Origin of the sequence: Campylobacter sp. RKI_CA19_01121 (assembly GCF_025771295.1) — a bacterium.
Lineage (GTDB): Bacteria > Campylobacterota > Campylobacteria > Campylobacterales > Campylobacteraceae > Campylobacter_D.
In genome coordinates this window covers 1-57,671 of the sequence record NZ_JAKMQA010000001.1, presented here as the reverse complement: position 1 = coordinate 57,671, position 57,671 = coordinate 1, and the positions used below count along the sequence as shown (strand labels likewise).

At 28.8% G+C, this 57,671-nt stretch carries 52 protein-coding genes (1 of these 52 running past the window's edge); 28 read left to right on the top strand and 24 right to left on the bottom strand.

Annotated features, from left to right (window positions below; genetic code table 11):
* Together L8T90_RS00255 and L8T90_RS00250 are read right to left on the bottom strand one after the other, a co-directional pair.
* Nucleotides 1–1,900: the 5' portion of an acyl-[ACP]--phospholipid O-acyltransferase gene (locus L8T90_RS00255; protein ID WP_263736391.1), read on the bottom strand. The gene continues 1,613 nt to the left of window position 1, outside the view; the window shows 1,900 of its 3,513 coding nt (coding positions 1–1,900); its start codon is at nucleotides 1,898–1,900; its stop codon lies beyond the left edge, outside the window.
* 69 nt (nucleotides 1,901–1,969) lie between these two features.
* Entirely contained in the window at nucleotides 1,970–2,578 is a 609-nt protein-coding gene (locus L8T90_RS00250) for an NAD(P)H-dependent oxidoreductase (RefSeq protein ID WP_263736390.1), read from the bottom strand.
* Between the two features lie 127 nt (nucleotides 2,579–2,705).
* On the opposite strand from L8T90_RS00250, the gene L8T90_RS00245 reads away from it, so the two are divergent.
* The 4 genes from L8T90_RS00245 (at nucleotide 2,706) to gltS (ending at nucleotide 8,433) form a co-directional block, all read left to right on the top strand.
* Nucleotides 2,706–3,839 (top strand): efflux RND transporter periplasmic adaptor subunit, encoded by a 1,134-nt coding sequence (locus tag L8T90_RS00245; protein WP_263736389.1) that lies wholly within the window; start codon nucleotides 2,706–2,708, stop codon nucleotides 3,837–3,839.
* Complete coding sequence (locus tag L8T90_RS00240) at nucleotides 3,836–5,767, top strand: ABC transporter permease (protein WP_263736388.1); 1,932 nt, start codon at nucleotides 3,836–3,838, stop codon at nucleotides 5,765–5,767. The genes L8T90_RS00245 and L8T90_RS00240 overlap by 4 nt, the downstream gene beginning before the upstream one ends.
* A gap of 1 nt (nucleotide 5,768) precedes the next feature.
* Complete coding sequence (locus L8T90_RS00235) at nucleotides 5,769–7,109, top strand: TolC family protein (protein WP_263736387.1); 1,341 nt, start codon at nucleotides 5,769–5,771, stop codon at nucleotides 7,107–7,109.
* A gap of 115 nt (nucleotides 7,110–7,224) precedes the next feature.
* Nucleotides 7,225–8,433 (top strand): sodium/glutamate symporter, encoded by a 1,209-nt coding sequence (gltS, locus tag L8T90_RS00230; protein WP_263663209.1) that lies wholly within the window; start codon nucleotides 7,225–7,227, stop codon nucleotides 8,431–8,433.
* A 23-nt stretch (nucleotides 8,434–8,456) separates the two neighbouring features.
* On the opposite strand, the gene nth is transcribed toward gltS, so the two are convergent.
* Nucleotides 8,457–9,083, bottom strand: coding sequence for an endonuclease III (gene nth, locus L8T90_RS00225; protein ID WP_039618455.1), 627 nt, complete (start codon nucleotides 9,081–9,083; stop codon nucleotides 8,457–8,459).
* A 79-nt stretch (nucleotides 9,084–9,162) separates the two neighbouring features.
* On the opposite strand from nth, the gene L8T90_RS00220 reads away from it, so the two are divergent.
* The 5 genes from L8T90_RS00220 (at nucleotide 9,163) to L8T90_RS00200 (ending at nucleotide 14,257) form a co-directional block, all read left to right on the top strand.
* Entirely contained in the window at nucleotides 9,163–9,978 is an 816-nt protein-coding gene (locus L8T90_RS00220) for a peptidylprolyl isomerase (RefSeq protein ID WP_263663212.1), read from the top strand.
* Nucleotides 9,978–11,042, top strand: a complete 1,065-nt coding sequence (fbaA, locus tag L8T90_RS00215; RefSeq protein ID WP_263736386.1) for a class II fructose-bisphosphate aldolase — start codon at nucleotides 9,978–9,980, stop codon at nucleotides 11,040–11,042. The genes L8T90_RS00220 and fbaA overlap by 1 nt, the downstream gene beginning before the upstream one ends.
* Nucleotides 11,043–11,117: 75 nt before the next feature.
* Nucleotides 11,118–12,449, top strand: a complete 1,332-nt coding sequence (locus L8T90_RS00210) for a MotA/TolQ/ExbB proton channel family protein (RefSeq protein ID WP_039626332.1) — start codon at nucleotides 11,118–11,120, stop codon at nucleotides 12,447–12,449.
* On the top strand, nucleotides 12,436–13,386 hold the full coding sequence (locus L8T90_RS00205) for an OmpA family protein (protein ID WP_263672026.1): 951 nt from the start codon (nucleotides 12,436–12,438) through the stop codon (nucleotides 13,384–13,386). Before L8T90_RS00210 ends, L8T90_RS00205 begins: the two co-directional genes overlap by 14 nt.
* Nucleotides 13,373–14,257, top strand: a complete 885-nt coding sequence (locus L8T90_RS00200) for a 1-aminocyclopropane-1-carboxylate deaminase/D-cysteine desulfhydrase (RefSeq protein ID WP_263736385.1) — start codon at nucleotides 13,373–13,375, stop codon at nucleotides 14,255–14,257. The genes L8T90_RS00205 and L8T90_RS00200 overlap by 14 nt, the downstream gene beginning before the upstream one ends.
* Here the strand turns inward: L8T90_RS00200 and L8T90_RS00195 are convergent.
* A complete protein-coding gene (locus L8T90_RS00195) occupies nucleotides 14,228–15,592 on the bottom strand; it encodes a sodium-dependent transporter (protein WP_263736384.1) in 1,365 nt (454 codons plus the stop codon). The genes L8T90_RS00200 and L8T90_RS00195 overlap by 30 nt on opposite strands.
* 102 nt (nucleotides 15,593–15,694) lie before the next feature.
* Between L8T90_RS00195 and L8T90_RS00190 the strand changes: the two genes are divergently transcribed.
* Nucleotides 15,695–16,870, top strand: a complete 1,176-nt coding sequence (locus L8T90_RS00190) for an NAD(P)/FAD-dependent oxidoreductase (protein WP_263736383.1) — start codon at nucleotides 15,695–15,697, stop codon at nucleotides 16,868–16,870.
* Here L8T90_RS00190 and L8T90_RS00185 read toward each other — a convergent pair.
* Together L8T90_RS00185 and dsbD are read right to left on the bottom strand one after the other, a co-directional pair.
* Entirely contained in the window at nucleotides 16,863–17,516 is a 654-nt protein-coding gene (locus L8T90_RS00185; protein ID WP_263736382.1) for an MOSC domain-containing protein, read from the bottom strand. The genes L8T90_RS00190 and L8T90_RS00185 overlap by 8 nt on opposite strands.
* Nucleotides 17,516–19,207, bottom strand: a complete 1,692-nt coding sequence (gene dsbD / locus L8T90_RS00180; protein ID WP_263736381.1) for a protein-disulfide reductase DsbD — start codon at nucleotides 19,205–19,207, stop codon at nucleotides 17,516–17,518. Before dsbD ends, L8T90_RS00185 begins: the two co-directional genes overlap by 1 nt.
* A 248-nt stretch (nucleotides 19,208–19,455) precedes the next feature.
* On the opposite strand from dsbD, the gene L8T90_RS00175 reads away from it, so the two are divergent.
* A complete protein-coding gene (locus tag L8T90_RS00175; RefSeq protein WP_318529930.1) occupies nucleotides 19,456–20,172 on the top strand; it encodes an amino acid ABC transporter permease in 717 nt (238 codons plus the stop codon).
* Here the strand turns inward: L8T90_RS00175 and L8T90_RS00170 are convergent.
* From L8T90_RS00170 to L8T90_RS00150, 5 genes are read right to left on the bottom strand one after another with little or no spacing between them, the layout of a single operon-like run.
* Nucleotides 20,169–20,933, bottom strand: coding sequence for a transporter substrate-binding domain-containing protein (locus tag L8T90_RS00170; RefSeq protein ID WP_263736379.1), 765 nt, complete (start codon nucleotides 20,931–20,933; stop codon nucleotides 20,169–20,171). The genes L8T90_RS00175 and L8T90_RS00170 overlap by 4 nt on opposite strands.
* A complete protein-coding gene (gene kdsB / locus L8T90_RS00165) occupies nucleotides 20,930–21,655 on the bottom strand; it encodes a 3-deoxy-manno-octulosonate cytidylyltransferase (protein ID WP_263736378.1) in 726 nt (241 codons plus the stop codon). The genes L8T90_RS00170 and kdsB overlap by 4 nt, the downstream gene beginning before the upstream one ends.
* Nucleotides 21,652–23,061 (bottom strand): threonine synthase, encoded by a 1,410-nt coding sequence (thrC, locus tag L8T90_RS00160; protein WP_263736377.1) that lies wholly within the window; start codon nucleotides 23,059–23,061, stop codon nucleotides 21,652–21,654. The genes kdsB and thrC overlap by 4 nt, the downstream gene beginning before the upstream one ends.
* On the bottom strand, nucleotides 23,036–23,974 hold the full coding sequence (locus tag L8T90_RS00155; protein ID WP_263736376.1) for a tetraacyldisaccharide 4'-kinase: 939 nt from the start codon (nucleotides 23,972–23,974) through the stop codon (nucleotides 23,036–23,038). The genes thrC and L8T90_RS00155 overlap by 26 nt, the downstream gene beginning before the upstream one ends.
* Nucleotides 23,961–24,701 carry an NAD+ synthase gene (locus tag L8T90_RS00150; protein WP_263736375.1) on the bottom strand — a complete coding sequence of 247 codons (741 nt, stop codon included), beginning with the start codon at nucleotides 24,699–24,701 and terminating at the stop codon, nucleotides 23,961–23,963. Before L8T90_RS00150 ends, L8T90_RS00155 begins: the two co-directional genes overlap by 14 nt.
* A 61-nt stretch (nucleotides 24,702–24,762) precedes the next feature.
* Here L8T90_RS00150 and L8T90_RS00145 point away from each other — a divergent pair, with 61 nt between their 5' ends.
* From L8T90_RS00145 to L8T90_RS00120, 6 genes are read left to right on the top strand one after another with little or no spacing between them, the layout of a single operon-like run.
* Nucleotides 24,763–25,362, top strand: a complete 600-nt coding sequence (locus L8T90_RS00145; RefSeq protein WP_263663228.1) for an MBL fold metallo-hydrolase — start codon at nucleotides 24,763–24,765, stop codon at nucleotides 25,360–25,362.
* Nucleotides 25,362–25,643 carry a hypothetical protein gene (locus L8T90_RS00140; RefSeq protein WP_263682180.1) on the top strand — a complete coding sequence of 94 codons (282 nt, stop codon included), beginning with the start codon at nucleotides 25,362–25,364 and terminating at the stop codon, nucleotides 25,641–25,643. The genes L8T90_RS00145 and L8T90_RS00140 overlap by 1 nt, the downstream gene beginning before the upstream one ends.
* Nucleotides 25,644–25,699: 56 nt before the next feature.
* Nucleotides 25,700–26,677 carry an agmatine deiminase family protein gene (locus tag L8T90_RS00135; RefSeq protein ID WP_263736374.1) on the top strand — a complete coding sequence of 326 codons (978 nt, stop codon included), beginning with the start codon at nucleotides 25,700–25,702 and terminating at the stop codon, nucleotides 26,675–26,677.
* Nucleotides 26,674–27,588, top strand: a complete 915-nt coding sequence (locus L8T90_RS00130) for a cation diffusion facilitator family transporter (RefSeq protein ID WP_263702029.1) — start codon at nucleotides 26,674–26,676, stop codon at nucleotides 27,586–27,588. The genes L8T90_RS00135 and L8T90_RS00130 overlap by 4 nt, the downstream gene beginning before the upstream one ends.
* Entirely contained in the window at nucleotides 27,557–28,429 is an 873-nt protein-coding gene (locus L8T90_RS00125; RefSeq protein WP_263736373.1) for an N-carbamoylputrescine amidohydrolase, read from the top strand. Before L8T90_RS00130 ends, L8T90_RS00125 begins: the two co-directional genes overlap by 32 nt.
* A gap of 11 nt (nucleotides 28,430–28,440) precedes the next feature.
* On the top strand, nucleotides 28,441–29,007 hold the full coding sequence (locus L8T90_RS00120) for a DJ-1 family glyoxalase III (RefSeq protein ID WP_263678634.1): 567 nt from the start codon (nucleotides 28,441–28,443) through the stop codon (nucleotides 29,005–29,007).
* 23 nt (nucleotides 29,008–29,030) lie between these two features.
* Here the strand turns inward: L8T90_RS00120 and L8T90_RS00115 are convergent, their stop codons facing one another.
* Nucleotides 29,031–29,270, bottom strand: a complete 240-nt coding sequence (locus L8T90_RS00115) for a SelT/SelW/SelH family (seleno)protein (RefSeq protein WP_257906301.1) — start codon at nucleotides 29,268–29,270, stop codon at nucleotides 29,031–29,033.
* 103 nt (nucleotides 29,271–29,373) lie between these two features.
* Here L8T90_RS00115 and dnaE point away from each other — a divergent pair, with 103 nt between their 5' ends.
* The 5 genes from dnaE (at nucleotide 29,374) to L8T90_RS00090 (ending at nucleotide 37,933) form a co-directional block, all read left to right on the top strand.
* Nucleotides 29,374–32,967 carry a DNA polymerase III subunit alpha gene (dnaE, locus tag L8T90_RS00110; RefSeq protein WP_263736372.1) on the top strand — a complete coding sequence of 1,198 codons (3,594 nt, stop codon included), beginning with the start codon at nucleotides 29,374–29,376 and terminating at the stop codon, nucleotides 32,965–32,967.
* Between the two features lie 67 nt (nucleotides 32,968–33,034).
* A complete protein-coding gene (locus tag L8T90_RS00105) occupies nucleotides 33,035–33,463 on the top strand; it encodes a hypothetical protein (protein WP_214119085.1) in 429 nt (142 codons plus the stop codon).
* A 9-nt stretch (nucleotides 33,464–33,472) separates the two neighbouring features.
* Nucleotides 33,473–34,300, top strand: a complete 828-nt coding sequence (locus L8T90_RS00100) for an SIR2 family NAD-dependent protein deacylase (RefSeq protein WP_263736371.1) — start codon at nucleotides 33,473–33,475, stop codon at nucleotides 34,298–34,300.
* A 27-nt stretch (nucleotides 34,301–34,327) separates the two neighbouring features.
* Nucleotides 34,328–35,749 carry a DUF262 domain-containing protein gene (locus L8T90_RS00095; protein WP_263736370.1) on the top strand — a complete coding sequence of 474 codons (1,422 nt, stop codon included), beginning with the start codon at nucleotides 34,328–34,330 and terminating at the stop codon, nucleotides 35,747–35,749.
* A gap of 18 nt (nucleotides 35,750–35,767) precedes the next feature.
* On the top strand, nucleotides 35,768–37,933 hold the full coding sequence (locus tag L8T90_RS00090) for a DUF262 domain-containing protein (RefSeq protein ID WP_263736369.1): 2,166 nt from the start codon (nucleotides 35,768–35,770) through the stop codon (nucleotides 37,931–37,933).
* Between the two features lie 16 nt (nucleotides 37,934–37,949).
* Here L8T90_RS00090 and L8T90_RS00085 read toward each other — a convergent pair whose 3' ends face one another.
* A complete protein-coding gene (locus tag L8T90_RS00085; protein ID WP_263736368.1) occupies nucleotides 37,950–38,246 on the bottom strand; it encodes a hypothetical protein in 297 nt (98 codons plus the stop codon).
* 97 nt (nucleotides 38,247–38,343) lie between these two features.
* Between L8T90_RS00085 and L8T90_RS00080 the strand changes: the two genes are divergently transcribed.
* The gene (locus L8T90_RS00080) at nucleotides 38,344–39,993 is read left to right on the top strand and encodes a WG repeat-containing protein (RefSeq protein WP_263736367.1); all 1,650 of its coding nucleotides are present in this window, start codon (nucleotides 38,344–38,346) and stop codon (nucleotides 39,991–39,993) included.
* Between the two features lie 34 nt (nucleotides 39,994–40,027).
* On the opposite strand, the gene L8T90_RS00075 is transcribed toward L8T90_RS00080, so the two are convergent.
* The 5 genes from L8T90_RS00075 to L8T90_RS00055 all read right to left on the bottom strand — a co-directional run bounded on the left by L8T90_RS00075 (nucleotide 40,028) and on the right by L8T90_RS00055 (nucleotide 46,317).
* A complete protein-coding gene (locus L8T90_RS00075; RefSeq protein WP_263736366.1) occupies nucleotides 40,028–41,095 on the bottom strand; it encodes a WG repeat-containing protein in 1,068 nt (355 codons plus the stop codon).
* Nucleotides 41,096–41,300: 205 nt separating this feature from the next.
* Nucleotides 41,301–41,438 (bottom strand): hypothetical protein, encoded by a 138-nt coding sequence (locus L8T90_RS00070; protein WP_220555425.1) that lies wholly within the window; start codon nucleotides 41,436–41,438, stop codon nucleotides 41,301–41,303.
* A 75-nt stretch (nucleotides 41,439–41,513) separates the two neighbouring features.
* Nucleotides 41,514–43,979: a WG repeat-containing protein gene (locus tag L8T90_RS00065; protein ID WP_263736365.1), complete on the bottom strand. Its 2,466-nt coding sequence runs from the start codon at nucleotides 43,977–43,979 to the stop codon at nucleotides 41,514–41,516.
* A 129-nt stretch (nucleotides 43,980–44,108) separates the two neighbouring features.
* On the bottom strand, nucleotides 44,109–45,608 hold the full coding sequence (locus tag L8T90_RS00060; protein ID WP_263736364.1) for a DUF2779 domain-containing protein: 1,500 nt from the start codon (nucleotides 45,606–45,608) through the stop codon (nucleotides 44,109–44,111).
* 64 nt (nucleotides 45,609–45,672) lie between these two features.
* Nucleotides 45,673–46,317, bottom strand: a complete 645-nt coding sequence (locus L8T90_RS00055) for a hypothetical protein (protein ID WP_214124792.1) — start codon at nucleotides 46,315–46,317, stop codon at nucleotides 45,673–45,675.
* Between the two features lie 218 nt (nucleotides 46,318–46,535).
* Between L8T90_RS00055 and L8T90_RS00050 the strand changes: the two genes are divergently transcribed.
* Both L8T90_RS00050 and L8T90_RS00045 read left to right on the top strand, forming a co-directional pair.
* On the top strand, nucleotides 46,536–48,443 hold the full coding sequence (locus tag L8T90_RS00050; RefSeq protein ID WP_263736363.1) for an McrB family protein: 1,908 nt from the start codon (nucleotides 46,536–46,538) through the stop codon (nucleotides 48,441–48,443).
* Nucleotides 48,424–49,764, top strand: a complete 1,341-nt coding sequence (locus L8T90_RS00045) for an McrC family protein (RefSeq protein ID WP_263736362.1) — start codon at nucleotides 48,424–48,426, stop codon at nucleotides 49,762–49,764. Before L8T90_RS00050 ends, L8T90_RS00045 begins: the two co-directional genes overlap by 20 nt.
* Here L8T90_RS00045 and L8T90_RS00040 read toward each other — a convergent pair.
* The 5 genes from L8T90_RS00040 to L8T90_RS00020 form a co-directional block, all read right to left on the bottom strand.
* A complete protein-coding gene (locus tag L8T90_RS00040) occupies nucleotides 49,756–50,448 on the bottom strand; it encodes a hypothetical protein (protein WP_263736361.1) in 693 nt (230 codons plus the stop codon). The two genes, L8T90_RS00045 and L8T90_RS00040, sit on opposite strands and share 9 nt — an antisense overlap.
* Nucleotides 50,449–50,461: 13 nt before the next feature.
* A complete protein-coding gene (locus L8T90_RS00035; RefSeq protein ID WP_263736360.1) occupies nucleotides 50,462–52,384 on the bottom strand; it encodes an AAA family ATPase in 1,923 nt (640 codons plus the stop codon).
* Nucleotides 52,385–52,446: 62 nt separating this feature from the next.
* Complete coding sequence (locus L8T90_RS00030; protein ID WP_263736359.1) at nucleotides 52,447–53,115, bottom strand: hypothetical protein; 669 nt, start codon at nucleotides 53,113–53,115, stop codon at nucleotides 52,447–52,449.
* Nucleotides 53,116–53,139: 24 nt separating this feature from the next.
* Nucleotides 53,140–53,907 (bottom strand): agmatine deiminase family protein, encoded by a 768-nt coding sequence (locus tag L8T90_RS00025; protein WP_263736358.1) that lies wholly within the window; start codon nucleotides 53,905–53,907, stop codon nucleotides 53,140–53,142.
* Complete coding sequence (locus L8T90_RS00020) at nucleotides 53,904–54,452, bottom strand: hypothetical protein (RefSeq protein ID WP_263736357.1); 549 nt, start codon at nucleotides 54,450–54,452, stop codon at nucleotides 53,904–53,906. Before L8T90_RS00020 ends, L8T90_RS00025 begins: the two co-directional genes overlap by 4 nt.
* A gap of 104 nt (nucleotides 54,453–54,556) precedes the next feature.
* Here L8T90_RS00020 and L8T90_RS00015 point away from each other — a divergent pair, with 104 nt between their 5' ends.
* Together L8T90_RS00015 and L8T90_RS07895 are read left to right on the top strand one after the other, a co-directional pair.
* Complete coding sequence (locus tag L8T90_RS00015; protein ID WP_263736356.1) at nucleotides 54,557–54,817, top strand: PD-(D/E)XK nuclease family protein; 261 nt, start codon at nucleotides 54,557–54,559, stop codon at nucleotides 54,815–54,817.
* Nucleotides 54,814–54,906 (top strand): hypothetical protein, encoded by a 93-nt coding sequence (locus L8T90_RS07895; protein WP_412174988.1) that lies wholly within the window; start codon nucleotides 54,814–54,816, stop codon nucleotides 54,904–54,906. Before L8T90_RS00015 ends, L8T90_RS07895 begins: the two co-directional genes overlap by 4 nt.
* 389 nt (nucleotides 54,907–55,295) lie before the next feature.
* Here L8T90_RS07895 and L8T90_RS00010 read toward each other — a convergent pair whose 3' ends face one another.
* Nucleotides 55,296–56,216, bottom strand: coding sequence for a helix-turn-helix transcriptional regulator (locus L8T90_RS00010; protein WP_039618391.1), 921 nt, complete (start codon nucleotides 56,214–56,216; stop codon nucleotides 55,296–55,298).
* A gap of 539 nt (nucleotides 56,217–56,755) precedes the next feature.
* Between L8T90_RS00010 and L8T90_RS00005 the strand changes: the two genes are divergently transcribed.
* Nucleotides 56,756–57,046: a hypothetical protein gene (locus L8T90_RS00005; RefSeq protein ID WP_263736355.1), complete on the top strand. Its 291-nt coding sequence runs from the start codon at nucleotides 56,756–56,758 to the stop codon at nucleotides 57,044–57,046.
* The last annotated feature ends 625 nt before the right edge of the window (nucleotides 57,047–57,671 follow it).

The window sequence follows — 57,671 nt, the reverse complement described above, 5'->3', positions numbered from 1 at the left end:
TTTTAGCGCTATCTATCCAAGCTCTGGCTATAGTATGCATACTTTCACATTGAGATTTCCAAGCAATAAAAGAAAGTTCAAAAACTTTTGTTTTAACCACTTCTTTTTTAGTGTGTATTGGCAAGATTTTTCCAAAAGCAATAGCGATTTTTCTTTTGCTTATTTTGCGGTTTCTTGCTGAAAATTCTTCATCACTTCTTGAAAAAGCACTTCCCCAAAGTCCTCTAATATAAAAAGGTAAAATCACTCCATCTTGTTCTTCTAATTTTGAGCAAACTAACTCAAATCCACCTTTAAATTCATTAAGCTGCCCATGGCGTGAAAGTACTCCTTCTGGGAAAAGACAAACCAAATTTCCGTTTTTAATATGCATAGCAATAAGCTCTAAGCTTGATTTGCTAGAAGCACTTGAAACAGGAATAACTCCAAATTTATCAAGAAAAATTCTAATATACCACTTAGAATAAATGCTTTTTTCCATTACAAAATAAATTTTTCTTGGTATAGCCATTTGTACAATAGCCCAATCTATAAAAGATATATGATTACCAAGTAATAATCCTCCACCTTTTTCAGGAATATTCTCAAAACCTTCTACTAATAAACGATAGCGTTGAAAAAACGCTATACTCATTAATAAACGCACCAAAGAAAAAGGCAATTTACTTAGCACATAAACGCTTCCAAAAAATGCCACAGCGATGATAAAATAAAACAAATTTATCACTTCAAATTCAGCATATGCAGCAAAAGTAGCTAGTGCTAAAAAGCCCAACATAAAAATATTTTGTATAAAATTATTTCCTGCTAAGACTTTTCCTAGTTCATTTTCTTTTGCATGAAATTGTATTAGAGAGTTTAAAGGTATGATAAAAAATGCCCCGCTTAAACCAAAAATAAAAAATACTACACTATAGCTTAGTAAGTTTTCTAAAAATGGCATTAAAATGCTCATTAGGAAAATCCCTAAAGCACCTAGTGGTATAAGACCTAATTCGATGTAATTTTTAGAAAATTTACCACTAATAAGCGATCCTATAATCACTCCTATACCAGAAAAAGCTAAAGAGCATTGTACATAAAAGGTATTTTCTATAAAAAGATCATTTTTTGCATATATAGGAAAACTCACTAAATAAAGTTGTGATATGGCCCAAAAAAGTGAAATTCCTACAATACAAAGCCAAATGATTTTATGAGAAAATATTGTTTTTAAATTAGAGGCTAAAAGTTTTCCTTGGAAATATTGTTTTTTATCAAAACTTAAATTTTTATCTTCTTCTTTTAAGCTAGGAAGTTTATAAGCTAAAAAAAGTTCTAATACAGCAAAAGCAATTAATACAAAACCCAAAGGCGCAATTTGTGTTAAAATATCCGAAGGAGTGTTAAAATTTGGCTCAAAAAGCATTTCAAAGCTTAGAGAAAATACCGCCATACCCGCTAAAATAGCCACAATACTTACCGCATTTACTGCTCCATTTCCCATAGCTAAAAGCTCTTTTCCTACTAATTCTTTTATAAAGCCATATTTTGCAGGAGAGTATAAGGCAGATTGCACTCCCATGATAAAAGTCATTACAAAAGCAAGCCAAAATGCTCCAATATAATAACACAAACAAATAATACAAGTTAATATTACTGAAAATAATGCAGATATTTTCATAATTTTATTTTTAGGAAATTTATCTGCTAAGAATCCAGAAGGCGAAAGCATAAGGATGAAAGGTAAAAGCATCAAAGCATTGACAATAGCGGTTAAAAAAAGTTGGGTGCTATCTTCATAAAATTTATAGATAGTGTTTTGTATAATGATTTTGTGTCCTAAATCTACAAAAGCATTAATAAAAGCTACTGCTAAAAATGGCAATACGCCAAAAATCTTTAAGAAATTTCCTTGCATTTAAAACTCCATTTTATTTTAAAAATATTATTCTATTATATAAAATTTAAATGGAGTTTTGATATTTGATTAATCTTTAAATTCTACCACTTCATCAAATGCAAAACGAGCTTTTTTTGTGCTAATATTTTCTTGGGTATGTCCTAAAGTAATGAGCATAGATACTCTTTGTTTAGCGGTGTCTAAATTTAAATATTGATTGATTTTATCTTTATCAAAACCACCGATAATACATGAGCCCAAATTTAAACTATAAGCAGCATTGATAATATTTGCAATAGCAAGATAACTTTGTTCTTTAGCATAAATAAAACTTTGTTCTAAATCCATTGCGTCTAAAAATGGCTTATAAGTTTGCAAGCGTTTGTTTAATTCTTCTTGACTTAAACCTCTCTTTTTTAGTTTTTCTTCAAAATAATCTTTAAAATCAGCCCTTGAAATTACAACTATAATAGCAGCGCAATTTGCTACATGGCTTTGATTATTAGCTATTTTAGCAATTTCTTTTTTATGTTCATCTTTTTGAAAAACTAAGAATTTCCAAGGTTCAAGTCCTAAGGAACTAGGAGATAATCTAGCACATTCTAAGATATATTCTAAATTCTCTTTAGAAATTTTTTCTTGGGTGTAAGCTCTAATAGAAGAGCGATTTTGCATTAAATTTAAATAATCTTGCATTATTTTTCCTTTTTTTGATTTATCTTATATCTTATAAGCTTTAAAATTGTTAAAATTATATTTTATTGTTACAATTTTATTTTTACTTCATACAAATGTTTTATTATATGATTTTTAAAGGATTAAAATGAAAAAAATAATTTATTTAAGCATATTTTTGATCATACTCATTATAGGGGTGTATTTTTTCTTTTTTGCAAATAAGGAAGAATATAATTATCTAACTTATGAAGTTAAAAAACAAGATATTACTCAAAGTATAGAAGCAATTGGTGAAGTTTATGCAAAAACACAAGTTGATGTTGGTGCGCAAGTTAGTGGGCAAATTACTAAACTTTATGTAAAATTAGGTGATCATGTTAATGAGGGTGATTTAATCGTACAAATTGATAAAGATAAGCAACAAAATGATTTAGATATTACCAAAGCTCAGCTTGAAAGTGCAAAGGCAAATTTAGAAAGTAAAAAAATCGCTCTTGATATAGCTACTAAACAATACCAAAGAGAACAAAAGCTTTATACTAAAAAGGCTACCTCTTTAGAAAATCTTGAAAATCTTAAAAATACTTTTTATGCCCTAAGGGCAAATGTGGCTGATTTAAAAGCTCAAACTACTCAACTTGAAATTTCTTTAAAAAATGCTCAAAAAGATTTAGCTTATACTACTATAACCGCACCTAGTAAGGGTGAGATTATCAATGTAGCAGTTGAAGAAGGACAAACTGTAAATGCAAACCAAAATACACCAAGTATAGTGCGTTTGGCTGATTTAAGTGAAATGGAAATTCGTATGCAAATAGCTGAAGCTGATATTAATAAAATTAGTGTAGGAAAAAAAGTTAAATTTAGTATTTTAAATGAACCTGATAAAAAATACGAAGCAACTATTTCAAGCATAGATCCAGCAAATACTACCATAAGCGATGCAACAAGCAATACAAATTTAAACTCAAACTCAAGTACTAGCGCTAGTGCTGTGTATTATTATGCAAGGGTTTTTGTAAAAAATGATAATAATTTTTTACGCATAGGTATGAGTACAGAAAATGAAATTGCTATTAAAACAGAAAATAATACTTTAGTTATACCAACTTTAGCTATAAAAAGCGATACAAGTGGTTATTATGTAGAAATTTTAAAAGCAAATAATATAAGTGTAAAAACACCTGTTAAATTAGGTATCAAAGATAGTTTAAATACTCAAATTTTAGATGGTATTAATGAGGGTGATTTAGTTATCATAGGTAAAAATAAAAAATGATACGCTTAGAAAATATACAAAAAAAGATTAATAATACAACTATTTTAGAAAATATTAATCTTTATATTCAAAAAGGGGAATTTGTAGCCATTATAGGACAATCAGGTAGTGGAAAAACCTCTCTTTTAAATATTATAGGCACACTTGATGAACCAAGTAGTGGAAAATATTTTTTAGATGCATATGAAGTTACAAATTTAAGCAAGGATGAAAAAGCAAGGATTAGACGTGAAAAAATAGGTTTTATTTTCCAAAGATATAATTTACTTAGTCTTTTAAATGCTAAAGATAATGTAGCCTTACCTGCTGTTTATGCAGGAAAAAACAAACAAGAAAGATCACAAAAGGCTAAGGAATTACTTTCTTTTTTAGAGCTTGATCATAAAGAATTATCAAAGCCAAATGAGCTAAGCGGGGGACAACAGCAAAGAGTTTCTATAGCAAGAGCTTTGATGAATGGTGGTGAGCTTATTTTAGCAGATGAGCCAACGGGTGCGCTTGATTCTAAAAGCGGTAAGATAGTTTTAGAAATTTTAAATAAACTAAACGAGCAAGGACACACTGTAGTTTTAGTCACTCATGATAGAGAAATAGCTGCTAGAGCAAAAAGAGTTATAGAAATTAAAGATGGTAAGATTATAAGCGATAATGGTGCAAAAAAAGCAGACGAAATAAAAGCTAAGTTAATGCCAAAAGAGAAAAAAAGCTTTAATTTGCTTAAAAATCAGCTTTTTGAAAGTTTAAAAATGTCCATAACTTCCATTGTAGCACACAAGCTACGCTCTTTGCTTACTATGCTTGGTATTATCATAGGCATAGCTTCAGTAGTTTGCGTGGTTGCTTTAGGACTTGGAGCCCAACAAAACATACTTGCTTCTATTAGTTCTATCGGGACTAATACCATAGAAGTTGTTTCAGGGCGTGGTTTGGGGGATATTCGATCAGGTAAAACAAGGCTAAATTTAAGTGATTTAAAAACCTTAAGTTCTTTGCCTTATTTAGAAGCAGTAGAAGCAGATGTGGGCAAAATAGGGGTAGTAACTTATAAGAATAATTCTTTGCAAGCTAGAATTTATGGAGTAGGGCCAAATCATCTAAGGCTTAGAGGTTTTGTGATGGTAGATGGTAGGTTTATTAATAATGAAGATATAAAAGATAATACTAATATTTGTATTATAGATGAAAATGCTTTGAGAATTTTATTTGATAATATCAGCGCTAAAGATGTTTTAGGTAAAAGTGTGATTTTTAACAAACAGCCTTTAACTATAGTTGGTGTTTTAAAAAAAGAAAGAGATAATAAAGGCTTTAGAGCTGATGAAAATACCATTAAAATTTACACTCCTTATTCTACTTTGATGAATAAAATCACAGGGGATAAACAAATAAGAGCTATAGTAACCAAGGTAAAAGATGAGGTAAATCCTGCTTTAGCTGAAGAGGCTATGGTAAAAATTTTAGAGATTAAACGCGGAAAAAAGGATTTTTTCACTATAAATTCTGACGCGATTAAAAATGCTATTGAGGAAAATACTGCTACTTTGACCTTACTTATTTCTTCCATTGCGGTGGTATCTTTGATAGTAGGTGGTATTGGTGTGATGAATATCATGCTTGTTTCAGTAAGTGAGCGTACAAGGGAAATTGGAGTTAGAATGGCTATTGGAGCTAGAAAAGAAGATATTTTAATGCAGTTTTTAATCGAGGCTGTGTTGATTTGTTCTTTAGGGGCCATTTTTGGAGTAATGTTTTCTTTTATTATCATTGAAGTATTTAATTCTTTAAATTTTGGTTTTACAATGATACTTTCATTAAATTCGGTATTTTTAGGGCTTTTAAGTTCGGTTTTAATCGGAGTGGTTTTTGGATTTTTTCCGGCAAAAAATGCAGCAAATTTAAATCCTATTAGTGCTTTATCAAAGGAATGAGATGAGAATATTTTTATTATTTTTTATAGCCTTTTTTTTAAATGCTTGCGTAGGAGTAAAATTAGAACAAGTATTCCAAGATCAAATAAAAAAAGAATATTTTGAAGATTTTAATGCAAGCAAGGCTTGGTGGGAAAAATATAATAATCAAGATTTAAATAATATCTTAAAAGCTATTATTGACAATAACAAAGATTTAAATGTAGCAAGAGTTAATTTTTTAAGCACTTTAGCTAGATATAAGCTTTTAAATTTAGATCTTTATCCTACTTTGAGTGGAAATTTAGGTGCAAATATAAGAAAAAATTTAAACAATGGCGCAGAAATGCATAGTTTCTCAAATGGCATTATGTTAAATTATGAGCTTGATATATATGGAAAAATTTCAGATCAAGTTGCTAGTTCTGAATTTTTAGCAAAAGCAAGCGAATATGAGTTACGCTCTTTAGAACTTGATACGATTAATTTAGCGATTAATAGCATTTTTGAATTGATTTATTTTAATGATGTAGATCGTTTGCTCAACAATCATTTAAAAAATCTTGAGCAAATGCTAGAAATTTATACTACTAAATTTAATTATGGTAAGGTTGAATATATTGATCTTTTAAATATCAAAAAGTCTTTATTAAACACTAAACAAAACATCATTACAAATTTGCAAAATAAAGACTTAACACTTAAAAATATAAAAGATTTGTTAGGTAAAGATGATGGATTTTTGATTAATAAAATGCTAAATTATACTCTTGAAGATTTTTCTTTGCAAAAAATTAATTTTGATATAGAATTAAAAATGCTTGCTTATAGACCACAAGTTCAAGCAAAACTAAATCAACTTATGGCTTCTTATAAGGATTATGCAAGTGTGCAAAAAAGTATTTTGCCTAGTATAAAAATATTGGGAAATTTAGATGGGAGTGATAAAAATTTTGATGAGAGTTTTAAATTTTTAATCTTAGGAGGTAATGTTGTTATTGACTTACCATTTTTGGACTTTTATAGAGTAAGACAAAATGTAAAAATTTCTGAATTTGCATACCAAGCACGCTTATATGAGTATAAAGATGCATTACAAAGAGCTATTCATGAGTTTAAACTTTGTTATGAAAATGATAAATACTATAATGATTTGTTAAATTTAGTAAAAGATATCAATGCCAATCAAGCAAAAATTACACAATTATATTTTGAAAAATATGAATTAGGGCGTAATGAGCTAAAAGATTATCTTGATGCGGATGCTTTGCTTATTAATTCACTTCAAGAGCTTAGTAGAGCGAAACTGTCTTTACTTAAAAATATTAATTTGTATCATAATATAGTATTGATTTCAGAGTAAAATAGACTTAAAAATGTTTCATTTTGTAATATCTTAGTAAAGAGTAGTGTTTATTTGCGTTGTTTTTAAAGTCATTTAGATTACAATTGATAAGTAAATCAAACAAAGGAGAGGTATGAAATTTGATTTTTATGCAACGCTAGTTACTATGGTTATAGTATTGCTTTTGGGCGTTTTTGTCATTAAAAGGGTAAAATTTCTTCGTGATTATAATATCCCTGAGCCAGTTGTTGGTGGTGGAATAGCTGCGATTATTCTTTTAATCTTACATAGTTCTTTTTCACTAGACATTAAATTTGATGAATCTATGAAAGATCCGTTAATGCTTGCATTCTTTTCAAGTATTGGTTTGTTAGCTGATTTTGCTTCATTGAAAAAAGGTGGTAGAAAATTAGCAGTTTTTTTAGTTGTAGTTGTAGCTTTACTCTTTGCGCAAAATATAGTTGGTATAGGTGTAGCAACTGCCATGGGGCAAAATCCACTTATGGGGCTTATAGCAGGTTCTGTTACAATGAGTGGTGGTCATGGTACAGGTGCAGCTTGGGCGGCTGAATTTATTAAAGAACCTTATTTGTATTCTAGTGCAACTACTGTTGCTATTGCTTGTGCGACTTTTGGACTTATTTCAGGTGGTATCATAGGTGGGCCTGTTGCAAGATATTTGGTTAATAAACACAAATTAGTAGTTCCAAAACAAAATGATGATAAAGATGCGATTTTAAATTTCCAATCTCCAGAAAAAGAAAGATTGATCACTCCATCTTCTTTTATAGAGTCTTTAGCATTGATTGCTTTATGTTTATTAATAGGTAATGCTTTATCTACTTATATCAAAGCAAATACAGGTTTTACTTTACCAACTTTTGTGTATTGTCTTTTTGTGGGTGTTGTTCTAAGAAATGTTTTATCAGCTACAAAAATTCACCATGTATTTGATAGAGAGGTGTCAGTTTTAGGTAATGTAAGCTTGTCATTATTCTTAGCTTTAGCACTAATGACTATTAATCTTTGGGATCTAGTAACCCTTGCACTACCGATGCTAGTAATTTTAGTAGTACAAGTTGCTATGATGGCTGCTTTTGCTATATTTGTAACCTTTAGAATATGTGGAAAAGACTATGATGCGGCAGTTTTAGCAGCAGGACATTGTGGTTTTGGTTTAGGTGCTACTCCAACAGCTATGGTAAATATGCAAACTGTAACAAATCACTATGGTATGAGCCACATGGCATTTATTATTGTGCCTTTAGTAGGTGCATTTTTCATAGATATAGTAAATGCTTTAGTGATTAATGCTTTCTTATATCTACCATTCTTTCATTAAAATCATCTAGCACTAATTTAGTGCTAGATTAACTTTTTATCTTTGCTCTTACATAAATGATTTAAAAAACACTCTTTACATAAGGGATTTTTGGCTTTACATGTATAACGTCCAAAAAGCACCATAGCTTGATGAAGATAGTTTAGATTATCTTTAAAAATTTTAGTTAAGTCTTTTTCTGTTTCTTCAGGGGTTTTGGCTTTGCTAAGATTAAGTCTGTGTGAAACTCTAAATACATGAGTATCTACAGCCATACAATTAGCCCCGCACCATTCTATCATTACTACATGTGCGGTTTTTTGTCCTACGCCTGCTAGAGTTTTTAAATCTTGCTCATTCATAGGAATTTCACCATTAAATTGCTCGCAAACTGCTTGAGCCATTTTGATTAAATTTTGTGCTTTATTATTATAAAATGAGCAAGAATTAATCAAAAGCTTCAAAGATGATAAGTTTGCCTTAGCTAAATCTTGTACGCTAGGATAAGCTTCAAATAAAGCCGGTGTGATGAGATTAACCCTTTTATCAGTACATTGAGCTGAAAGCATAACACAAACTATAAGTTCATAAGCATTACTAAAAACTAATTCTGTTTTTGCTTGTCCAAAATGCTCTAAAAATAATTTTTTAATTTCTAAATTTCTTTTCATAAACTTATTGTATGTTAATCGGCTTTAAATAAAGTTTAGATATAATAAAATCAACAAAACTATTTCAAAAGGAAAAACAATGAAAAAAATTTCTTTAGTTGCTGCGGCTTTGTTAACAGGTTTAAGTTTAAATGCTGCGGTGGTTGCAACCCTTGATGGAAACAATATTAGCGATACAGAAGTGAATGAATTTTTTGCTCCTATGTTAAGAGGTGCTAAAATCACTGATTTACCAGCTGAGCAAAAAAAAGCAATTATTGATCAATATATCGTTCAACAACTTGTATTAAAAGATGCTAAAGCTCAAAAAATAGAAAATGATCCTTCATATAAAGAAGAATTAGAGCGTGCTAAAGAAGCTATTTTGGTAAATATCTACCAAAAGAAAATTTTTGATTCAATTAAAAATAATGATGCTAAAGCTAAAAAATTCTATGAAGCAAATAAAGATAAATTTACTAAACCAGCTCAAGTGAAAGCTAAGCATATTTTGGTAACTAGCGAAAAAGAAGCTAAAGATATTATTGCTGAGCTTAGTAAGCTAAGTGGAAAAGCTTTAAATGATAAATTTGCTCAACTTGCAAAAGAAAAATCAATCGACAAAGGTTCTTCAGCTCAAGGTGGTGATCTTGGTTGGTTTGCTGAATCAACTATGGTAAAACCATTTGCTGATGCAGCTTTTTCTATGAAAAAAGGTACTATTTCTAAAACACCTGTAAAGAGTGATTTTGGATATCATGTTATCTTAAAAGAAGATGCTAGAGCAAAAAGTACTATGAGCTATAATGAAGTAAAAGCAGGTATTGAAAGCAATATCAAAATGGAAGAATTTAAAGAACTTATGAATAAAAAAGCTCAAGAACTTCTTCAAAAAGCAAAAGTGGAATACAAATAATGGGCGTATTAGATCTTGTTAAACCAGGTGTTTTAAGTGGTGATGATCTAAATATCGTATATAATCATGCAAAAAAAGAAGGATTTGCTATCCCTGCGGTAAATGTCGTGGGGACAAATTCTATTAATGCGGTTTTAGAAAGTGCTAAAAAAGTTAATTCACCTGTGATTATTCAGTTTTCAAATGGAGGAGCCAAATTTGTAGCAGGGAAAGCTTGCCCAAAAGCTGATGTGCTTGGCGCTATAAGTGGTGCAAGACATGTACATTTAATGGCAAAAGCTTATGGAGTTCCGGTGATTTTACACACAGATCATGCTGCTAGAAAATTACTTCCTTGGATTGATGCTTTGATTGAAGCAAATATTGAGTTTAAAAAAGAAACAGGTAAGCCTTTGTTTAGCTCTCATATGATTGACTTAAGTGAAGAGGATTTAGAAAGTAATCTAAGCACTTGTGAAAATTATCTAAAACAAATGTCTGAGCTTGGGATTTCTTTAGAGCTTGAGTTAGGATGTACGGGTGGTGAAGAAGATGGAGTGGATAATACTAATATCGATAATGCAAAATTATACACCCAGCCTGAAGATGTAGCGCTAGCTTATGAGAGACTTTCTAAAATTAGTGATAGATTTTCAATCGCAGCTAGCTTTGGTAATGTACATGGAGTATATAAACCAGGAAATGTGGTTTTAAGACCTGAAATTCTTAAAAACTCTCAAAATTATGTAAAAGAAAAATTCAATCTTGGTAACGAAAAACCAATCAATTTTGTTTTCCATGGTGGCAGTGGTAGTGATATAGAAGATATCAAAGCAGCACTTAGCTATGGTGTGATTAAGATGAATATCGATACAGATACTCAATGGGCTTTTTGGGATGGTGTTAGAGAGTATGAACTTAAAAATAAAGCTTATTTGCAAGGACAAATTGGCAATCCAGATGGAGATGATAAGCCAAATAAAAAATACTATGATCCAAGAGTATGGCTTAGAGCGGGCGAAGAGAGTATGATCAAGCGCTTAGAGTGTGCTTTTAGTGATTTAAATTGTATCGATAGAAACTAAGAGTTTTATAACTCTTAGTTGATTTTCCTGTGAAGATTTCAAATTTTTAGAGCAAAATTAACAAAGGTTTATAAAATGGAAGTTAAAACAACTGATGATTTTTCTGATCTTGTATTGCCTGAGGGAAAAGGCAGTACAGGAATTGTTGCTTATTTAAAGATTATTTTTATCCCTGCTATATTGTATATTTTAGTACTTTTAGGATATTTTGGAAAGATTGATTTTAAAGTAGAATTACATAGTGTTGTAATGATAGGGATTATCTTTTTGGTAGCTTTGATCTTTGCTAGACATAGTGCTGATTATGCTTCAAGTATTTTTGAGCAACAAAAAGATGAATTTAAGCTTATATTAAAACGCTATATTATGAAGCATTTTTTAGTTATAGGTAAAGAAACAAAGTCAAACGCTAGTTTTGATGATTTTGCTTATGCTTATGTGAAAGATTTGAGAAATGAAAATTTTGCTTCTGTAGGTGCAGCTATTTTTCCTATGCTCGGTATTTTGGGGACTTTTATAAGTATAGCCATGTCTATGCCAAATTTTAATTCAAGTGACACAGCAGGTTTAGAACAAGAAATTTCAGTTTTATTAAATGGAGTAGGAACAGCCTTTTATGTATCAATTTATGGAATTTTCTTAGCACTTTGGTGGATATTTTTTGAAAAATACGGCAGTAGTAAATTTCAAAAACTTCTTAATCGTCAAAAAAATGCAACAAGCGATTTTTTCTGGTCTAAAGAAGAAATTGATAGAAAATATCTTCAAGAAAGTTTGCAACATTTTGAAAAAATAGGCACGATTTTTGAGCATGTGAGCAATGAGGAATTTTTTAAAGAATTAGATAATACAATAGATAGAAAATTCAAAGTTTTTCAAGAGCTTGTAAATGCTGAGGAAAAAGCTGTAAGATTAAGCAGTGAGCATGTAAAACAAACTATGAGTGATTTGTCTAAAACCCAAAGAGAGCAAAAAGATATAGTTAAAACTTACAGCGAGATTGCAAATGCGGTAAATATGCTAAATTCAAACATAAAAGATTTAACTTTAAGAATTTCAGAGCAATACAACAGACTTTTGGATGTGAGTTCTGATAAGATTGTGCATTTAGATAAAAGCGTGAGTGCTTTAGATGAAAAGGTGAATAATTTTTCAAATAATATTGAAAAATATCAAAATCTTATGCTTGATAATCAAACTAAACTTTTCGAGGGCTTTAGGGCAAGTATTATAGAAGGTATGCACACTTTTAAAGAAGCTTATGAAGATGAAAAAAATATTGATGAAAAAATTTCACTAATGCAAGAATTTAAAGAAGAAAGCAAAGAATTAGATGAGCAAACCACACAAGTTATTGCAAAGCTTGAAAATCAAAAAGAAGATGAAAAAATAGATGATAAAAAATAATTCTAACAATGAAGAAAATAATTTTTGGATAGCTTATGCAGATTTAATGGCGGGCTTGCTTTTTATATTTATTTTGCTTATTGGAGCTATAGTTGTTAAGTATGTTTTAACTCAAAGTGATTTGCAAATCATAAAAGAAAATCTACAAAAACAAGAAGAGCGCTTAAGAGAGAATAAAGAAGAATTAAACCAAAAAGAAGATATTTTAAAAAATCTTAGTCAAAAATTAAATAATACTTCAAGCACGCTTGATGATGTTAATAAGCAAAAACAGGCTTTAGAGGCTAATATTACTAAACTTAATCAAGATTTAAATTCAAGTTTAGATGAAAAAGATCAACAAATTTTTGCTTTGCTTGAGAGATTAAACAAAAAAGATGAAGAAATCAAAGAATTAGAGCGTAATTTTGATGAGGCAAAAAGTAAAATCAAAGAACTAGGTTTAATCAAAGAAAATACCATTAAAAATCTTCAAGCAAAATTTGATACTAACATTACCTTAGATTCTAATACAGGGGCGATAGTTTTACCTTCTGAAGTGCTTTTTGATACAAATTCTTTTACGCTAAAAGCACATGCAAAAGAGAATTTGAAAGCGATTTTAACGCAGTATTTTGACAATATTTTAAAAGATGAAAATATCTTAAATAGCATAGAAAATATAGTCATAGAAGGTCATACAGATAGTGCAGGTTCTTATATATATAATCTTGATTTATCACAAAAAAGAGCTTATGCTGTGATGAGTTTTATACACTCATTTTACAAAGATCCAAGATTGCAAAAACTTTTAATGGCAAGTGGTAGGTCTTATTCTGATGTGATTATGAAAGATGGTAAAGAAGATAAAGAAGCAAGCCGTAGAATAGAGATTAAGTTTAATATCAATACAAATAATGCTTTAGAAAAGGTTGAAAAATACCTTGATAGCAAGTAGAATTGATATTTTAAAATACAAAAATTTTGAATTTTTACTCAAAAGAGATGATTTATTAGGTTACATCAATGGAAATAAGGCTAGAAAACTAGCCTTATTTGAAAAAAACAAACATTTATTTAAAAAAGGACAAAGGTTTATTTCTTTTGGTTCTTCTCAAAGTAATGCTTTAGTTGCTTTAGCTAAGTTTTGTTACGAAAATGATTTTTCACTTATTTTTGTTTGTGAAAAAATTAGTTCTTTTTTAAAAGAAAATCCCCATGGAAATTTAGAATTTGCATTAAAATACAATGTTGAGTTGATAGAAAATACAAACTATCCTACAAGAAGATTACAAGCTTTAGCCTTAAAAAAAGATGATGATATTTTTATAGAAGAGGGTGTGGCTATAAAAGAAGCTGAATTTGGATACCAACAACTAGCCTTAGAGCTTAGTGAACAGTTGAATGAAAATGTAAGTATTTTTTTACCCTCAGGTACAGGAACTTCTGCGGCTTTTTTGGCTAAACATAGTAAATTTAAAGTTTTTACATGTGCTTGCGTAGGCGATAGTGCGTATTTAAAAGAGCAAATTTTAAGCTTAGAGCCAAATTATGATTTTGATAATTTAACCATACTAAATCCACCTAAAAAATATCATTTTGCTAAGCCTTATTTGGAATTTTATGATCTTTATCAAGATCTAAAAAAAGAATGTAGAGTGGAGTTTGATTTGCTTTATGATATGGTGGGTTTTAAAACTTTATTAGCTCATAAAGAGCAATTTGGTGGAAAAATCTTATATATCCATCAAGGAGGCCTTGAAGGAAATATAAGCATGTTAAAGCGTTATGAGTATAAATTAAAAAATTCCAAAATAAAAAATCACTAAGATAATCAAAGGTATGATAAACTTAACATAGTAATACCATAGTTTAAAAATACTTCCTTTTAGAGTATTTTGATTAGAAAGTTCATAAATAGCATCTTTTTTAAGTACCCAACCTACATAAATACAACAAAAAAATGCGGTTAAAACAAAGAATATATTTCCACTAATAAAATCAAAGCTATCAAAAATATTTTTTCCTTTGATGATGGTAATATCTCTTAAAGGACCATAAGTAAGTATGCATGGTAAATTTCCCAAGACAAAAATACTTCCAAGTGTTAGATTAATAGCAGTATTTTTAGCTAGTTTAAATTTTTCTTCCAAAACACTGATGATTACTTGATAAATTGGCAAGCTTGTAGTAAGTGCAGCGATGATTAAAAGTAAAAAGAAAAACACACAAATTATACTTCCAAAAGGTATATGTGAAAATGCAACAGGTAAGGTTTTAAAAACCAAAGATGGCCCACTATCAGGGGTTAAACCTACACTAAATAAAGCAGGAAAAATCATAAAACCAGCAAGTACTGCTATGAGGGTATTTAAAATTCCTGTATAAACAGAAGTTTTGATTAAATTCTCATTTTTCTTAAGGTGAGATGATAAGGTTATCATTACACCAAAACCCAAAGATAGGGCAAAAAATACTTGCCCTAAAACATCTATAAACAATTTAGGAGTGATTTTGGAAAGATCAGGAGTAAGGTAAAATTTCACACCCTCACTTGCTCCTTCAAGAGTTAAATTACGTGCAACAACAACCAAAAGGCAGATAAATAAAAATGGCATAAGGTATTTTACTGACTTTTCTATGCCATCAATCACACCTTTTTTTAAGATAATCCAGTTAATTATCACAAATATAGTAGTAAAAATTCCTATTAATAAAGGATTATTTTCTATGGTAGAGCTATAAAATTCGCTTGTATATTGAGCGTTAATGGGACTTGAAAGGTTAAAATCGCCTATGATGATTTTAAAAATATAAGCTAAAACCCATCCACCTATTACCATATAATAAGCCATGATTCCAAAACTACCTAAAAGTCCCATGTAGCCAATACCTTGCCAAGAATTGGATATTTTAACCCCATCGCTTGTTTTTCCGCCAAAAGCATCGACTGAATTTAGCATTCTACGTCTTCCTATAACATTTTCAACCAAAATCACAGGAATTCCTATAAAAATCATAGCTATACAAAAGGCTAAAACATAAGCACCGCCTCCATTTTCACCTACTAAGTATGGAAAACGCCAAGTGGCTCCAAAACCAATAGTCGCTCCTGCTACTGTAAGGATATAAGTTAGCGTATTGCTCCAAGTTTGTCTTTGCATGCTTTTTCCTTGCTAAATTTAAATAAAAAATATTTTAAGATAAAAAATAATACCATTATGCCAAATTTTTATTTATTTTTTTATCAAATTAAAGGAAAATCCATGCAAAAAAAGAAAATTTTGTTTTTAGGTGCAGGATATGCTACTTTATCGGCTATAAAAGCCTTACCTGATGAGTTTTTTGAAAAAGCACAAGTGAGTTTGATTAATAACAATTCTTATCATTATCATACTATTTTACTACACAAAGTAGCTTCCAATGAAGATATTTATAGTTCAAAATATGATCTTTTACCTTTATTAAATCCAAAAATCAACTTTATCCAAGATGAAGTTTTAAAAATTTCTAAAGACAAAGTTTTTACTAAAAATAATGAATTTGACTTTGATATTTTAGTATGTGGGCTTGGTTTTGCTAAAGAAACTTTTGGCATTAAAGGTATGCAAGAATATGCTTTGAGTATAGACAATTATGAAAATGCTTTAAAAATTAATGAAATAATATATGAGAAAATAAAAAATTATAAAACCACCCAAAATGAAGATGATTTAAAAATTACAGTTTGTGGTGGGGGCTTAAGTGGGGTTGAATTTATAGCTTCTTTAGCTAAAGAGCTTAAATTCTTTTGCCAAAAAGAGCAAATTGCTTATGAGAAATTAGAGCTTTCTATTATCGAAGCTATGGATCAAATTTTACCTATGTTTGATAAAAGTTTGGCTTTAAAAGCAAAGCAAAGACTAGAAGCGCTTGGTGTAAAAGTATATGAAAAATCTAAAATCATAGAATGTGAAAAAAATGGTATAAGACTTGATGGGGGAGAATTTGTTAAAGCTAATACTATCATTTGGACTGCAGGGGTTAGGGGTAATAGCGTTATAGAAAATAGCTCTGATTTTCCAAGTGCAAGATCGCGTATAGAAGTAGATGCTTTCATGCATCCTTTAAATGTTGAAAATCCATCAAAATACTTTTTTATAGGTGATAATAGTTTATTTAAAAATCCTAAAACCAACACTCCTTATCCTCCAACAGCCCAGCTTGCATTAAGAGAAGGAGCTTATGTAGCCAAAGCTTTAATGGCTATGATTGGTGAGAAAGAATTTAAGCAAGAATTTTCTTTTATAAGTGGAAATACCGTTTGTTCAATCGGAAATGATTATGCAGTTGGCACAGTTTTGCATAAGCCAATTAGTGGTCTTTTGGCAATAAAACTTAAAATTTTTATAGAAAAACTATGGCAGTATCAGCTTATAGGGATAAAAGGATTTTTTAAATAAACATATAAGAATCATCATAAGTGTGATTTAATCTAGCCTGAATACTCTCTTTCCATCCTTTTGCTAGGGTGGAAATTTTTTCTAATTTTTCTAAAGAATTTGAATTTTTAAAAGGATTAAAAAATAATTGATTTAACTCCATAATGCTTAAATTAGTTTCATCTTTTTGTAAGATTTTGATTTTGTCATTTTTGTTTATTATGCCTTCTTTTAAGACTCTATAATACCATCCAGTTCTTCCACTTTTGAAAATTTCTTGAGTGAAATTTAAGTGATTGTGTATGCTAGAAATTTTAAAACAAGGCTTGCGCGGTTGACTTATTTGCAAAATACAAGTACCTATCTCATGTATATCTCCACAACAAACATTATATTCGTTTAAACCATCAATACTTAAATTCTCTCCCATTTCTCCAAAATTTAAGTATTTATTTAAATAATTATTCCATAAAGTATAGTTTTGCACACTATTTGCAAAAACAACTTTTTCTAAATTTCCATGATGAATTTTATCAGCTATTTCATTATCAAGAATATAATCTGTATAAATTTGCAAAGAATTTAAATAAATATCCTTGATAAATGCTGAGTGAAATTTATTATAGTTTTTGATTTTGCCAATTTGCAAAGATTTAATAGAACTCATCAAGGAACTTTACTTAAAAAATCATTTGCATCTACATAGCCTATAATGCGTCCTTTTTCCTCACCTTTGTTAAAAAATATCATCACAGGAGGCCCAAAAACTCCAAATTCTTTCATAAGAGCTAAATCTTCTTGGCTATTGTGTGTTACATCTGCCTTTAAAAGCGTGTAATTAGCAAGCAAATTTTGTACTTTTGTATCTGTAAAAGTATATTCTTCCAAAAGTTTGCAGTTTTCACACCAAGCGGCTGTAAATTCAAGCATAACCGGTTTGGTAGAATTTTGTAATTCTTGCTTAAGTTCTTTTAAGTTTTTAATGGTTTTAAAACTTAAACTAGAGCTATTTTCTTTTGAAGTAAGGTTAAACTCAAGAGGTTTTAGTAAGCTTTTTGAACCCATTGAGCTGCCTAAAATTAGACTTAAACTATAAGCTAAAATTAAAATCATACTTGCTTTTTTAAATTTATCAAAATTAGTTTTTGCTTCATCAAATAGCCCCATAAAGCTAGCAAAAAATACCCCTATAATCCCATAAAGCATTAAAATGATATTTGCATTAAGTATTCTTTCTAGCATCCAAACTGCCATGATGAGCATGATAAAACCAAAGAAAATCTTTATCTTAAGCATCCAAGCTCCGCTTTTTAAAAAACTTCCTCCAAATCCTATTAAAAGTAAAGGCATGCCCATACCAAAACTCATCACAAATAAAGAAAGTCCTCCTAAAAATACATCACCACTATTAGTAATGTAAAGCAAAGCCCCTGCTAAAGGTGCAGCCACGCAAGGTCCTACAATAAGAGCTGATAAAAAGCCCATGATAGCTATACCAAAAACTCCATTTTTGCCTTCTATTTTTTTATTAATAAAATTTTGAAATTTAAGCGGCAATTGTAATTCATAAAGGCCAAACATAGAAAGTGAGAGCAATACAAAAATGCCAGCAAAAGTAATGATAATCCAAGGTTGTTGCAATAAACCTTGTACATTAGCTCCTGCAAGACCTACTAAAGCACCTGCTATAGCATAAGCTAAAGACATAAAAAAAACATAGATAAAAGATAAATAAAAGCTATATTTTTTAGATGGTTTATCTTTGAGCTTCATTGCGATTAATGAAGAAAGAATAGGTATCATTGGTAAAATACAAGGAGTAAGTGCTAATAACAAGCCATAACCAAAAAAAGTTAAAAGCGTGATAAATATATTTTGTGTGCTTAAATCATTAGCAATTTGCTCATCTTCATTTTGCTTTTTAAATTGATCTTTAGCGGATTTTATAGTATAAAATCCATTTTGTTTATTAAGTTCATAATTTACATATACAGGACGATAGCATAAACCTTCTTCTGAGCAACCCTGATAAGCTAAGGAAAGTTTTGCTTTGTTATTTTTAACAAAATCATCTAATAATAATTGAGGTATAAAAAGTTCAAGTTGACTAAAGATTACCTCTTTGTTTTCTCTAGTTTGAGTTTGTGGGAAATTTAATAAAGAAGTAATGTCATTTGAATCTAATTCTACTTTGATTTGATCTTTGTAAAGATAAATTCTGTCTGCAAGATTGATTTTTAAAAAAATTCCTTGATTGTTACTATGGGTATTGAGTTTAAAAGCTTCATTGAGTGATAATACTCCATTATTAGCAAAAGCTAAATTTAAAAAAATAAAAAATACCGCTAAAAAACGCATTTTTCTCCTTGAAACTATAAGTTAAATTTGTTTTATTTTACTTATTTGTGGTAAATTTAAGTTAATAATTATCCTAAATTAAGGAGTTTGTTATAAACTAAAATTCCAATTTTTAACAATCTTAATATTTAGTGAAATTTAGCTGCTATTTGCTATATTTGAAATCATAATAAAGGAAATTTTTGAATAGTATTTTTTTAGTACACAATAAATTTAACGAGCATAAAAAAATTACTTTAAAAGTATATATGGTTAATGCTTTTTTGTTGGTTTTTTTATTGTTTTTATTTTTTTATTTATCTTTTTTAAGCGCTAGTTATAATTTTGATTTTGGGGCAATTTATGAATATAAAGACAAAATGATACAGGGTTTTTTTACGAGTTTTTTTATTAGTGTTTTGTCTTTGATTGTAGGTGTGATTTTTGCTTTGATTTTATGCTATATGAGTCTTTGTAAAATCGTGCTTTTTAATATGTTTGCAAGAGTTTTTATAGAGCTCATTAGAGGCACACCTTTACTAGTGCAAATTTTATTGATTTATTATATTTTTGCGGATAATTTAGGGCTTGATAATCGTTATGTTTGCGGAGTTTTGATTTTAGCTTTATTTGCTAGTGCTTATATTTGTGAGATATTTAGAGCAGGGATTTTAAGTGTTGATAAAATGCAATATGAAAGTGCTAAAGCTTTGGGTTTGAGTGAGTTTGAAATTTATAAAAGCGTTATTTTTCCCCAAGCTTTAAAAAATATCTTAGCACCACTAAGCGGACAGCTTAGTAGTTTAATTAAAGATAGTTCTCTTTTAAGTGTTATAGCTATTTCAGAACTAACTCAAAATGCTCAGGAAATCAATGCTTTTACTTTTTCAACTTTAGAAATTTATATTCCTTTAGCGCTTTGTTATTTGGTTTTAACTTTACCTATTTCTATGTTTTCAAGAAAGCTTGAAAAGAGTTTTTCTTAAAAGAAAAACTCAAGCTTTTGTTCTTTGAAAATTTCTTGCATATCTTTGAGGTATTTTTGACTTAGCTTATCAAAAAGACCATTTTTTTTAGATTTTAAAATAAACTCATTGAGTTCTTCTTTTAATTTGGTATTATTTTTATTTAAAGCTATGGCCCATTGCTCAGGTGTTTTTTCAAAAGGAGTAAAAATAGCTTTTGTTTGTTCAGGATGTTTTTTCCATGCTTTATAAATGCTCATTTGATCATAAATAAAAGCATCAGCTTTTGCTTGAATGACTTCTAAAATAGCCGCATTTTCTTTATCAAATACTAAGATTTTTGCATTTTTAAGATTTTTTTGAGCATATAAATGTGCACTTGAACCTCTTTTTAAAGCAAGTATTTTCCCTTTTTGATTTAAATCTTCTATGGAATTAATATTTGATTTTTTAGCGCTTAATATCGCTAAATTTGCCTTAGCATAAGGCAAGGTAAAATCTATTACCTTTTTTCTTTGTTCACTTATACTCATAGAAGACATGATGAGATCTATTTTTTGAGTTCTTAAAGCAGGTATAAGTCCATCCCAAGCTATGTTTTGGATTTTTAAATCATAGTTTTTTTCTTTGGCAAAGGCTTGTAAAAACTCTACACTAATACCACTTGGATTACCTTTGGTATCACTCATTTCAAAAGGAGGGTAAGCTAACTCCATGCCTACGATTAATTCTTTTGCATGAAGTGTAAAAAACAAGCTTAGTAAAAAAAGTATTTTTTTCATTTTTTAACTCCAAATTTAACCAAAGCTTTCTCATAATCTTCTTTTGTATCTATACCTATGCTTTGACTTTGTATTTTTAACATTTTGATTTTTTTGCCATTTTCTAAGGCTCTTAATTGTTCTAATTTTTCACATTCTTCCAAAGCTGAGTTTTTCAAAGTGCAAAATTCTTGTAAATTTTTAACTCTATATGCATAAATTCCAAGATGGGCTTTAAAATTTTGTTTATAATTTGCCCTTTCATAAGGAATTTTAGATCTTGAAAAATATAAAGCATAATCATTACTATCAGTAACTACTTTAACCAAATTTGGATCATCACAAGCTTTCGCATCTACTTCTTTGTAGCAACTACTCATAAAACAAAGCTCATCTTCAAAAGCTTTTTGGCTAAATTCCTTAAAATTTTTAATATTTTGTGTTTCTATAAAAGGCTCATCAGCTTGGACATTGATGATTAGCTCATTTTCATTTAGTTTTAAAATTTGACAAGCTTCGTTGATTCTATCAGTGCCACTTTCGTGATTTTTACTTGTTAAAACTGCTTTTATATTGTGTTTTTGTGCTATTTTTAAAACCTCTTCATCATCAAGCGCCACACACACTTCATCAACTTCTTGCATTTTTTTAGCTGTATAAATAAACATAGGTAAATTATCAATCTCGCATAAAATTTTATTTTCAAAACGACTTGATTTTAATCTTGCGGGTATGATTATCATTGTTTTATCCATTCTATAATAGTTTGTTTTAGATTTTTGAGTTTGCAAACTTGATTTTGCTTTTGTGTGCTTGTAAATAAGCTTGCGATATTTGGATGAATTTCTTGTTTAAATTCTTTTGCAAGTTCTTGCATGCAAGCTTGTTCATCTTGGCATTCTTTATTATAAATTGCTTGATACATACTTGGGGTAAATTTACTCCATTGTGCTGTGGAAGTAATAAGCGTAGTGGTGTTAGAATCAAGCATTTTAAAGCAAGTGCAAGTGTGAGGGTCTAAAAGTTCTAAGTGGCTGTATTGTTTGATATATTGCATACACTCATCATCATTGCAAAAATCAGCTTCAAAGTCTTCTTGTAAAAGCTCTAGCTCTTTTTGGCTAAGCTCATAATATTTTTCATTCTTTAAAGCTTGCATAAGTTTTTTGGTGCGCTCATCTTTAAATTTATCAAAAAGCAATCTTTCTATATTTGATGATATGAGTATATCCATAGCAGGAGAAATAGTCTTTTGTAAGCTTTTATTTCTTAAATCATATTTGCCTGTATTAAAAAACTCACTTAAAATATTATTTGAATTGGAAGCAATTTTAATTTTGCCTATATTTGCTCCCATTTTTTTAGCATAATAAGCTCCCAAAGCATCGCCAAAATTTCCACTTGGAATGATGATATCTATTGTTTTATCGATTTTTAAACTAGCATAGTAATGATAGATGATTTGAAAAAGTATTCTTCCAAAATTAACTGAATTTGCAGCACTTAGACTTAACTTTTCTTCTTTTAAAGTATTTTTAAAATCCTCATCATTTAAAAGCGCTTTTAGAGCATTTTGCGCATCATCAAAATTACCTTCAATGGCTATGGATTTTAAATTGCTTGCATTTGAATGTGTCATTTGTAAAGCTTGAGTTTTACTTGTGCCTTCATTTGGGTAAATACAAACTACTTTTATACCTTTTTTATTTTCAAAGCTTTTTAATGTTGCAGGCCCTGTGTCACCACTTGTAGCGCACATGATTAAAAAATCATTATCTTTTTTTAAGTGTTCTAAAAGCACGCCAAAAGGTTGCAAAGCCATATCTTTAAAAGCTCTTGTTGGCCCATGGAATAATTCATTAATATAAAGCTTATCATTAATTTTTTTCAAATTAATAGGGCAGGTTTTATCATCAAAACTCTCATAAGTTTTCAAAGCTTTTTCAAAAACTTCAAGCTCTAAATCAAAATCAAAAGCTGTGATGATTTTTAAGGCTAATTCTTTATAGTTTAAATTTTTTAAAGCTTCATTATCAAGCTTTGGTAGATTAAGTGGAGCGTATAAAGCATTATTAGGTGCACTAGGGCTAAGTAAGGCTTTTGAAAAGCTTATTTGGTGGTTTTTATCTTGGGTTGAGTGTAGTAACATTTTCTTCCTTTTTGTTAAATTTATAAATATAATCTTGCAAAACTTGCTTAAAGCTATCTTTTAAAACAATATCAAGATGGATAAGTTCAGTTTTAAAGCCAAAATCTTTTACTTTCACATAGTCTTTAAAGGTTAGCATTAAAGTGTCGCAATTGTGTTTTTTTAAAAGTTTTTCTAATTCTTCTTTTTTGAAAGTATAATGATCAGCAAAAAAATAACAAGCCCTAGCTTTGATAAAATGCTCATATAATCTAAAAGGCTTTGCAATAGAGCTTATTAAAATGGCTTTTTGATTTTCTTTTACATGAGAATAACGCACAAAATCTTCGTTTTCTTTAGCTATAAAATCAGCCCTTTTAGCAAAAGATTTTGGCAAACGATAAGCCCCACTAGGTAGGGTAAAATCAAAAAATGGCTCATCTTTACTTTGTAATAAAATATTAAGTTTTTTAATGTGAAATTTAGAAAAAGCATCGTCTAAAAGTATGATTTTTGCTCCAAGCTCGATAGCTTTTTGTATGCCTTTAACCCTATCTTCGCTTACTATCACTCCACTAATGTACTTTGTAAGTGCATACTCCATAGCTTCATCGCCACTTTCTTTAATATTACATAAAATTTCATCTTTATGCTTAACGATGATTAAGCCTTTACTTTGTCTTTTATAGCCTCTTAAGATGATAAAACAATTTTCAAACTCAGCTGCTATGGCTTTACAAATGGGAGTTTTTCCATTGCCTCCTAGGGTTAGATTGCCTATGCTTATAATGGGTAAATTAAAATCAAGTTCTTTTTTAAATTTAGTATTTAAAATCGCTATAATCATATATAAAAAGCTAAAAGGCAAAAGCAAAAAGGCTAGAGTTTTTTGCAAAAAATTAGGTTTAAAAAAATAGCGATCAAGCCAAGTCATATGTATTCTTTAATGTTGTTGGAGGTTTTCTTTTAAAGGCATTATTTTGCACACGCTCTAAGACTAAATTTTTTAAATTCTCATCAAAATTTTCCAAACTTTGATTGTTTTCTAAAGCTTTTAAAACTTCATCTAAAACTTCATATTTATAGCCAAGATCTTTTTCATCGCTTTGATTTGGCCAAAGATCAGCGCTAGGAGCTTTTTGTATGAAATTTTCATGCACACCCATAAATTTAGCAAGCTCAAAAACTTCACTTTTATAAAGCGTAGCCAAAGGGTTAAAAGCACAAGCTAAATCCCCATAAATAGTCCCATAACCAAGCATAAGTTCGCTTTTATTAGAAGTACCTACTACTAATGCATTATGCAAGGCTGAATAATCATAAAGCAAGCTCATACGCACTCTTGCAGCTAAATTTCCAAAGCGTAAAGGGTTTAAGTCTTGACAAATTTTTTCATAAGCACAAAGTACTTCATCAATATAAATAATCTTATGATGAATTTGCAAATCTTTACAAAGCATTAACGCATCATCTAAATTTTCTTTTTTAGAATATTTTGTAGGCATTAAAAGCACAAAAAGTTTTTCACCCACTGCTTTTTTACAAAGATGAGCTACTAAAGCTGAATCTATCCCACCACTTAAACCTAAGATGAGATTTTTATCCCCTGCTTGTTCTTTTATAAAATTGATCAATAATTCTTGTAATTTTGTATAATTCATAAAAAATCTTTAAATATTAATTTTTTAAAATTATATTTGATTTAGTTAAAAGGAAGTTTATATGCGTATTTTAAAACAACCATGCGGAATGTATGAAACAAATTGTTATATTATAGATCATAATAACAAGCAAATCATCATCGATCCAGGTGAAAATGCTTATGAGTTTATCAAAGAAAACGCAAGCAAACCTTTAGCTATTTTAAATACCCATGGTCATTATGATCATGTTTATGATAATGCTAAAGTTAAAAAGGTTTATGAAATTCCACTTTTTATCCATAAAGATGATGCTTTTATGCTAAAAGATCCTTTTAATTATGGTTTTGAGCATTCAAATGCTGATGTGTTAATAGAAAATGAAAATGAATTTAGTATAGATGAGTTTAAGTTTAAATTTCATCATTTTCCAGGACATACTCCAGGGTGTTGTATGATAGAACTTGTGGGTGAAGATGTGCTTTTTAGTGGAGATTTTTTATTTTACCGTAGTATTGGTAGATGGGACTTTCCTTACTCAGATGCAGCTAAGATGAAAGAGAGTTTGCTTAAAGTTTTAGCTTATGAAAAAGATTTTAGATTACTTCCAGGGCATGGAGAAGAAAGCACTTTAAAAGAAGAACAAAAAGCAATTCCTGCTTGGTTAAGGTATTTTCACTAATGGATAAGGTTTTATATTTTTTAAGTTTTTTGCTGATTTTAAGTGCGGTTTTGAGTTTTTTTAAACCTAAAGAAACAAAAAAGAAATTTTTTCACAAATGCCCATGTTTTAGAGCGGTGGAAAATGGTTTAATGAGTAGAATTTGCATTTATGCAGGAAGTTTTGGTTTTATGTATTCTGTGCTTTATATTGGTTTTGGAGTGTATGATAAAAAGCTTTTTGTGATTTTGTTTTTATCTTTTGCGATATGGTATTTTGCTTGGGTTTTAAAAAAAGAGTAAAAAACTATCATTAAAAATGTTAAAATACTTTTTTAATTATCAAAAAGGGTATCAAAATGAGAAAAAGCATAGCAGAATGGCAAAAACAAGAGCTACTTTTACTTTCCTTGCCTCATGAAAATAGCGATTGGAAGCCTTATTTAGAAGAGATTTTACAAAGCTATGAAGAATTTGTTAAAGCTGTGGCAAATTTTCAAAAAGTTTTACTTATAGCGCCAAGTGAAAAAGACTTTCAAAGATTTAAGCATATAAAAAACGTTGATTTTTTTAAGTGTGATACTAATGATACTTGGATTAGAGATTTTGGTGCAATTGATGTGCTTGAAGATGATAAAACTATAGGGCTTGATTTTATTTTTAATGCTTGGGGCGATAAATTTCAAAGCACTTTAGATAATGCGGTAAATTCAAAACTTTTTGCGCAAAAATTATCTGGAAAATTAGAAAAAATTGATTTTATTTTAGAAGGTGGGAGTATTGATTTTAATGGGCAAGGAGTAATGCTTACAACGAGTGCTTGTTTGTTAAATGAAAATAGAAATTCACATTTAAATAAAGAGCAAATTGAAGCCAAGTTAAAAGAAATTTTTGGCTTAAATCAAATTATATGGTTAAATCATGGTTATATAAAAGGTGATGATACTGATCATCATATAGATACTCTAGCAAGATTTATCAATGAAAAAACCATTGCTTATTGTGTGTGTAAAGATGAAAATGATGAGCATTACGCACCTTTAAAGGCTATGGAAGATGAGCTGAAAAAAACAGGGTTTGATTTATTAGAGCTTCCTTTACCTAAGCCTTTATATTTTGAAGGTAAAAGGCTTGGTGCTACTTATGCAAATTTTGTTTTTGTTAATGGTGGCTTGATAGTGCCAACTTATAATGATGAAAACGATGCTTTGGTATTAGAAAATTTACAAAAAGCATGCAAAGATAGAAAAGTGGTAGGGGTTGATGCAAGAGTGTTTTTAAGACAAAATGGTTCTTTGCATTGTTCTTGTCAAAACCGCTATGAAGGTCAAAGATGAATTTGCAAAAAAGCGCAACCATCATCGCAAGTGTATGTGCTATTTTTTTAGCTATTGTTAAATTTATAGTAGGTTTAGCTTCAGGTTCTGTTGCGGTGCTTTCTAGTGCGATTGATTCTTTACTTGATTGTGTGATTTCGGGTTTAAATTTTTTAGCTTTGAAAAAAAGCTCTCAAGGTTCTAGTAAAGAATATAATTTTGGCCTTAGTAAAATTGAAGCATTAATGGGGCTTTTTGAAGGTCTTGTGATTAGCGGGATTGGGGTTTATATTTTTTATGAGAGTGTTTTGAAAATTCACAATCAAGAAAGTGTAGAAAAACTTGATCTTGGAATTTTTGTCATGGCTTTTGCTATGGCTGTGACTTTGTGTTTGGTGGTTTTTTTAAATTATGTTGCTAAAAAAACAAAAAGCTTGATTATAAAAGCTGATAGCTTACACTATAAAATAGACTTTTTAACTAATGCTCTAACGCTTTTAGCACTTGTGATTATAGCTTTTACAAATTATCATTTTATTGATGGATTATTTGGTATAGCTATAAGTTTATATACGATTTTTTCAGCTTTTAAAATCATAAAAGAAAGTTCTAAAATTTTATTAGATGTGGCAATTGATAAAGAACAAGTTGAAGTGATTAAGCAAATTATAAGTGCAAATAAAGAGGTCAAAAGCTTTCATCATTTAAAAACTAGAAAAAGCCCTGATATACTTTATGTTAGTGTGCATTTAGTTTTTGAACCTACAATATCACTTTTAAAAGCTCATAAAATCGGTGATGAGATTGAAGATAGTATAAGGGAGCATTTTAAAGATGATTTTTGGAATATCCATATACACTTAGACCCTTATGATGATTCAGAAGAAGAAAGGAGTAAAAATGAAATTAGCACTCATACAGCAAGAATTTAAACAAAATAAAGAAAAAACTATAGAAAAAACATGCGAACTTATCAAACAAGCAGCAAAAGAAAAGGCTGAACTTGTATGCTTGCAAGAGCTTCATCAAACGCAGTATTTTTGTCAAAGTGAAAATACAGACTTTTTTGATTTAGCCAATGACTATGAAGAAGATGTTAAATTTTGGTCTAATGTAGCTAGGGAAAATAAAGTTGTTTTGGTAACTTCTTTATTTGAAAAAAGAAGCGCAGGGCTTTATCATAATACTAGCGTGGTATTTGAAAAAGATGGCTCCATAGCAGGTAAATACCGTAAAATGCACATACCTGATGATCCTTGTTTTTATGAAAAATTTTATTTTACTCCAGGTGATTTGGGTTTTGAACCTATACAAACAAGCGTTGGAAAACTTGGAGTTTTAATATGCTGGGATCAATGGTATCCTGAAGCTGCTAGGTTAATGGCTTTAAAAGGAGCACAAATTTTGATTTATCCTACTGCTATTGGTTGGTTCGATAAAGATGCAAAAGAAGAAAAACAAAGACAACTTGAAGCTTGGATAGGTGTACAAAGAGGCCATGCTATAGCTAATGGCTTACCTGTAGTAGCTATTAATAGAGTGGGTTTTGAAAAAGATGAAAGTGGTGTGGAAGATGGCATAAGATTTTGGGGGAATTCTTTTGTCTTTGGGGCTCAAGGTGAAGAGCTTTTTAGAGCCGATGATAAACAAGAGCTTTGTAAAATCATTGAAATTGATATGCAAAGATGTGAAAATGTACGCAGATGGTGGCCATTTTTACGCGATAGACGCATAGAGTATTTTCATGAATTAAATAAAAGATTTATTGACTAAAAGGAGGAAAAATGAAAAAAGTTTTAGTGCCTTTGGCAAAAGGTTTTGAAGAGGCTGAGTTTATAGGTATAGCTGATGTTTTAAAAAGAGCAGGAGAAGCTAGTGGAAATTTAGAAGTAATTATTGCTTCGCTTGATGATGAGCTTTTAGTGCAAGGAGCTAATGGAATTTGCATAAGGGCTGATGTGAGTTTATCTAGTGTTGATCAAGAAAATTTAGATGCAATTGCTTTAGCAGGTGGATTTGAAGGTATGATGAATTTAAAAAATAATCAAGCTATCATAAAAATCATACAAGATTTACATGCTAAGAAAAAAATCGTAGCAGCTATTTGTGCTTCACCTATGGTGTTAGCTAAAGCAGGGGTGATAAATGGGGAGTTTTCTTGCTATCCTGGTTGTGAAGTAGGTATTGAAGGTGTAAGAGTAAATAAAGCAGTTGTGGTAAATGAAAATGTCATCACAGCAGCTGGGCCTGCTACGGCTATTTTGTTTGGTTTAGAGCTTGCTAAACATTTATGCTCAGAAGAAATTTATCAAAAACTTTATGAAGGTATGCTTGTTCCTTTAACAAAATAAACCCTCGCTAATGAGGGTTTAGCTTATATTTGTTTCATAAGCTTAGTGATTTCACCCTCATGAGGAAATCTATCTACTTCGCAGTTAAACAAGTCTTTTTTAGAGTAAATGATTTTGCCATCTACTTCTACTATAAAATGACCACCACCTTTTTCTATGGTAGAAATTTGCGCATCTTTGAATTCGTTTTGTATTTCTTCTGCAACCCTTGCAGCTTGTGGTTTGTAATTTCAAAGATTACAATAATAAATTTTTACTTCCATTTTTTACTCCTTTTTTGAAAGTAAGCTATTATACATTTTTTATGCTTGTAAGTTTTAAATTTAAGGTTTTTTTTTATAATAATAAAAAAATACAAGGGAAAATATGAGCCAATTTACACATTTACATTTACACACAGAATATTCTTTACTTGATGGAGCAAATAAACTCAAAGAGCTTGCTAAAACGCTAAAAGCACAAGGTGCAACAAGTGTTGCTATGACTGATCATGGAAATATGTTTGGTGCTATTGATTTTTATAAAACGATGAGGGCTGAGGGGATTAAACCTATCATAGGGCTTGAAGCGTATTTGCATAATCATGATGATTTAAGCGATAAAAGCTCAAGACAACGCTTTCATATTTGTTTGTTTGCTAAAAATGAAATTGGCTATAAAAATTTGATGTATTTAAGCTCGCAAAGCTATATACATGGCTTGTATTATTACCCAAGGATTAATAAAAAGCTATTAGAAGCTCATAGTGAGGGTTTAATTTGCTCTTCTGCATGTTTGCAAGGTGAGGTTAATTGGCATTTAAATACCAAAAATGAAAGAAATTTAAAATTTGGCGCAAAAGGTTATGAAGGCGCAAAAGAAGCTGCGCTTTGGTATAAAAAGGTTTTTGGAGATGATTTTTACCTTGAGATTATGCGTCATGGTATTGATGATCAAAAATTTATCGATGATTCTATCATCAAACTTGCTAAAGAGCTTGATATAAAAATCATCGCAACCAATGATACGCATTATACTTTTAAAGAAAGAGCAGCTGCGCATGAAGTATTTATGTGTATAGCTATGGGGGTTAAGCTTGATGATCCAGGGCGTTTAAGACATGAAGTGCATGAGTTTTATGTAAAAACACCAGAGCAAATGAGTGAGCTTTTTGCTGATATTCCTGAAGCCATTGAAAATACTCAAGAAATAGCTAATAAATGCAATCTAGAATTAAAACTAGGCGATCCTACCCCGCCAAATTTTAAATTTACCCGTGAATATGCGAAAAAATACGGCATAAGCTTAAGTCAAGAAGATCAAGAATTTAGCTTTGATAATGATGATATAGTTTTTGAATATCTTTGTAAAAAGGGCTTAGAAGAAAGACTTCAATTTATCGATGAGAGTAAACATCAAGAGTATAAAGATAGGCTTGATTTAGAAATTAGTATTATTAAAAATATGAAATTTTCAGGTTATATGCTAATCGTTCATGATTTTATCGCTGCAGCTAAGGAAAAAGATATACCAGTTGGCCCAGGCCGTGGGAGTGCTGCGGGGAGTTTGGTTTCGTATTGTTTAAAAATTACAGATTTAGATCCTATACCTTATAATCTTCTTTTTGAGAGATTTTTAAATCCTGAGCGTGTATCAATGCCAGATATTGACGTGGATTTTTGTCAAGATAGAAGAGGGGAAGTAATTGATTATGTTATTGATAAATACGGAGCTGAAAAGGTTGCACAAGTTATTACCTTTGGTAAGCTTTTAGCAAAGGGAGTAATCCGTGATGTAGCTAGGGTTTGTGATATGAGCATACCTGATGCGGATGCTTTGGCAAAATTAGTTCCTGAAGAACTAAAAATCACTTTAGAAAAAGCTTATGAGCAAGAACCAAAAATCGCTGAATTTGTAAATTCTCATCCAAAAGGACGTCAGGTTTGGGACTTTGCTAAAGCGCTAGAGGGTTTAAATAGAAACGCAGGTATGCATGCAGCCGGAGTTGTGATATCTAATGAAGCTTTGTGGAATAAAGCTCCACTGTTTAGACAAAGTAAAAATGATGAGCGTCATTTAGTTACGCAGTATTCTAAAGAATATCTTGAAGATGTGGATTTAATCAAATTTGACTTTTTGGGTTTAAAAACTCTTACGGTGATTGATAATGCGATTAAGCTAGTAAAAAAGCGCTATGGTAAAGATGTAATTTGGGAAAAGATTGATATGAATGATCCTAAGGTTTATAAAACCATACAAAGTGGAAATACCTTGGGCATTTTCCAAATAGAATCAGGCGGTATGCAAAGTTTAAATGCTAGGTTAAAGCCTGAAAGATTTGAAGATTTAATCGCGGTTTTAGCTTTATATAGACCAGGCCCACTTGATAGTGGGATGGTGGATGATTTTATCGATATCAAACATGGTAGAAAGGCTGCTACTTATGCATTTGAAGATTTAAAACCTATACTTGAAAATACTTATGGGGTTATAGTTTATCAAGAGCAGGTTATGCAAATAGTGCAAAAAATCGGTGGTTTTTCTTTAGGCGGGGCTGATAATGTGCGCCGTGCTATGGGTAAGAAAAAAAGAGAAATTTTGGATAATCTTAAAGCAGAGTATTTAGAAGGCGCTAAAAAGCAAGGTTATGATGAGAAAAAGGCTGATGATTTGTTTGAGCTTATTTTGAAATTTGCTGAATATGGCTTTAATAAATCTCACTCAGCTGCTTACGCACTTATAACCTTTCAAACAGCGTATTTAAAGACTTATTATCCAAGTGAGTTTATGGCTGCGCTTTTAACAAGTGAAGAAAGCAATGTAGATAAGGTCGCAAAATACATTGAAGAGATGAAAAGAATGAGCATCAAGCTTTTGCCACCAAGTATTAACAAAGCCCAAAGAGAATTTAGTGCAACTAAGCTTGAAGATGGTTCTGAAGCTATTATTTATGGGCTTGGAGCGATTAAGAGTGTGGGAATTCCTGCGATAGAAAATATCATGGCAATTCGCAAAGAAGAGGGCTTTAGTGATTTTGATGATTTTATAAGTTCGATTGATCCAACTAAGATCAATAAAAAAACCATAGAAAATTTAGCTAAATCAGGTGCTTTTGATGAGTTTGGCTATACTAGAAAATGCTTAGTGGATAATCTTGAGCTTATTTCAGAAACAAGTAGGAAAATTGCTGAAGTTAAAAGAAATTCTACTGCTTCACTTTTTGGAGAAGAAGAAATAGCTGCAGATATCAAAGTAGGGCTTCATGATAGTAAAATCGAATTTGAGCTAATGGAAAAACTAGGCTATGAAAAAGAAATCTTAGGAATTTATGTATCAGGCCATCCTTTAGATAAATTTGCAAGTCAAATAGAAGGCATAGAGTATTTTAAAAGTATGGATTTTGAAACACTCAAAGGCGAAGGTGAGCTTTTGGTTGTAGGAAAGATTGAAGATTTTAAATCGATGATGAGTAAAAGTGGTAAAAGATATGCTAAGGCTGTGGTTTTAGACTTTTATTCTACTTTTGATATGATTATCTTTGAAGCCCAAGTAGAAAAAGTTGAAGCTCTTTTTAAAGAAAGCAAGGATGAAGCCTTTGCTTTTTTACTAAGATATAAAAACAATGACAATGATTTAAGCTTTAGTTTAAATGAAATTTACACCCTAGAAGAAGCAAAGGAAAATGAGCTAAAATCTTTTAGTAAGAAAAAAAGCTTTGCAAAAAAAGAAAACAAAGAAGAATTTACCCAAGAGCCTATGAAATTTGAAGAAAATATCATAGAACTTGATATTAACAAGCTTAGCAAAGATATGGTGTATGAAATTTATGATCTAGCTAATACAAGGCATAACCCAAAAGATACTAATAACAAAAAGCTTGTGCTAAAAGTGCTTGATATGGGTAGTTGCTTGCTTTATCATACAAATTTTGTTCTCTCACAAGAAGCTATGGATGTGATAGCTCAAAAATGTAAAGGTTAAAATATAGACACTAAAAGTCCATTTTATATAGTATAATTATATCAATACAATATAAAAAGGATGAAAAATGGCTTTAGCGGTTGAGACTATTCAAGATTATACCATCCAAAAAGGTAAAAAATCTTTTTGGATGTGTTTTAACACTCCAAACAATGATTTTCATGTCAATAAAACAAAACATAGTGATTTGTTTGATAAAGACAAGACAGATTATAAAGCTAGAGATGAATTTTTAGCTTTTATGAAAGAAAATTTTCCAAAAACAAAACTAACTATGGTATTTGATACGGCTCCGGTGGGGTATTTGTCGTATCCTTATTTAGGTAGTCTTGCTGTTGATTGTGAGGAAAATGATGAGGTTTATAAGGCTATAAACAAAAAATACGAAGATGAAAATTGCATGCCAAAATCCATGAATGCAGTTTTTTGGGAAATGAGCCTTGAAGTAGCTAAAGAGCTACATGAGGCTAGGAAATTTGATTATGAAAATTTTTAAAGGTAAAAAATGCAAATACAAACTTATATAAAAGAAGCTTTAGACAAAGCAGAGGTAATCATCATCACAGCTGGAGCTGGCATGGGAGTAGATAGTGGTTTGCCTGATTTTAGAGGAAAAGAAGGTTTTTGGAGAGCTTATCCGCATTTGCAAAAACTAGACATAGACTTTGAACGCATGGCTAATCCTACAAATTTTTATACAAACGCACAGCTTGCTTGGGCATTTTATGGACATAGATTTAAGTTATATAAAGATACTATGCCACACAAAGGTTATGAAATACTTTTAAAACTTGCAAAAAGCAAACAAGATTATTATGTCGTTACGACTAATGTAGATGGGCATTTTAAAAAGGCTGGTTTTGATGAGAATAAAATTTATGAATTTCATGGAAATATAAACTACTTACAATGTTTTAATTATGCATGTGGTGATTTGATCTGGCAAATGCAAGAGAAATTAGATATAGATATGGAAAATTTCAAAGCCTTATCTTTGCCAAAATGTCCTAGATGTCAAGGTTTAGCAAGACCAAATATCTTAATGTTTAATGATGGTAGTTTTAATGATAGCCGTTATTTTTTACAAAAGCAAAGTTATAAAAACTGGCTTAAACCCTTAGAGGATAAAAACATCTTGCTTATAGAGCTTGGAGCTGGTAAGGCTGTACCTAGTATGCGTATATTTGGCGAGAATTTTTGTAAAAAAAGCAAAGCTAGAACACTTTTAAGGATTAATCCAAATGAGTGTGATTTTCCAAAGTTTTTTAGAAATGGCATAGGGCTTAAGATGAAAGCTTTGGAAGCTTTGAAAATGATAGATAGTTTGATATAATAAGCTTAAAATTTAGAAAGGCTATAAATGAGTGGTGAAAATACAGAAGTAAAATCTTGTGTTGTGAGTTTGAAAGAGTTGGTGCGTGGTAAAGTGGATAGTGAAAATGGTCAAAATAAGGAAAAATCAAAGATATTTTCAGAAAATAATTTTTCTTTAAACATACCTGATTATCAACGCCCTTATGCTTGGGGTATAGAGCAAGTTAAAATTCTTTTAAAAGATATAAGCGAACAAATAGATAAAAACCAAAATAAACAAAATGTTGAAAACCAAAAATATCTTTTAGGAAGTTTGATATTGCATAAGGGAAATACAGAAAATAAGCTCAAAATAGTAGATGGCAAACAACAGAAAGATAATGAATTTAATATAGTAGATGGCCAACAACGCCTTACTACCTTGGCTTTAATTTTAAGAGTTTTATGCGAAAACAATCAAGGAAAATGCACAGAATGCAAAATAGGTAATTTTTTAGGCGAAGTTAATTACTCTCATAATGAGTCAAAATACCATATCAAAGAAAATTACGAGTATATAAAAGCTTATTTTGAAAGTTATGAAAATGATAAAAAAGACAAGTTTTTAGATTTTCTTTTAGAGAATATAGAATTTATCTGCGTTTTAGCTCCAAGCGAAGATGATGCGTTTTTGTTTTTTGATAGTGCAAATTCAAAAGGAAAAGGCTTAAAATCATACGATCTTATAAAGGCTTTTCATTTGCATTCTTTAGAGAAAAAACAAGGTAGTATGCTAGGTTATTATGCAAGGAAATTTGAAAATCTTGCAAAAGATGAAAGGAAAATCACTATTTTATTTGATGAGCTTTTAGCACCTGCTAGAGCATGGTTAAAGCACAAAAGCATTAATGCTAATGATATTAAAGCATATGAAGAGTTTTGTAAAGATTTTTTTAGCGATAAATTCCTTTATAGCAAGGAAGATTTAGGAATTTTAAGTAGTTTTGCTAATGGGGTGGATTTTTTCGAGTATTTGTTTAAATACAATGAGCTTTTTGATAAATTATCAAATAATACTTTATACCAAGAGCTAGATAAAATATATTACACAGGATTTATTTATAACAAATACATTTATGCCATTGCCGTGATGATTTATTTTTCTAAATTTCCAAATGGTAATAGTGATTATTTCTTAGCCTTGCTTGCAAGAGCTGCTTTTAGTTTGAGAGTTTATAGACCAAGTATTTATAGGGCTACTCAAAGAGATTATGCTTTGGAATTTTTAGAAAAAGTGTATTTTGTATCTTTTGAAGAGGAATTAGAGCAAAATTTACTTGATTTTATAGCTATAAAAAACGAAGAAGAAAGAAAATCAACACAAGAATTAGATGGTGGAAGAGGTGATTATATAGAAATTGTTAAAAAATACTATCAAGGTGAAGATGCTCTATATAAAAACATCCCATCACATTATGTAAAAAAATAAAAAATAAAGGTATAAACAATGAGTAATAAAGCAAATATTAAAAATATTAGTGAAGTGGCGGATAATAATAAGATCTTTTTTGAAATTCCACCTTATCAAAGACTATATGAGTGGAATAAAGAGCAAATACAAACCTTACTTAATGATATAAAAACTAAATTTGATGAAAATAAGAATAAAGAATACTTTATCGGTAATGTAGTAGTAAGTAAAAAAGATGATAAATACCTACTCATAGATGGCCAACAACGCTTAACAACTTTGTTTTTGATAGGATTTTTTCTTTCTTATAAAAATCCAACTTATAAAAATCCAAGCGATCAGCCAAAGTGGAAAGAATTTATAATGCAAAGTGATAAACTTAGAATCTCCATGCCTATAAGAGAAAAAGAAGAAGAAGTTCTAAAAGAATTTGCTAAATTTTGTAAAGATAATCAAAATAATGAGAGAAAAAATGATATTTTTTTACAAGAAATTAAAAAATTTCCACAAGATATATGCCAAAACATACCGCAAGCTTTAGAAACTATAGTAAATTGGTTTGAAGAGAATATCAAAAATAATGATGATATTGTAAAGTTTTCTAATTTTATTTATGAAAAAGTAAAATTTGTTTTTGTAGAATTAACCCAAAATACTGACTTAAATCGCTTTTTTATCCGTATGAATAACCGCGGCAAACAACTAGAAAAACATGAAATTTTAAAAGCAAGACTGCTTTCAAATATTAATGAAAGCAAAAGAACTCTTTATGCTCATATATGGGATATTTGCTCTCAAATGGATAATTATATCTTTCAAAAAGCTAGTGATAGAAAGATTTCTAGCTCAAATGAAAGAGGTGGAGATTCTATAAATAATATCATACAACCTGAAAAATCATTTGACAAACCAAATCAAGACAAGGAAAACCAAGGTAAATTTAAATCTATAGTGGATTTTCCTACTTTCTTATTGCATGTTTATAAAATTTGTAATGAACAAGATATTACTATAGATAAAAATAAGCTTTTAGAAATTATAAAAATAGAACAAAAAGAAATAGAACAAAAAGAAATAGAACAAAAAGAAATAGAACAAAAAGAAATAGAACAAAAAGAAATAGAACAAAAAGAAATAGAACAAAAAGAAATAGAAAAAGCTAAAAAATTCATAGAAAATCTTTTAAAATATAGAATTTTATTTGATTATTTTGTTATTAAAAGTCAAGATGATATGGAAAATTCTTATAAGATTAGAAAATTAGATAAGGAAAATAAAACATGCACAATAAGTAAAGATTTTGATGATCTTGCTATGGTGCAAAATTATCTACGTGTAGCAAGAAGTGGTATGTCTAATAATCATCATCACTGGCTTACTCCGTTTTTGAAATTTTTGGATAAAGAGATCAAATTGAACTTTTCATTTGATGAGTTAAGTGATGATAAAAATATAATTAGTGAAATACAAATAAATGATAACATTAATTTTTATGGTTTTATCACAAATGGTAAAAATATTATTCAAAAAAATCCAATATCTTTCCTTGAAAATTTAGATACATCTTTAGCCAAAGAGCAAGCAAACACAGAAGTTAAAGAGCAAGCAAACACAGAAGTTAAAGAGCAAGCAAAAGAAGCAGAAAAAAATGGAGAGAAAAAAGATTTATTGGTAATTTCTAATGAAGTTCTTGTTAATTTAAGCAATAATGAAGAATGTATTTTTACTAATACTAATGAAGTAAAAATTCCAAACTTAGATCAAGGAACAGCAACCCCACATTATTGGTTTTATCGTTTGGAATATTATTTGTGGAAAAATAGGGAAAACAGTCATTTAGGTAACTATAAATTAAATGATAAAAATTTTAGTGAAATTGCTAACAATTTCTATTTTAGAAGCTTAAATTCCATAGAGCATGTGCAAGCACAGAGTAAAGCACAAGGATGGGGAGAAGTAGATAATTTTGGAAATTTAGCTCTTATTAGCTCTAGTTTTAATTCTTCTTTGAGTAACCAAGATACACAAGATAAATATTTAGATTTGCAAAAATATATAAATAAAGATAGTGTTATATCTTTAAAACTTTGGTTAATTTATGCTTTAAGCGGAAAAAATCAGTCAAATTGGACTTTTGATAATGCACAAACACACAAAGAACAAATGCTAGAAGTATTAAAAAATTCTTTCAAAAGCAATTAAGATAAAGCCTAAGGCTTTATCTTTTCATAAATTTAGCAAAGACCTTATTTTTGCTTCTTATCTTACGAAAATACTCTTTTGATAAGATATCTTTTAAAATTTTAGCATTGTTATAGCTTAGCTTGGTTTTTCTTTGTATGTAAGAAATGGCTTTATTTGCTAAATTTTTCTCTCTTGATTTTTTTATCAAAGCCTTATCTAAAGTAGCTATCTTAGGCATGTTTTTGATAAATTCTAGATACTCTTCTTTGCTTTCAAAGGGAGAATCTTCAAAACTAAATGGAACCTGACTTGGTATTTTTTTCTTTTTCATTTTTTCCTCCATATTTTTAAAATGATATTCTAGCATAAAATATAGACAATCTTAGTCTATAAAATTCTAATATAATTTCATTTTACAAAGGAAAGTGATGAAAGAAGTTAGGATTATTATTGATGATGAATTTGATCATGTAAGAGATTTTCAAAATGGCTTTGCAGCGGTAAAAAAAGCTGGCAAGTATAGCTTTATAAATAGCAGTGGAGAATTAATTTGTGATTTTTTATATGATGAGGTTTTAAATTTTAGTCAAAATTTAGCAGGTGTTATGATAAATGACAAATGGGGTTTTATAGATACTAAGGCTAAGGTGGTAGTGGATCTTATATATGATGATGTTTGTAGTTTTGTAAATGATTATGCACTTTTGCGACAAGGAAATGAAAATATCATCATAGATACTCAAGCAAATATCATTTTAAAGACTGAATATGATGGCATTATAAGACTTAGTGATAAGCTTTTTAAGATCAAAAAAGGCGATGTGTTTGCATTGATCGATCAAAATGGAAATTTTTTAAGTGATTTTGAGTTTTTAAGTATAAAAAGACTAAATGAAAGATTATTTTTATACAAGCAAAAGATCAATGGCAAGGTTAAATGTGGAGTTTTGAATGAATTTGCAAAGCTTGTTTTAGAGGCTAAATTTGATGATATTAGCTTGATAAATGATGAGTATTTGTTAGTGTTTGATGGGTTTTTGTATGGTTTGTTTGATGTAAATTTAAATTGCATTTTTGATCCTATGTATAAGGATGTGAAATTTATATCCAAAGATATGATCAAAGTCAGGGTAGGGACTAAATATACTTTGGTAGATAAAAACAAAAATGAGCTTAGTAAGAATAGTTTTGATTTTATGAAGATTATTGATGATGAGCTTGTTTTGTTTTTAGAAAATTCTAAATTTGGTTTCATGGATCAAAATGGGATGTTAATTTGTGAAGCTAAATTTGATGAAGTTGGAGAATTTGTTGGTGGATTAGCTTGCGTAAAGATAGCTAATAAATACGGCTTTATAGATAAAAATGCCAAAATCATCATCGATGTGATGTATGATGAGCTTAGGTTTTTTAGTGAGAATTTAGCAGCCTTTTGTGCGAGAGGAAAATGGGGTTTTATTAATACAAAAGGAAAGACCATCATAGAAGCAAAATACGATGATGTAAGTAATTTTAGCGAAGGTTTAGCTGTAGTAAAAAAAGATGGTAAATACGGCTATATTAATAAAAAAGGAAAAACCATCATAGAAGCAAAATACGATGAAGCAAATAGCTTTAGCGAAGGCATAGCAAGTGTAAAAAAAGACAATAGATATTTTTTGATCAATCAAAATGATGAGATACTTTGTGAGCATGAGTATGAGTATATGTCCTGTTTTAGCTGTGGTTTGGCATTAGTTTTAACAAGTGATGGTTTTATTTATGTGGATAAAAATGCAAATATTGTTATAAAAGAGCATTTTGATGAGGCGTTTGATTTTAGAGAAGGTTTGGCACAAGTTTGTATAGATAATCAATGGGGTTTTATTAACACAAATGGAGAATTTGTGCTTGATTTGCAGTTTGAAAATGTAAATGATTTGGGTAATGGAATTTACGAGCTTAGTAAAAATGGACATAAATTTTACTTAGAATACAACGGAAAAATAACCCTTAATCCTTTTTCTCAAAGACAAATTGCATGTATAAGCAAGGATATAGGCTGGAGAATTTTAAGGTTGCTAGAGTTGAAAGAGTAAAATTTGATCTTAAAAGAATGTGCTTAAAATACATTTAACAATCGAAGTTAATGTATTTTAAAACATTTATTTTTATGGTTTTTTTGATTTTTAAATTTATCATATTAACTATCTTATCTTTTATTGCTAATATTAGATTGTTATCTAGTATTATGATTTGATTATATTTGATTTTTACAATAATCTTTCCTTTTTTATCTATAAGACCCCATTTATCACTTTGTTTAACTTTGGCAAAACCTTTGTTAAAATGACTTACTTCATCGTATTGTGCTTTGATAATTAGCTTTTCATTTTTATCTATAAAACCAAATTTTTTATTAATCAAGATTGAAGCTAATCCATCGTGAAAATAACTCACGATATTTTCTTTGTTTAATATTAAATATAATCCAATTTTTGAAGCACCTTGTATGTCAAAAAAAGCTAGATCATCATCTAAATCATCTATAAAATCATACTTTGCTTCTATGACTAAATTCCCTTTTTTATCTATAAAACCCCATTTATTATCAATTTCAACTGCAGCCATTCCTTGAAAAAAGTCTTTGGTTTTATTGTATTTAGTATCTATAGCAATTTCCCCTTTTTTATCTATAAAACCACATTTTCCATTAAGCTCAACCCTAGCTAAACCTTCGTTAAAATCATAAGCATTATCATACTTTGCATCTATGATTAAATTCCCTTTTTTATCTATAAAACCCCATTTATCTTTTAAACAAATAGTTGTTAAATTTTCTTTATATTTTTTTATGTTTTTAAATTTAGTTTGTGTTGTAATATTTTCATCAATTTTATAAGGAAAATTTATTTTTATAATATTTCCTTTTTTATTTACAAAGCTATTTTCATCTCCATTATATATTCTAAATAAACCATTATAAAAGCTTTTGGAATTGATACTTCCTTTTAATTCTTTTATAAATTGTGCGTTTGAATCAATTAGAATTGATTTAAAAACAATATGCTGATTTTTTGTATTGTGTATTTTTAAATTTATATAATATATTTTCTTTGCATTTAGCACTCCAAAACCATGATATTCTATATCAAAGTTTTGATATGTGAAGGTGCTTTTAGGTTGTTTAGTGGTGAGCATTGTTTAAATTGTGATTATTTTATTTTAGTTGCATAATAGATTTTTTATTGGCAAGTTTTAAAAGTGTTGTTTTCACATGTTTTCCTTTTTTGATTGATATAATATTTTATTATAATGTATTTTTATAGACTACTGCTGTCTAGTTTGATGATTTTTGCTTAGAGATTGATATAAAAACTCTAAGCAGTAACTTTTAATATAGTTATTATTTTACAAGCTCTTCTAAATGTTTTAAAATTTTTACCATGGCTAAAGTATCAAGTTTGCAGTATTCTAGTAAGGCTTGGCGGAGAGCTTTTCTTTCGTTTTCATCCATATTTTGCATAGTTTCAAAACTTTTCATAGCTTCGCTTTTATTATGGATTAAATCTAAATTATTATAAGCTTGCATTATAAGCAAGCACACAAATATTTTAAATTAATTTAGGTTTTTTAGTTTTAATTCTTCGCCTTTTTTAAGTAAAAATAAATTCGTATCAAATTTTAGTATCTCACTATAACAACAATTTTCATCTATATCTGCAAAACCCATGTAATCATATTCATAATCACCAACAAGATTCAAGACAATATCATACTCTGTTTCTATAACTAAATTTCCTTGCTTGTCTACAAAACCACATTTTCCATTAAGCTTAACTCCAGCTAAACCTTCGTTAAAGTTTGAAACGCCATCATATTTTGCTTCTATAACTAAATTTCCTTGCTTGTCTACAAAGCCCCATTTTCCATTAAGCTTAACTCCAGCTAAACCTTCGTTAAAGCTTAAAGCATCATCATATTTTGTTTCTATAACTAAATTTCCTTGTTTATCTACAAAACCACATTTTCCATTAAGTACAACATTAGCTAAACCTTCGTTACAAATCCAAACCATATCATATTTTGCTTCTATAACTAAATTTCCTTGCTTATCTATAAAGCCATATTTTCCATTAAGCTTAACTCCAGCTAAATCTTCGCTAAAATCCCAAGCATAATCATACTTTGCTTCTATAACCAAATTTCCTTGTTTATCTACAAAGCCCCATTTTCCATTAAGCTTAACTCCAGCTAAATCTTCGCTAAAATCCCAAACACAATCATACTTTGCTTCTATAACTAAATTTCCTTGTTTATCTATAAATCCACATTTTCCATTAAGCTTAACTCCAGCTAAACCATCATTAAAATTCCAAATATCATCATATTTTGCTTCTATAACTAAATTTCCTTGCTTATCTATAAAGCCCCATTTTTCATTAAGTTTGACTTTTACTAATTCTTCTTCTTTATGATAACTAATTTTATCATATTCAGTATTTATGATTATCTCCCCTTTTTCATCTATAAAACCATAGCCACATTTTTCATAAAACTTAACTCTAGCTAAGTCATTATTATAAAATTTCTCAACATCATCATATTTTGCTTCTATGACTAAATTTCCTTGCTTGTCTATACAGCCCCATTTTCTATTAAGCTTAACTCTAGCTAAACCTTCTCTAAAATCATCAACATCATCATATTTTGCTTCTATAACTAAATTTCCTTGCTTATCTATAAAGCCCCATTTTTCATTAAGCTTAACTCTGGCTAAACCTTCTCTAAAATCATCAACATCATCATATTTTGCTTTTATAACTAAATTTCCTTGCTTATCTATAAAGCCCCATTTTTCATTAAGCTTAACTCTGGCTAAAGCATCACAAAAATCCCAAGCACAATCATACTTTGCTTTTATAACTAAATTTCCTTTTTTGTCTATAAAGCCCCATTTTCTATTAAGATTAACTCCAGCTAAACCTTCTCTAAAATCATCAACATCATCATATTTTGCTTTTATAACTAAATTTCCTTGCTTATCTATAAAGCCCCATTTTTCATTAAGCTTAACTCTGGCTAAACCTTCTCTAAAATCCCAAACACAATCATACTTTGCTTTTATAACTAAATTTCCTTTTTTGTCTATAAATCCGTATTTTCCATTAAGCTTAACTTCAGCTAAGCCATCATCAAAACCCCGAATATCATCATATTTTGCTTCTATAACTAAATTTCCTTGCTTATCTATAAATCCCCATTTTTTATTAAGCTTAACTTTAGCTAAGCCATCATCAAAATACCAAATATCATCATATTTTGCTTCTATAGCTAAATTTCCTTGCTTGTCTATAAAACCACATTTTCCATTAAGCTTAACTCTAGCTAAACCTTCGCTAAAATCATAAATATCATCATACTTTGCTTCTATGATACAATTTCCTTTTTTGTCTATAAAGCCATATTTTCCATTAAGCTTAACTCTAGCTAAACCTTCGCTAAAATCATAAATATCATCATACTTTGCTTCTATGATACAATTTCCTTTTTTGTCTATAAAGCCATATTTTCCATTAAGCTTAACTACAGCTAAATCTTCTCTAAAGTCATTAATATCATCATACTTTGCTTCTATAACTAAATTTCCTTTTTTGTCTATAAAGCCGTATTTTCCATTAAGCTTAACTTTAGCTAAGCCATCATCAAAATACCAAATATCATCATATTTTGCTTCTATAACTAAATTTCCTTGCTTGTCTATAAAACCCCATTTTCCATTAAGCTTAACTATAGCTAAACCTTCGCTAAAATCATAAATATCATCATACTTTGCTTCTATAACTAAATTTCCTTGTTTATCTATAAGACCACATTTTGCTTTTGTGCAGCAAAGTCCATATAAATCATCATTTAAGTGATAAATCTTGCCAGCGATTTTTTTTAGTATATTTCCATTGATGTCAAATAAGATCGAATCTTCTTCAAAACTTGCATAATACATTTCATCTTTTTTTATAACACCACAATTTATTATTTTTTTATTAGCAAGATTTTTATCTAGTTTTAAAAGTGTTGTTTTCACATGTTTTCCTTTTTTGATTGATATAATATTTTATTATAATGTGTTTTTATAGACTACTGCTGTCTAGTTTGATGATTTTTGCTTAGAGATTGATATAAAAACTCTAAGCAGTGGCTTTTAATATAGTTATTATTTTACAAGCTCTTCTAAATGTTTTAAAATTTTTACCATGGCTAAAGTATCAAGTTTGCAGTATTCTAGCAAGGCTTGGCGGAGAGCTTTTCTTTTGTTTTCATCCATATTTTGCATAGTTTCAAAACTTTTCATAGCTTCGCTTCCATTCTGGATTAAACCTAAATTTTTATAAGCTTGCTCCATATCAGGGATTAGAGCTGGTAAGACTTTTTTTATAGAATAACTCCCTTGCATTTTATAATGATAATAATCTTTATTTTGAAAAGGTATCATAAGATCTTTGATATTTTTTTTTATATTTAACAAATGCTCGCTAAATTCAGGAAAAGCAAGTGCTAAATTTCTTATAACACTTTTTTCAAAGCTTGCATTATAAGCAAGCACACAAACATCTTTTGGTATATCATTGATCAAATTTCTTACAAGTTCATATCTTGGATCGATCCCACATTCGCTTAAAAATTCTTTATGCTCTAACTTGTCTTTATAGTCTATATGCAAAGAGTATTGAAAAGGAATTTGCATATAAGACTTGACTACCCTGTATTCAGGTATGACTTGCGTAAAGGATTCAAAATCTAGATGATATATGGGATAGGTTAGTGTATCTAAGAATTTTTTGATATTTTCTTTGTTTATATAGTTTTCTTTATTGAGTGAAGCTTTGATTTGGATTTGTTGATTCTCGGTAAAAGTAGACAGATCTTTTATATCTTTAAAATTGATTATGTTTTTACGGTACAAATTAAAAATTTTATTAGATTTTGAAATGCTAAATATATTCTCATTTTCACATAAATTTCTTTGTTCAACCCAACAATACTTATATCCATCACAATCATAAGGATCAAAACAATGTGTTCCTATGTCTATATCTGGCTCTTCATTTTTACTTAAAATTTCTTCAAAGTATTTTAAATTTTTTCTAACTTCTTCTTGGTTTTGGATAACTTTATCTGTGATGTCATTGAACTTAAAAAGTCGATTTATATCAAGAAAATCACCTCTATAGTATTTATTGTTTAAATGTATCAGGTTAACTTGTTTGATTTTATAACCCAAATTTGACAAAACATAATATTGCAAAGCACAATCATCTATATATGTTTTTTTAATTACTTTGGAAGTAGGTGTTTTTGTTAAAGATGTAGAGCTTTTTACTTCGTTAATGATCATACCATCTTTAGTATTTTGTAAAATATCTATCATGATCAAAATGCCATCATAGCAAAAAGTAGCTTCGTAAATCACTTCTTGGTTATTTTCTAATAGTTTTCTAGTTTGTTCGCATTTTTCATTCAAAGAACTACCTTCAAATTCTATCTTTACTCCATTTGGAAAAAGCTCACAGGCTAGATCGCCTACTTTGTTACCAGTTTTAAATTTATCCGAAGTATTCTCTGGGGTACTTAGTACTTCATCTTTGTAAGTTTTCAGCCATAAAGACTTAGCACATTGTGTGCCTCTTGTGTATCTTGATTTTGAAAAAAACATTATTTACCTTTCTTTGTTGTTTTGTTTGAATTTTAGCCTATTTTTATTAAAATAGGCTAGAGTATTATTTTTTCAAAGGTTTATCTCGCATTAGAGCATAAATTAGTCCGCTTGAAAAAGCAAAGCGTGCTAACGCATTTTGTTTTTCTTCTCTTCTTTGCGCTACGGTTTTAAGATTGCTTTTTCTCAAAACTGCAAAAATACTAAGTCCATACCATAATCCTAATGTTATTTTTAAAGGTAGTATTAAAATCATTAGTAATGGATTGTTACGATTATCTCTTAGTGTTGTGTATGCTATATATAATACAACGCATGCCCATATAAAAGCAATGACACCCATAATCATTAGCGCAGTATCTCTTTCTATTCGCATTAGAAATAATGTCATAAAGATTATAAAGGCTAAAGGCAATACAGCAAATAATCCAACACACAAGCTAAGATCTATTGTATTTCTATATATGACTACCTTGCCTTTTAATCCATAATACACAAGCACTGCAGCTATGATGATATATATTAAGATAGCTATGGTGATGATTATTGTATTGGTATAATCTTCTTGAGCTATTTTTGTGCTTGTATTGTTATCTATGGTTTTTTCTATTGTTATATCTTGTTGTGCTGTTGTATAATTTACTTCAGCATTAGTAAAAGTAAAGCATATACACATTAACATGCTTAAAATTAAAAATAGTTTTTTCATTTTATTCCTTTGTTTTTGATTTGTTATTTTAAATTTTTATGTTGATTTTTATTTTTTAATACCTCCTTATGTTATAGATTTACAATAGTTTTTAATTTTGTTGTAATTATATGTTATTTTAACGGACGGTGTTTGTCTATTTTTTATTTTTTTATTTTGGTATAATTAACAATGCAAAAATTAAGTTATAATTATAAAAATCAAAACTAAGGAAAACTATGAGTGATTTAAAAACTAGTTTAAATGCAATTAAAGATAAAAATTTTGGTTATTTTTTTGATAAAGATGGAAAATGTTATATTTATCATACTAAATTTGGCAAGGAAAGAAATAGTGTAATTTCAGGAAATGATAATATTGAATCGAAATTTAGGGATTTGATTGATGACATTTATAAGGAAAATAAGGATAAATTTGATAGTTTAAAAGAAGCTTTTGAGAATTATTTATACATTTATAATGATAAAAGTACTATACATATTAAATTTGATGAAAATGGTGAATTTTTAAAAACAAAAAGCAAAATTGTGGATAATTTTAGCGAAACATTTAGTAAAGAAAAAATAGACGAGATAGATTTCAATCAGGGTAATTTTAAAAAAGATATTTTTGAAAAATGGTGGGATAAAAGTATAAATAGTGCTAAAATGCAAGGTAATGCTACGAATTTATTAAAAGATGAAAAAAAATTAGTTGATAATCTTAAAATAATAAATGATGCTTCAGATGAAAGTGGAAACTTGACACAATTACTCGATAAGCTTGAAAATGTAGAAGGTATGAAAGCTACAGCCAGAGAATTAGCATATTGGATGCAATTTAGGGATGGTAAATTTCCACTTAAAGATGATAAATTTCCACTTGCAAATGATGCTTCTGTAAATACCGCTAAGTATATCTTTGAAATGCTAAATGAAGATTCAAAAAAGAAGCTTGAAGATATAAAAAAAGAGACAACTAAAACTAGAAATGAAGAAATATACTTTAACTTTGTTTTGGATGAACTTAAAATAAATGAAAATTCATATAATCTTCCAAAATACTATATTTTAGATCAATTTTTAAATTTGATTGATAAGATAAAAAAATCTGATTTGGATTTAATTACAAAAGAAAAATTAGATAAAAATGATGAAAGTAAAGATATAAAGCAAAGTGCGTATTATAAACTTCACGAAGCAGCTTATGATTTTGCAAATTTATGTGGCAAAGCAGATATAAAAAGCAATGATTTAGAAGGCTTTAAAAAGCTTTTAAAAACGCATAAAAACATCATTTTTCATGGAATTCCTGGAACTGGAAAAACCTACACTATAGTAAATAATGTAAAAAATATCATTAAAAATGAAAATCAAATGCTCATTACTCAATTTCACCCAAGTTTTTCTTATGAGGATTTTATAGAAGGTATTAAACCTGCAGGGATTGAAAATGGACAATTAAAACTTGAACTTAAAAATGGAATTTTTAGAGAATTTTGTGATAAAGCAAAAGAAGAAGAAAAAGGATTTTTGGAAAAACTCGAAAAAGGAAATTTTAATGAAGCTCTAAGCGATCATGGGTATTTTTTCATAGCTGATGAGATTAACCGTGCGGAATTATCTAGGGTTTTTGGAGAATTACTTTATGCGCTTGAGTATAGAGGAGAAAAAGGTAAGATAAAAACACAATATGCCTCTATGAGAGATGATGAGGATTTTTATGTGCCTGAAAATATGTTTTTACTAGGGACTATGAATGATTTAGATAAAAGTATAGATAGCTTTGACTTAGCGCTTAGAAGACGCTTTATATGGCAAGAAATGGAGTGTGATTATGATGTAATAAGAGATGAAATTTATGCAAATAATATTGAAGAATACGCACAAGCTTGTAAAAAATTAAACGATAAAATTAGTAAAGATATAGGTGAAAAATATCAACTTGGACATTCTTATTTTCTAAAAATTGAATTTAAAAATGATGAGATTAAAGATAGTGATATGAAAAAACTTTTTAGCAACCGCTTTGAAGCGCTTTTAAAAGAGTATTTAAGAAGCGAATATAATGAAAAAGAAATACAAAGACAATTGGATCATTTAAAAAAACTTTTTGTTATAGAAAAAAATGATGATAAAAATAAATGATAATAGCTTTATAGAAATAGAGCAAAAATCTTCAAGAATACAAGATTTTGATCTGTATTTTGAAGATTTTATAAAAAATGGAAATTTCTTTTCTTTTTTCAATGATGATGAAAAAATTTTAAGCAAAAATGCTAAAAATCCTATCATTTCATTGCGAACGATTGAAGAAAATAAAAGGCAAATTGCTGGTGGAAATTATATAGGAAAAATTTCTTATAATGGTTTGGAAATTGAGATAAATTCCAGGTTTGGCAAGAAGTTCTTAGAAAGAATGCTAAATTATGCTAATGATGTATTTGTTGATGATGTTAGTATTTATCAAGATGTAAAAAAGGAAAGCAATATAAGTGAGTTTATACTTTTTTACATCTTTGTGCAAAAACTTGAAAAAAGTTTTTTGATAGGTTTGCCTAAAAATTATCAAAGTAAAAAATACAACGATTTGCGCTTTAAGGGAAATATTGATATGGTTGAATTTATAAAACACAATATCCCTTTAAAAGCAAAGGTTGCTACAAAAACAAGAGAGCAAATAGAGGATGTGCATATTATTAATGTATTATATAAAGCATTAGAAGTCATAGAAAAGAAAAATTCAGGCTTTTTAAAAAATGTAAAGCATATAAAAACCTATTTAGTGCAAAATAAAAGCGAGCATTGTTTTATAAAAGAAAGTTTAAACAAAGCCTTTTCTAGTAAAGCCTTGAGAAATCAAAACTATCAAAACTACAAAGAGCTTTTAAAATATGCAAAAATGATCATAGAAAGTCAAAATTTCACTAGTAAAAATAAAAATGATCAAAAAAGTTATGGTTTTATCGTTAATATAGCAGAGCTTTTTGAAATTTATATAAGTAAGCTTTTAAGAAATAATTTTGAAGAATATATGGTTGATTCTCCAAAGCTTGAAATTTATAAAAATAGCTTTTATAAACGCTATATAATACCTGATATTGTTTTGTCTAAAGATGATACATATATGGTTTTTGATACTAAATATAAAAGAATGAAAATGGAAGGTAGAAGCCAAAATGGCATGGGAGATTTAGACAGAAACGATTTATTTCAAATTCATACTTATATGGGGTATTATCAAAAGATAGGCAAAGTGCTTTTAGGTGGACTTTTATATCCTATGCAAGAATTTGAAAAAGCAAAATGTCATAGTGAAAATTCTATCCTTTCAGATGAGTATAAATTTATAGTTGATGGAATTTTTCTTGAAGATAGTCAAGATAAAGAAATCACTCTTGAGTATATTACCCAAAAAGAAACGCAATTTATAGAAAGGATCAAAGAGCTACTAAAACAATCATTTTAGTAGCTTAACAAAAGAAATTTTTCTTTCTATATCCTCGTGAGCGATAGAGTTTATTTCTAGTTTATAGGGTTTAAAATTTTTCGTGCTAATATTAGCAAATAAAATATCCAAACTCACATCTAAAAGTTTTTTTAAACCTTTTGAAAAATCATAATCTTTCAAATAAAAATTATTTCTTATCAAATTTTCATTTTGTTTTATAATTTCTAGCAATTCTTGCTCTTTAATATAAAATAACCCTTCTATAAGTATGTTTTGATAAGGTGAGATGTCGTTGATGTTTAGCACTTTTTTATCTATCCAGCCATTTTTAGGAAAGGCATATGCACTTGCAAGATGATAGAGTTTGCTTTTTGTATTTGTTTTTTTTAATTTATAGTGTATTTTTGCATTATGTTTTATAAAATCAACAACACAAAAATGTTTAAAATCCGCATAATTTTGACTTAAAAAATTTTCAAAAGACAAAAGTTTGCTTTGAGTATTTTCATCTAAAAAATATCCATTTTCTAAATGATAGCTTTGGCTTAGTAGTTGTATATTTTCTGTGTTTTGAATTTGTGTTTGGAAATTAAACTCATCATTATTTGTTTCATATAATGCTTTAATGTGTTCTTTTGCTTTTATATCATTAAATCCAAACACAAAGCTTTTGTGCATTGTTCCTTGAAGTGTTATGTTCATAGCTTTATCCTTTTTATAAAAATCCCATGTTGATTTTTTCATCATCTGATTTGAGTTTTGATTCTTTTTCTAATTTTTCTAAAAACTCATCGGCGTTTTTGATTTTAAAAATTTTATTTTGTCTAAGGATTAGCGCAAAATCGCCCAAACAAATATTTTGAAGCCTTAAGAGCCTTTTTGCAATTTGCTTTTTATCAAAGCTTAAATTTAATTCTTTAGCAAAAAATTCAAAAGCCTTTAAAAGCTTTTCTTGCTTTAATGCTTGAAATTCTATCTTTAGATCAAATCTTCTTATGCTAGCTTTATCAAGGCTTTGTAGGTAGTTTGTAGAAGCTATGAAAATACCTTCAAAATTTTCCATTTGCATAAGCATTTCATTGACTAAGCTTTTTTCCCAGCTTTTATTTGCTTCATCTCTACTATAAATTAACGCATCGATTTCATCAAGTTGTAAGATAGCATTATCATTAGAAGCTTTTTTGAAAATGTTTGCGATATTTTTTTCATTATTGCCCACAAAAGGATCTAAAATATCACTAAGTTTATAAGAATGTAAAGTTTTATTTAAAACATTAGCTAGTTCTTTGCCAAACTCGCTTTTTCCACTACCTGCTATGCCGTAGCTTAAAATTCTCAAACTTGAATTTTTATCGATATTGTTTATTAGTTCTTGTAAATTTAAATCACATTCTATCAAGCTTAAATCGTATTTTTTGTCTTTTTTTGGCATTGAAATGCCCTGAAGTGATCTTGCTTTTAAATTTTCATTGATCAACCTTACAAATACTTCTTGGCTTTTGCTTTTAAAGATCTTAGCATTATTTGCACATTTTAAAATAACCCCTTGGGAAAGTTCAGGATGAGAAGCTATATTTTCTATAATGACCTCATCTATTTTTATATTTTTTTTATTAAATAACTTTTTTATATTTTGAATTTTCTTTTCTTTGGGCATACTTTCAAGCTCTAAAATCACATCAAAACGCCTCAAATACGCCTCATCCATGTCTTTAGAATTTGATAAAAATACACAAATGCCATTTTCTTCATCTAAGATTTTATTGATTTTTAATTTCTCTTTTAAAGAATCATAGCAAAGACTATCCTCGCACTCATCAAAGACTATCATTTGTTTTTTTGGATTGAGTATCTTTTTAAGTGCGTAAAAATTTGAAATTCTACTTGATTTTTTATCATTTTCGCAATCTTTAACACACAATGCTTCTTTTCCAAGCTCTTTAGCTATGAGTGCGCTAAGCTCGTTTTTGCCTACGCCTGCTTTTCCATATATAAAAATATTTCCTTTTTGGCGTTTTTTTAAAAAAGTAATGATAGTATTTAATTCCTCTTGTATATAGTCAAAATCACTCAAATTTAGTCTAGTTTTAGGTAAAAAATACGAAAACTCACCCATAAGTGTAGTTTTGCTAATATCTTGAGTGAAAATGCTTTCAAAATTATTTATATCTATACCAAAGGCATCGCTATCATAATAACACAAGGTATCTAGTTTAAAAAGCATAGAATCATCACTTAAAGCTTTATTGACATCTTTTGAAGTGTGGTTGAAAATTTTTTCTATGATCTTTTTGCCCAAAGCAGTGCTATAGCCTTGGTGTAAAGCAAATCTACCTTTATTTGCATAGTAAAAAAACGCAAACACATCACATTCTGCTTGAGTAAAATTTAAGTATTTTTTAAGATAACTTAGATTTTTCTTTAAAAAGCTAGGATAGATAAATTTGGAGTATTGTTTGTAGATAAAACTAGGGATTTTACTATCTTTTTCTAGCATATCTTCAAATTCGCTGTAAAAATCTTTTTTGATTTGTTTGCTGTTTGAGAGCATTTGTGCGTGTAGTGAGATGACTTTTACATTATGTGAGTAGTAATCAAAATCCGCAATGTGAGTAAGAGTAGAAGTATTTGTTTGCATTATAAACCTTTAAACTAAGATATATAATGCAATTATAAACAAAATAACTAGACTTTAGTTGTCTAGTTATGAGAATTATTTGGTGTTTTGTTTTCTAATAAGTCTTTATAGAAACTTTCAATGGGGGTTTTGAAATATTTCTTAAAATTTTCAGCACTTATCATATCGCTTTTTGCATTATTGCAAATACAGCAGGCTAGAACACAATTTTCTTCATTGTAGCCTTTATCTGGATCTAATCTTTCAATTTGTAATGAGCTACTAAAAGATGGTTTTTTGGAGGTTATAAGTTTGTTTTTAAATAGATTTTTTAATTTTTCTTCATCGATACCGCAATAATGACATTTTAGTTTGCTTTTATTTTCGATTTTTAAATACGCTTTTTCATACCACATGGCAAATTTTTTCATATCTTCAAATTTTTCTTCAACCATTTTATCGATTGCACTAAATTTTTCATTTTCATCTTTCCATTTTTTGTTGATTCTATACTTCTTTCTTACCACTTCATAGTGATTTTTTAAATTTGCCACATAGTTTTTATCTTTTGATTTTAGTTCTAACTCTTCTCTTACTATTTCTTCAATGTTAAGATTGTATGATTTTGCCTTGATTAGTTTTTTTGTAATTTCCTTACTTCCAAAAACACCTTTTAAATAAAGCTTTAGAAATTTCTTTTTAATATCATCATTTAATTGATTGATAAATTCAACTCTTTCTTGATTTTCCATTTTTAATCCTTTAAACAAATTTAATTATTGTAAAATATTGGCACTAATGCAATGTAAAGCACCACCTTTTTTGATAATAGGCTTTAGATATATACCTATGATTTGCTTGTCTTTATAGATATTTTGTAAAAAGTTTAAAACCCTCTTATCCTCATCAATATTATAAGTTGGCACAAAAATCACCTTATCAAACTCTAAAAAATTTAAATACGCACCCCATTTGTATTTTTGCATAAATTCTTTAGAATAGCTCATTTTTGTAACTTTAAAATCCTTTAAAGCGGTGTTTAATTTCTCAAAAAATTGCACATTTTCTAATGAAAAATCATTGATTAGCACATGATCTTTGCTTATAAATCTTACCATACTATCGCTATGTGCGTATCTATCATAAGCTAGTCTTGGTAAAAAGACTATGTGTTTTAAATTTAGACTTTGTTTTAAAGTATGGATAATGCTTTCCTTGCTAAGTGTTGGATTTTGGCTAAAAATTTTCTCACACATAAAGGCAACGTCATGTTTTCTTATGAAATTACCTCCATCAAGGATTAAATTTAAGTGATTTTTTAGAGGTTTTATAGTGGTTTTTAAATGCGGATAATTTCTAAGATAATCAGGATCGTAAATATAGCTTGTCGCCGTATTTTCATACACTAAAGGCATGAAATCTCTTAACCATATATCATTACTTGGAATTTCTTTAAAAGCGATGTTAAATTTGACAAAATTTCGCACAAGATTTTGATAAATTCTTTTATGTTTTGATGATAAAAGTGTAGAAATGGCTATCATTTATCGCTCTTTTGCACGCTTAAAACTAATAACTCATCATCATAAATAATGTCATATTGTAAGATATCTCCCCAAAGTTTTAATTTACCTTGTGAATTTTCATAATGCTTTATAGCTAGTTCTTTGAGTTTTTGCATGACTTGTGTTTTATCAAGATAGAGCATATCATTACTAATAGGAAATTTAAGCACGCGTAAATGAGATAAAAACATCAAAGCATGCAAAGGCTCGCTTTTGCGTTTAAAATTTGCTTTTATGATGGCTTTTGCTTCTTGTAATTTTGTGTATTTATCTTTTAATAAAATACTTTGTTCTAAAATTGAATTTAAAATCTCTTTATCTAAAATAAAATCAAATTTTTGTATAAATTCTAAAGAGGAATTTACCATATCATAATATCCTTTCAAAAGCCATTCTTGTATGCTTTCACATTCTAAAAACAAAGCTTTTGTTTTAGTAAATTTTTCTACATTGTTATAGCCAAATTTCTTTGCAAGTAAAGCCTCATCGGTGTGAGTTAGGATGTGTTTTATGGTTTGAAGCATTTTTAATCCTTTTTAAATGATTTGTAAAATGATAACTAAAAAAGCAGACAATGGTAGTCTATATTTTTATAGTATAATTGTGAAAAATATTTTTAAGGAATAAAATGGAAATTAGCGAATTTATTGAAAAATTATTAAGGGCTAATGATAAATTTGAAGAAAATACCAAAAAAAGCATGAGTAATATAAATATTTTTGAAGCTCTGGGAGTTGAGTATAAAGAAAATTATCATTCTAAATTTATAGCTTATTTGATAGATCCACATGGTGATCATTATCAAGAGTTTTTTGCAAATGAGTTTTTAAAAAAGCTTGAAGATACACAAAGGTTAAGAAATTTAAAAATCTTACAGCCCATGACATAGAAAGCGTAGAAACAGAAGCTTGTGTAAAAGATAATAGAAGAATCGATGTACTCATAAGTTTAAAAGATAAAAGATATATCATCATATAAAATAAACTTTATACAAAAGATCAACCAAATCAACTCAAAGACTACATAAAACACATAAAAGAAAAAGTTAAAAACATAGATTTTTCATGAAAATATACTTACTATTTATTTGCAAAAAATGAAGATACCGAACCTAGCAAGTATAGCTTAGACACAAAAAATGGATTTAAAATAAATGATGATCTTATATATGATAGCTCTAATAAAAAAATGAGTTATTATTTAAAATTAGATTATAAATGGATAAAAGAGTGGATTAATGCTTGTATAGGTGTATGTGAGAATAAAGTTAAAAACAATGAAATTGATAAAAAATTTTATAGAAAATGACATGATTAAAAAAGCTTTAAAAAAGCCAAAGAAGTATTAAAATCCTGACAAATAAGCAATCATTTGCTTATTTGATCAAGGTATTCTCCAACTACTTCTTTGACTTTATTTGCTATAAAATCAGGTTCTAAAACCTTTACATAAGGTATGTAATAATACACCAAAGGTAAAATTTCCATTTCATGAGTTATCTCAAGCTCTATTTCTATGGAGCCATCTTTGTCTTTACCGGTGATGATTTGTGAATTTAGAGGCTTTCTTTCAAAGTATTTTCGTATAGGTTCTTCTACTAAAAGCCTTACTGTAAAAGGCTTATCAAGGCTAAACCATATAGAATTTACTCTTTGAAGTTTTACTTCTAAACTTTCATCGGTTTGAAAATGCTCTTGGGTTAGGGTGATGTTTTGGATATTTTTTAAATAAAATTTTTTGAAAATATCACGTTTTTTCATATCAAAAGCAAGCAAATACCAAAATCCACTAAAAAAAGCTAGTTTTAAAGGTTTTACTTGGAAAAGTTTATTTTCATATTTAAAGACAATTTGTGTTTTGGTGTTGATGGCTTGTTCAAGGATTTGAAAATTACTTAAATCTTTTTCTTCTAGCTTTTCTGCATCTAAACTAGTATGGATGGGGTTAGAGATATTTTGAGAAAGTTTAGAAAGTAGGGGATGAGCTTTGGCATAAAAGCTGTTTCCAGCACTTTTTGCCATAGTATCAAGCACTTCAAGGATTATTTTTTCATCATCTTGCTCTTGAATGTCTTTGCTTGTATCGATACGCCATTTTCTTCCATTTTTAATAAGCCCCATAGGCTCAAAAACCCCTTGCATGTCTCTTTTTATGGTTTTAGCGCTTACATTGAGTTCTTGGGCTAGTTCTTTTATGGTTATGCCATTTTCAGACTTTACTAATTTTTCATATAAAACTTCAAGGCGTGTTAGTTTGGAATTTGCAATGTATTTTTTAAGATCTTTCATGATTTTTCTCTAAATTTTTTAAAAATATTAACAACAATTGCTTTATAAACAAATAAAGTCTAGTTTATAAACGCTGCAAAACTTGTAGTTTGGAAATGAAAGTTTATTTAGAAAACAATGTTTGAGAGTAAAAGATGATAAATATATAATTATTAGAATACAGAAGATTGTATTTTACTATGTTTAATTAAGAGTGATGAAAGTGTCGGTCAAAGCAGACAAGCTTGTAAAAAATTATATGATTTGCTATATCAGCAAGATTTATCAAATATAAAATTAGAAATCACAAATAAATTTTAGAAAGGAGATAAAAGTTTAAGTAGGCCAAAGGCGGTATTCTAGCTCCCCTTTTTAAAGGGGAAATCAAAGCTAATAAGCCTTGACTATAATTATACAAAGTAGTATAATTATTACTAGAATTTTATGGTTCAATTTAATCACCACCTAGCTGAGTGTTGATTAATACCAAAGGCGGCCACCTTTGGTGTTCCACCCTTTGAAATTATACTCAAATCTTACTTAAACTTCTAAAATAAGAAATGATAAATCTTTTATTTAAAAATGCAAAGCTTTGTATTGCTTTAGCTCTAATGCTTATGCTTAATGTATTTTTATATCTTAAGCTAGATAGCACTCAAGCAAAATTAGAAAAAAGTCAAAGTGATTTAAATTTAGCTTTGGGTGTAAATAATGAACTCGTAAAAATTACTCAGGAGCTTAAAATAAGACACGAACAAGAGTTAAAAGCACTCTTTCATGCAAATACTCAAAAAAATCAAATTTTGTCTTTTATTGTAAAAATGTGTAAAAAAGTGATATTGTTTTACTAAATAGGTGATGTATTAAAATTTTTAGAGTGTGAATTTCAAGGAAAGAATATTGTGGATTTAAATTCTAACAAAGAAAAATACTGCCTGACTAATGAAGAGCAAGTGTTTAATATATTCAAGAAACAATTTCAAAAATAGAATATTTATTATCAGATGAATTGCTAAAGTAAGTTAAATCTCATTTTAAAGATTTACCCCCCCCCTTTTTTTTTTGATATAACTTTAGCTATTTCTTCAATGGAAAATAATACATAACGAGATGCACCCATAGATTCTATCTTCTTATTTTTTGTTAATCTATCTAGTGTCGGAGTTGATATTCCAAGAATACTTGTGCACTCTTTTTTGTTGAAGACTATTTTTTATGCTTCTCAAACAAAAATTCTTTTGTTTCTAAATAGTTTTCATTCATGCTGATTCTCCTTTTTTTGACAATCAATCATGTGTTTATTATAACACTATTTTTATGCTAGTAAGAATTATTCTATAACTTAATACTCTTATATGCTTTTAAAATCAAATTTATAAAATATACTTAATATACTTAATATAAATCAGTCTAAAACTAAACTTTGTTTATTTTTATAGTATATATACTTAATTTAAATCTTAGCCACCTTTCATC

Coding starts and splice junctions, on each gene's coding strand:
- L8T90_RS00235 (WP_263736387.1), top strand. CDS start 5,769: ATGAGAATATTTTTATTATTTTTTATAGCCTTTTTTTTAAATGCTTGC.
- L8T90_RS00105 (WP_214119085.1), top strand. CDS start 33,035: ATGGCTTTAGCGGTTGAGACTATTCAAGATTATACCATCCAAAAAGGT.
- L8T90_RS00080 (WP_263736367.1), top strand. CDS start 38,344: ATGAAAGAAGTTAGGATTATTATTGATGATGAATTTGATCATGTAAGA.
- L8T90_RS00125 (WP_263736373.1), top strand. CDS start 27,557: ATGAAATTAGCACTCATACAGCAAGAATTTAAACAAAATAAAGAAAAA.
- L8T90_RS00075 (WP_263736366.1), bottom strand. CDS start 41,095: ATGCTCACCACTAAACAACCTAAAAGCACCTTCACATATCAAAACTTT.
- L8T90_RS00120 (WP_263678634.1), top strand. CDS start 28,441: ATGAAAAAAGTTTTAGTGCCTTTGGCAAAAGGTTTTGAAGAGGCTGAG.
- L8T90_RS00145 (WP_263663228.1), top strand. CDS start 24,763: ATGCGTATTTTAAAACAACCATGCGGAATGTATGAAACAAATTGTTAT.
- kdsB (WP_263736378.1), bottom strand. CDS start 21,655: ATGATAATCATACCCGCAAGATTAAAATCAAGTCGTTTTGAAAATAAA.
- gltS (WP_263663209.1), top strand. CDS start 7,225: ATGAAATTTGATTTTTATGCAACGCTAGTTACTATGGTTATAGTATTG.
- L8T90_RS00060 (WP_263736364.1), bottom strand. CDS start 45,608: ATGTTTTTTTCAAAATCAAGATACACAAGAGGCACACAATGTGCTAAG.
- L8T90_RS00140 (WP_263682180.1), top strand. CDS start 25,362: ATGGATAAGGTTTTATATTTTTTAAGTTTTTTGCTGATTTTAAGTGCG.
- L8T90_RS00025 (WP_263736358.1), bottom strand. CDS start 53,907: ATGATAGCCATTTCTACACTTTTATCATCAAAACATAAAAGAATTTAT.
- L8T90_RS00190 (WP_263736383.1), top strand. CDS start 15,695: ATGCAAAAAAAGAAAATTTTGTTTTTAGGTGCAGGATATGCTACTTTA.
- L8T90_RS00100 (WP_263736371.1), top strand. CDS start 33,473: ATGCAAATACAAACTTATATAAAAGAAGCTTTAGACAAAGCAGAGGTA.
- L8T90_RS00250 (WP_263736390.1), bottom strand. CDS start 2,578: ATGCAAGATTATTTAAATTTAATGCAAAATCGCTCTTCTATTAGAGCT.
- nth (WP_039618455.1), bottom strand. CDS start 9,083: ATGAAAAGAAATTTAGAAATTAAAAAATTATTTTTAGAGCATTTTGGA.
- L8T90_RS00045 (WP_263736362.1), top strand. CDS start 48,424: ATGATGATAAAAATAAATGATAATAGCTTTATAGAAATAGAGCAAAAA.
- L8T90_RS00020 (WP_263736357.1), bottom strand. CDS start 54,452: ATGCTTCAAACCATAAAACACATCCTAACTCACACCGATGAGGCTTTA.
- dnaE (WP_263736372.1), top strand. CDS start 29,374: ATGAGCCAATTTACACATTTACATTTACACACAGAATATTCTTTACTT.
- fbaA (WP_263736386.1), top strand. CDS start 9,978: ATGGGCGTATTAGATCTTGTTAAACCAGGTGTTTTAAGTGGTGATGAT.
- L8T90_RS00240 (WP_263736388.1), top strand. CDS start 3,836: ATGATACGCTTAGAAAATATACAAAAAAAGATTAATAATACAACTATT.
- dsbD (WP_263736381.1), bottom strand. CDS start 19,207: ATGCGTTTTTTAGCGGTATTTTTTATTTTTTTAAATTTAGCTTTTGCT.
- L8T90_RS00090 (WP_263736369.1), top strand. CDS start 35,768: ATGAGTAATAAAGCAAATATTAAAAATATTAGTGAAGTGGCGGATAAT.
- L8T90_RS00015 (WP_263736356.1), top strand. CDS start 54,557: ATGGAAATTAGCGAATTTATTGAAAAATTATTAAGGGCTAATGATAAA.
- L8T90_RS00150 (WP_263736375.1), bottom strand. CDS start 24,701: ATGAATTATACAAAATTACAAGAATTATTGATCAATTTTATAAAAGAA.
- L8T90_RS00030 (WP_263736359.1), bottom strand. CDS start 53,115: ATGGAAAATCAAGAAAGAGTTGAATTTATCAATCAATTAAATGATGAT.
- L8T90_RS00245 (WP_263736389.1), top strand. CDS start 2,706: ATGAAAAAAATAATTTATTTAAGCATATTTTTGATCATACTCATTATA.
- L8T90_RS00185 (WP_263736382.1), bottom strand. CDS start 17,516: ATGAGTTCTATTAAATCTTTGCAAATTGGCAAAATCAAAAACTATAAT.
- L8T90_RS00135 (WP_263736374.1), top strand. CDS start 25,700: ATGAGAAAAAGCATAGCAGAATGGCAAAAACAAGAGCTACTTTTACTT.
- L8T90_RS00010 (WP_039618391.1), bottom strand. CDS start 56,216: ATGAAAGATCTTAAAAAATACATTGCAAATTCCAAACTAACACGCCTT.
- L8T90_RS00130 (WP_263702029.1), top strand. CDS start 26,674: ATGAATTTGCAAAAAAGCGCAACCATCATCGCAAGTGTATGTGCTATT.
- L8T90_RS00155 (WP_263736376.1), bottom strand. CDS start 23,974: ATGACTTGGCTTGATCGCTATTTTTTTAAACCTAATTTTTTGCAAAAA.
- L8T90_RS00040 (WP_263736361.1), bottom strand. CDS start 50,448: ATGAACATAACACTTCAAGGAACAATGCACAAAAGCTTTGTGTTTGGA.
- thrC (WP_263736377.1), bottom strand. CDS start 23,061: ATGTTACTACACTCAACCCAAGATAAAAACCACCAAATAAGCTTTTCA.
- L8T90_RS00095 (WP_263736370.1), top strand. CDS start 34,328: ATGAGTGGTGAAAATACAGAAGTAAAATCTTGTGTTGTGAGTTTGAAA.
- L8T90_RS00210 (WP_039626332.1), top strand. CDS start 11,118: ATGGAAGTTAAAACAACTGATGATTTTTCTGATCTTGTATTGCCTGAG.
- L8T90_RS00055 (WP_214124792.1), bottom strand. CDS start 46,317: ATGAAAAAACTATTTTTAATTTTAAGCATGTTAATGTGTATATGCTTT.
- L8T90_RS00175 (WP_318529930.1), top strand. CDS start 19,456: ATGGTTAATGCTTTTTTGTTGGTTTTTTTATTGTTTTTATTTTTTTAT.
- L8T90_RS00050 (WP_263736363.1), top strand. CDS start 46,536: ATGAGTGATTTAAAAACTAGTTTAAATGCAATTAAAGATAAAAATTTT.
- L8T90_RS00085 (WP_263736368.1), bottom strand. CDS start 38,246: ATGAAAAAGAAAAAAATACCAAGTCAGGTTCCATTTAGTTTTGAAGAT.
- L8T90_RS00205 (WP_263672026.1), top strand. CDS start 12,436: ATGATAAAAAATAATTCTAACAATGAAGAAAATAATTTTTGGATAGCT.
- L8T90_RS00195 (WP_263736384.1), bottom strand. CDS start 15,592: ATGCAAAGACAAACTTGGAGCAATACGCTAACTTATATCCTTACAGTA.
- L8T90_RS00220 (WP_263663212.1), top strand. CDS start 9,163: ATGAAAAAAATTTCTTTAGTTGCTGCGGCTTTGTTAACAGGTTTAAGT.
- L8T90_RS00070 (WP_220555425.1), bottom strand. CDS start 41,438: ATGAAAAGTTTTGAAACTATGCAAAATATGGATGAAAACGAAAGAAAA.
- L8T90_RS00035 (WP_263736360.1), bottom strand. CDS start 52,384: ATGCAAACAAATACTTCTACTCTTACTCACATTGCGGATTTTGATTAC.
- L8T90_RS00005 (WP_263736355.1), top strand. CDS start 56,756: ATGATAAATCTTTTATTTAAAAATGCAAAGCTTTGTATTGCTTTAGCT.
- L8T90_RS00170 (WP_263736379.1), bottom strand. CDS start 20,933: ATGAAAAAAATACTTTTTTTACTAAGCTTGTTTTTTACACTTCATGCA.